We start from the raw sequence: 56,378 nt of genomic DNA on the forward strand, positions 1-56,378 counted from the left end.
CGCAAGGAAGATCACCTTTCACATATTCGATCCTCGTGTCGTCGAAGATCTACTCGACCGTGGCGCCGTGGATGAGTGGCGAGAAGAAGATATAGCGGCAAAAGCGGAAAATCGCAGGCGGGCCGCGTATCAGGCGAAGTTGACGCGGTCGCTGAAGAAAAAGGAAAAAGTCAAACCAAGCGAACGAGCCGACGAAGCCGCGACCGGCTTGAGCGGATGGGACGAATTCGGGAGCGACGGTCTCCTTCGATAGGCGTGCCGTCCGTGGAACTTTCGTGCCTTCACTTTCACCGTATCGATGTGCACGTTCCTTCAAGGAAGGAATTCTCGGGCAAAATCTCGGTCGATCCAGCGAATCCGGACTTCCCGGAGAGCCATACGTGCCAGAAAGAAGTCTAGCGTCCGGCCGTGTCATCAAACTAGCATTTGAACAGTGGCATGCTTCTGCCGGCCGCACGTTCGGTAAGCAGTGCACCAGAAAGCGTCATTATCTATGAACGCGCTGCAGTTGAAGTAGACCTACCCGCCCGCGGTCCAATCCTATCGGGCCGGTTCGCGCGTGAGGGGTTACGCATGCGTCACCACCGCTCCGACCGTTGCTCGAGCGGATGTCGCTTGGCGGTTCGTGGGTGCTTCAACTTCACTTCGCCTTATCGGTACCTGTTGGTACAACCGTTTGCTGACTGCTGCCGAGGTCACTGCCTGGTTCCAAGGAGCGCGATATTGTGAACGCAATCACTGCAAGTGTTAAACCGATAACAACTGCAAGTAAGACAGCGCGCCTGAGAAATCCCAATCCTGTTGGGAGTGGGTTCCTACCATTCGATGTCCCGACTCTGTCGCCTCCCTTATCCAGATGGGTTGGCATGGCAAAACGTCCTTTTTTACAACGATCCTATTAAACCCCCTCCGGAAGGCGATGTTCCAGAGCAAGACCGTTGTCTAAAAGCGAGATTTGCAAGCGCCTTTTGGGTGCGGGAGGTTGTTTGCCGGGAGCATGGTCGTCTACGCGGTCGACATGGATCGTGAGGGACGGTCCTCCCAATGTATATCTCGCACGCTCCGCGCAAACTCGTGGTGCAACGGTCTTATCGGAATGGACCAGCCAAGCAGCCGGATCGATGTCCGTAGAATTCAACCTTGAACGCCGTCGCTTGTTCAGCCTGGCTGCATTTACAGCTGCAGCCGTCGAACTTGGCTTTGCCGACGCAGCCGATGCGGGGTCAGACACCTCCGCGACGACGTCGCGGACCGCCATTGTGGCCGCCCGACCACGTCCATTGAATCCATGAAAAGCATTAAGGTCGTCGACCTCGAAATCGATTACGCCGAGGCTCGTGCCAGCAACGAGCGCGTGGTCCTGCTGCGGCATGGCTGGCCCTACGACATTCATAGCTATGTCGACGCCGCACCGCTGTTTGTATCGGCCGGTTATCGGGTGATCGTGCCCTATCTCAGGGGGTATGGCACGACCCGGTTCATCGAAGGACACACCACGCAACGGCCAGCAATCCGCCTTGGCCGCCGCGCTCGGCGTCGAAATCATCGGCGGCTATGGTTGCGGTGCCCGTACGTCGAAAATCATGGCCGTCCTGTGGCCGGATCGCTGTAAGGCGTTGGTGTCGGTGAGCGGATCGGCAGCCAAGAGAATGAACAAGAAGCCTATACCGCTCAAAGCCGAGCTCGCCTGGTGGTATCAGTTCTATTTCGCCACTGAGCGTGGCCGGCTGGGCTACCAGGCCAATACGCACGGCTTTGTTCATCTAATCTGGGAGACCGCCTCGCCGAACGGGCAATTCGACGACGCGATCTTCACACGTTCGGCCCCTGCTTTCGACAACCCCGACCATGTCGCTATCATCGTCCATAACTATCGCTGGCGGCTGGACCTGATCGAAGGGGAATCCCGCTTCGACGCATTCGAGGAAAAGCTTGCCAATAGCCCGGTGATCACGACCCCGACAATTACACTCAAAGGCGACCAGAACGCCGCCCCGCATCGGGGGCTCGAAGTTTAAGCCGGCATGTTTTCCGGCAACTACCAGCATCGCAACATCGCCGGCGGCGTCGGCCACAACCTGCCGCAGGATGCGCCGGAGGACTTCGCTCAGGCGATCATCGACGTGGACCGGCTGTGACCAAGCGAGTCTGGCCCGTCAATGCGCTCGACTGCCCGACCGCCTTCGCTCCGACGCAATGCCACCTGCCGCTGACGCTCCCGACAGTATTGACTAGCGCGTTCACCGTCACACCGCCTAGCCTTAGAATGCACCGAGCTTCAGACGCAGCTCTCTTCCCGCATTGGCGAATATCGCTTTCGCCGCCGGTGTGATGCCGAGCATATGGATGCAGGCATGGACCATTCCCTCGAGAACGATGAGCGTGGTTGGGACGCCGCATGCGTCAAGTTTGCGCGCGTAGGATTCGCCTTCGTTGCGCAAGGGATCATACTCGCTCACCATGATCGTCGCCGGTGGCAAACTGGAGAGATCGCCCCGAAGCGGGGCGGTATAGACTGGGGGCGTCGTCACTCGGTCACCGAGATAGGCGCCCCAACAGAACTTCATTGCATCGCGCGTCAGATAGTAACCGTCGGCAAACTCCTGATAGGAAGCGGTTTCCAAGTCGGTATCGACTGGCGGATACATGAGCAGTTGTTGCGCGATAGGCGGTCCACTGCGGTCGCGTGCGAGCATCGCGGTCGCGGCAGCCAGGTTGCCGCCGGCGCTGTCACCAGCGATGACAATCCTATTTCTGTCCACTCCCAGTCGTTCCGAATGGTCGGCGACAAAGCATAGGGCGCGATAGACATCGTCCAGAGCTGCCGGATAGGGATGTTCCGGAGCAAGGCGATATCCGACAGAAAACACAACGCAGCCGGTCGCCTTGGCGAGCGCACGACACGGATTGTCATACGCGTCGAGCGATACCAGGCACCATCCCCCGGCATGGGCAAAAACCATAGCCGGAGGCTTGCCGCCCCATTTCGCTCCAGCGGGCCAGTAGGCCCGAACAGGAATTGAAACGTCCGGATCGTCGCCGGCCACAACGAGATCTTCGATCTGACTGACAGGCTCCGAGGGGCCTGCATGGCGATCAGGGCTCGATCGGTCTCTGCGCGCATTTCATCAAGGGTGCCGGGTTGCGTGGCCGGTAGCCCCGCCAGAAACGTGGCGATGTTCGCATCGACAGGCATCAGGCTGCCCCCTCCAGAAAGAAGGGAACAACCTGTGCGATGAAATCGTCCGGGCATTCTTCCATTATGAAATGGCCACAATCGCGGACAATCTCGCCGCGCAGGTTGCTCGCATGTCGGCGCATCGTTTGCATAGGCGCGTCCACCGTCGCGTGCTCCGCACCTATAGCCAAGACCGGCATCGCCAACGGCCGGCTCGCCCGTACCTGGTTCTGACGGATGGTTTCGGGGATCGCCCGGTAATAGGAGAAGCCGGCCCGGATACCCCCTGGTGTCCCGTAGGCAGCTGCATAGACATCCGCTGCGACCCGGTCCCTGCGGTGAGACCACTTGTCGAACATGAAGCCGAGATATTCTTTCTCCCGTCCCGATGTGAGGAATTCCGGCAGATCCAGGACCTGATTGAACATGAAATGCCAGAGGAAGATGTTGTCCGAAGGGGGTACGAAGATTTGCGGCGCAGGCGCGAGACCGGGAATGACAGCTTCTGTCAGCGCGATGCGTTCCACGGCGTCCGGGTAGTCGCTCGCCAGCGCGTATCCGACCCACATGCCGACGTCATGTCCGGCGACACCGTAGCGGGTGTGACCAAGCGCAGTCATAAGCTGGTGCAGGAGACGCGCGACTGAGCCCGTGTCGTAGCCGTTTTCCGGTCTCGTGGAAAACCCCGTGCCGATGGGGTCGACGGCAATGGCTTGGAAGCCATTTTGCGCCAAGGCGACCATTACGTAGCGCCAGGCGTACCAGGTCTGTGGCCAGCCGGGGATCAGCAACACCGGCTTGCCCTCGCCCATCGTGGCGCAGTGGATTTTCTGCCCGTCGACGCGCACGTAGCGATGCGCGAAACCTTCGGACGCGCGGTCCGACACCAATAGATTAACCATAGTGTTTTCGTGCGAAAGAGTTGGAGATGCCGAGGATCTTGTTCATTTGGCCGACGCTCAGCGGCGTTCCGGCGAAATCGTCGAAAATCTTGTCCGTGACGCGGATCACGTGATCACGAATGAAGGCAGCGCCCTCGCGCGCTCCGTCTTCCTGGTTCTTCAGGCAGCATTCCCACTCCAACGTGGCCCAGCCCGAAAAATCATACTGGGCAAATTTCGAGAAGATCGAGCGGAAGTCGACCTGGCCGTCGCCCAGCGAACGGAATCGGGCCGCACGGTTTACCCAGGACTGGTAGCCGCCATAGATGCCCTGGCGTCCGGTCGGGTTGAATTCAGCGTCCTTGACATGGAACATGCCGATGCGCTCGTGATAAATGTCGATGAAGTCGAGATACTTGAGCTGCTGCAAGACGAAGTGGCTGGGATCAAAGAGGATTTGGGCCCGCTGATGGCCACCGATGCGATCAAGAAACATCTCGAAACTGGCGCCGTCATGAAGGTCTTCGCTCGGGTGAAGTTCATAACATAGGTTGATCCCCTCTTCTTCGCAGTTGTCGAGAATGGGCTTCCAGCGGCTGGTCAGTTCGTCGAAGGCGGCATCGACCAAGCCTTCGGGACGCTGTGGAAACGGAAAGAAGTAGGGCCAGAGGAATGAGCCCGAAAACGTTCCCATCTCGGTCAGTCCAAGCCGCCGCGAGGCTTTCGCGGCCAACTTGATTTGCTGCAGAGCCCATTCGCTCCTGGCAGCGGCGTTTCCACGAAGCTCCTCAGGAGCGAACGCATCGCACATCGCATCGTACGCCGGGTGGACAGCGACAAGCTGTCCAAGGATATGCGTGGTCAGTTCGCTGACCTGCAAGCCGTGCTCGGCAAGCGTGCCTTTGATCTCGTCGCAGTAAGCTTGGCTCTCTGCCGCCTTGGCGATGTCGATCAGGCGTTGGTCCCAGGCAGGTATCTGAAGGGCGGCAAAGCCCATTCCGCTCGCCCATTCCGCAATTGATTTTAGCGTGTTGAAGGGCGGATTGGCATCGCTGAATTGAGCGAGATGGAGGCTTGGGCCTTTTATGGTTTTCACTGGATGACCTTTCTTTGTTGATCGACAAAGAATTGGCAGCCTTGCATCTCCGCGTCAAGCGAATTATTTGTCGATCGACAAACATAGGAGCGGGACGTGGCAGGTAGACCCAGAGAGTTTGACAGGGACGTGGCGCTGAAGAGAGCCCGGGATCTGTTTTGGGCGCGCGGGTTCGAAGGTGTTTCCATGACCGATCTGGTGGATGGCCTTGGCATCGCCTCCGCGCGGATTTATGCCGCTTTCGGCTCCAAGGAGGCCTTGTTTCGGGAAGCTATCGAACACTACGAGACGAATGAGGGCGGCTTTGCCGAGCGAGCCATGCTCGAGAACAGCGACGTCCGCTCAGTTCTGGAAGTCATGTTCCGGGCGGCAGTGGCGCTCTATACCGACGGACTGAAGGGATGCATGGTCGTATCGGCGGCGACGAATTGCACGCAGCAGAACGAGGCGATCAGAGACTGGCTGGCCGAGCATCGGAAGGCGCGAACGCAATCGATCATTGACCGCCTGATCGCGGGGAAACGATCGGGGGAGATCCCGGCACATGTCGATGAAATTGCCATAGGCGATTGCTGCGCAACCTTGCTGCACGGGCTTTCGGTTCAAGCACGCGATGGAGTTGAACCGCGTCGTCTTCATGCCATGGTCGACGCTTTTCTCATCGGTTTCGATTCAATGGTCAGCGCGCGTTGAATGCACCGTGGTCGCGGCCCCGCAGGTTGAGTTCAGACAAGTCCGCACCGACGGCAGACGCAGCGACAGTTGCAAGAACGAAGAGAAGCGATCGGTAAGACGGTTTGGACAACGCATCCTTGCAGGTTGGGCCGCCCGTTCAGCGATCGGCCTTTCGCGGCCTAACCTGATGGTGCTTGTGCGGCTGCGATTTTTCCAAGCATTTCGTGGCACGTACCAATGCCAGCGGCATTTCCGTTTCTTGGAAAACTCGCGCGCCTCTTGCAAAAGCTGAATGGCAGATCCGTAAGATCTGACGTTGGCATGGATCGTTGGGACGTCTTGTAGCGTGGCCGCATAGTCATTCGGCACGCGCCGCATCACGTCGATAACCTCTTCAAAGAGATGGATTGCATTGCTCGCCACCTCTCGCACGCGCTCTGTAATTTCGCCACCATCCTCCACGAGCAGGTAGTGAAACAAATCGGAGACTGCGCGGGCGACGTTTGCACTCGCTCGCGCCCACAATAACTCATTGTCCTCTCTTTTGCGCACTTGAAGCACATCACCCCAAGCCGTTGCTGCCGCACGCAAGAGCCTGTTCCTGTCGATTGTCGGTGATGCATATGCCAGTCAGCCAAGCGCAGACGCGAGATTGTTGTTGCAGGCGGCCCAGATATCGGGATCGCCTGACTGCCTGATCCCGGCAAGAGCCTCCCGAACTGATGGCTGCAAGATCGGTTCACCTAGCTTCGAACGGCTCTTCCCGCAGTGTCGAAGATGTGGATATCCCGGCGGCGCGCGGTGAAATTAACGCTCTGCGTGCGTGAAAAAGCACTCTCCCCATCGACCTTGACCAAAAACTTTTCACGGGCGCCGTTCAGGTCCAGATAGAGTATTTGCACCTCGCCGAGATGCTCCACGAGATCGACGGTTCCGGCAAATGTCGGATCCGTCCCATGACTGTCGCCTATCCGTATGTTTTCCGGGCGAATGCCGACGCTGATCGCCTCGCCCCTTGAAAAGCTGCCACGTTCTGCCTCAATATCAAGGACCACACCGCAGTCAAGCTGGCAGCGTGCCGATGTCGCGGAACGGCCCACGACCTTACCTTTAAGGATGTTCATTGCCGGTGAGCCGATGAATTGCGCGACGAAGAGGTTCGCCGGCTTGCGGTAGAGATCGGTCGGCGTGCCGACCTGCTCGACGTTGCCGTCCTTGAAGACGACGATGCGGTCCGCCAGCGTCATCGCCTCGACCTGGTCGTGGGTGACGTAGATCATCGTTACTTCCGGCATGCTCTGCTTCAACTTGGCGATCTCAATGCGGGTGGCGACGCGCAGCGCGGCATCCAGATTGGACAGGGGCTCATCAAATAGAAAGACCCGCGGATTTCGCACAATGGCACGCCCGATCGCCACGCGCTGCCGTTGCCCGCCGGAAAGCGCCTTCGGCTGGCGTTGTAGGTACTTGTCGAGCTGGAGTATTTCGCCCGCCTTTCGCACCCGCATATCGATCTCCGCCTTCGGCGTTCCGGCGATACGCAGTCCGAAGGCCATGTTCTCGTAGACGGTCATATGCGGGTAGAGCGCATAGGACTGGAACACCATGGAGATGCCGCGCTTGGAGGGCGCGACGGCATTCATTCGCTCGCCATTGATGACGAGGTCGCCTGACGTGATTGTCTCAAGGCCGGCAATCGAGCGCAGCAGAGTGGATTTCCCGCACCCAGACGGGCCGACGAAGACGATGAACTCGCCCGACCTCATCTCAAGGTCTATGCCGTGCAGGACTTCGAGATCACCATAAGCCTTGCGAATGTTTCTCAGCGATAAATCGGCCATCGTTCCCGTTCCGTTATTTGCAATTGCAAGACAGCGCGCCGTCAGGGCGCGAGCCCGGCCAGGAACCGCGTGACCGGACCCGGCTTTCTGTTGATGATCTCGAGATCGTTCTTGCGCCGGATGGCATGCCGCACGACCCGCGCGCCGAGATAGCGCAGCGGCTCGGGCGGAAGCCGCGTGCGCTTTTCAATGCCAACCAACCCACACCGGCTCCAGGCGTCGTCACGCCCGAGCACAAGGCTTGCCATGATGCGGCCGGCGACGGGCGTTTGCGCGATGCCCGTACCGTTAAAGCCCATCGCGTAAAAGATGTTCGCGTGGTCCTCCAGATGGCCGAAGACCGGCAAGTGCTGCGCCGTGCAATCGATCGGGCCGCTCCAGTCGTAAAGGACAGGCACATGCTTCAACTCAGGATACACCCGGTGCATCTCGCGGATATTGTCGGCGCCGCCGTCGCCGCTGCGATTGAAGCGGGCGTCAATGCGGTCGGCATAGGCAATGCCACCCGTGCCCCGGCCGAAGACGACGGTGCCCTCGGGCGTGCGCTGGTAGTAGAGCACATGCTGCTGCGCATCGCAGATCGAGGCGCCGTCCGTCCAGCCGATCTGCTCCAGGACATCGCGCGCCGGCGCCGTCGCGATGACCTGGCTGCTAACCACGTAGAGATAGGGATGCAATTCCGCGATGGCCGAAAGCCATGCATTTGCGGCGAGCACCACCTTGCCGGCGGAAAGCACGCCGCATGCTGTGCGCAGTTGCGGCGTGGAACCGGGCACGATTTCGAGAACCGGGCTCTGCTCATGGATGATGATCCCCCTTTCGAGGGCGAGCCGTCGCAGGCCGAGGGCGAGCTTTGCCGGCTGCACGGTTCCCGCCCTCTCCTCGATGATGCCCACATAGGAGACGTCCGAGCCGGTGCGGCGCAGGATATCGGCGCGCTGGAGCGGATGCAGGCGGTCCTCGGCGAGCGTCCGGCTGAGGTCGCGGGCCGCAGCCCAGGCCCCCTCCTGCGCGGTCGAACTTGCCGTCCACAGCCAGCCGTCGAGTCTCAGATCCATGTCGATGGCACCGGAGGCCTGCAGGCCATTAAGCTCCTCGATGGCGTCGGCGGTCGCCCGGCACAGCATCAGCGCGTCATCCTCGCCGACAAGCGCGCGCAGCATGTCGATTTCGGCAAACCAGCTATGGACCTGACCGCCGTTGCGACCGGAAGCTCCGGAACCGCAGAAATCCGCTTCGAGCACGGTGACACGCGTTTCGGGCGCTTGTTCCTTGATCCTCAGCGCAGTCCACAGGCCGGCATAGCCCCCGCCGACGATCGCGACGTCGCAATCCGCGCTGCCCTTGAGGGGCGGCGTGACGGCATCCGCCGCAATGCTCTGCAGCCAGAAGGAACGATCGCCCTTCGGTGCCGCGACGGGCGGCCTCATCGTGATGGTGTTCATGTTCCCGCCCTCTCGGTGCTGCCGATGACATCGTCATATTTCTTAAGCAGCCATTCCGGGATTGGCCGGATGGGCTGCGGGAAGCCGCCGAGATGGGTGCAGGTCTCGGATGCTCTTTCGGCGGCGCTGTCGAGCGCGGCCTGTCCGGACAGGTCTGCGAAGAACCGCGACATGATGAAGGTCGCGATGAAGCTGTCCCCTGCACCGCAGGTATCGACGACCGTGACCGGCACAGAACCCGCCGCGAACACCGTCGAACCATCATGATAGAAGGATCCCCGCCTGCCGCAGGTGACGACGACCTGTCGTGCGCCCGCGGCCCTGAACCGCGCGATCAGCGGCTCGACCGGCTTGGTCGGATCGTCCGGACCGGAGGCGAAGACAAGCGGCACGCCATCGAGCGAAAGGTCGAAATGCCGCGTGGAAATGTCGATGCTGAAGGGAATGCCATCGGCGACGAGCCGGCGGATGAGCCTTTCGCTGGAATTTGTGCCGAGATGCAACCAGTCGGCTTGCCGCAACGCCTCGTAGCGATCAGCATTTGGAACATAATTCTCGCCCACTCCGAGCGACTCGAGAAGGAAACGTCGCTCGCCGGCATCGTCCGTCAGCAGCGTCACAGCAGACGCGCCGGGACGGATTTCGACATCGTTGCGATCAAGCCCCGCCTCCGCGATGGCGGCAAGCATGATATCGCCTTCCGCATCCGGGCCCAGCGCACCGAAATAGCGGGCATTCAACCCCTGTTGCCGCCATTGGACGGCGACATTGAGGGCATTGCCGCCCACGGTGACGAACCCTTTGCTCAGATAGGCATCGAGGCAATTGTCGCCGACGGCGATCAGGTTGGGATTGGCCTTCGTCATTCTGTGTCCGTTTCATCGAGATGGGGTGCAATGGCTTCGAGGCATCGCCGCCAGGCGGAAACGGGGTCGAGCGCATAGGAGCCGTTGCCGAAAGGTTCGAAAGTCAACGTGCCGGCGAAACCGTGCCTGCCAAGCTGCCCAATATAGTCGTCGAGCGGCAGGTTGCCGTCGCCCCAGGCAAGATGCCCCGCCGGCGTTCCATCCACGACATGCACATGCGCGATGCGCTTGCCGAAGCGCGCGAAATAGTCGCCGACGCTGTCTTCTGCCGTCGCCATGGCGACGAGGTCGAGAACGATATCGATATCGTCACCGTCGAGCGCGCGCCAGAAGCTCTCAAGCGCATCGGCATTGGTGACGATGTTGCTTTCGAGGCGCTGCAGCGGCTCCAGCAGGCAGGAGACGCCAAGCGCGCGCGCATGGGCGGCGATCCGGTTGATCGACTGGATCGAATTGGCCCAGGCGGTTTGTCGGCTTTCGCACTCGAAGCCGCGGCCCGGCGTCAGGAAGAGATATTGCGCTCCCAGCTCCGCGCAGACATCGGCGGCCTGCATGAAACGCTCGACGCTGGCCTCGCGGTAGGCGCTGTCGCCGGAGGCGATGTTGATCGGATAAAGAACCTGCTCTGGCGTGAAGCAACGTACGGCCAATCCGTTGTCGCCGAGGATCGCCTTCACCTCCGCAAGCCCTGCCTGGTTGTCGTGGAAGAGATCGAGATGCGGGGCGATGCCCCAGAGCTCCATCTGCTGAAAGCCCATGGCGCTGAGCTTTTCGGCTGTCCAGCGGAAGGAATGGTGCTGAAAGGAGAAGTTCGCACCGATGAGCTGGTTTCGTTTCAACATGTGCCCGCCCTATTTTCCGATGCCTTCGGCCAGCCCGCGGATGAAGAAGCGCTGGGCGGCGAAGAAGGTGATGACGATGGGAAGTGCGGAGAGCGTCATGGCGGCGAAGACGACGGCATAGTTGGTTCCGTGCTTTGCCATGATGGAGGTGAGGCCGACGGGCAGCGTCTGCAAATCCGCGCCGCTGGTGAAGATCATCGCGAAGAGATACTCGTTCCAGGCGAAGAGCACATGCAGGATGACGCAGGACACCAGGATCGGCTTGCACAGCGGCAGCGTCACCTTCCGGAAAATCTGCCCTTCGCTGGCACCGTCCATGGTGGCGGCCTCGTCGAGATCCCGCGGCAGCCCGAGCATGTAGGCGCGGATCAGGAAGGTCGTGAAGGGAATGCGGAAGGCGGTGTAGAGGATGATCAACGCCCAATAGGTGTTATAGAGGCCAAGGCCCTGCATCATGCGCACGAGTGGGATGACCGCGACCGTCGGGCTTAGCATGAGGCCACCGAGCACGATGCCGACGAAAAACGGCTTTCCGGGCAATTTCGAACGCGTGAGGCCATAGGCTGTCCAGGCGCTGACCAGCACCGTGCAGACGGCCGATCCGAGCGTGACGATGACGCTTGTCGCGATGTAATTCCGGATGCCCTGGTTCCAGGCCGAGATATAGTTTGCGATGCTGAAGCCGCTCGGCAGCGCGAAGGGGTTGCCGAAGATTTCGGCATTGGTCTTGAAGCCGTTCATCGCCATCCAGAACAGCGGATAGAGCACGACGAAGCCGAGACTGATCAGGAAGGTAACGAGGCAGGTCTTCGCCAGCACGGCGGCGAAGTCGGTGCGCTCGGTTTCCCGCGGTTGATAGGTGACGCTCACAGATCGACCCTCCGTCTCTTGGTGTACCAGAGCTGCGCGAAGCCGGTGATCAGCGTGATGACGAAGATAACCGTTGCGATGGCCGCGCCATAACCGAAATCGTTTTCGATGAAACCCTGCTGGTAAAGCCATGTGCCGAGCACCTGGCTGCTGTTGTTCGGCCCACCGCCGGTCATCACCATGACCTCGTTGAAGACCTGGAACGCACCGGTGATCGTGACGATTACCATCAGGCCGGTCATTTCGCGGGTGAGCGGAAAGGTGATGTTCCATAGGCGCCGCCAAGTCCCTGCCCCGTCCATGATCGCCGCGTCGTAGAGTTCGCGCGGGATCTTCTGGATCGCGATAGCGAACAGCAGAGTCGAATAACCGAAACCCTGCCACTGGCTCATGGCGATGATAGCGTAGATCGCGGTACCCTCCTCGCCGAGCCAGGCGCGCGACCACTCCGCAAGCCCGATCTGCGTCAGCGCCGAATCCATTAGGCCGATATCGGGCTGGTAGATGAAATAGAATAGAAGGCCGGTGACGGTGATCGAGATGGCCGAGGGTATGAAATAGACGGCGCGCCAGAACCGGCGCCATCTCTCATCGGCAAGCCCCTCGATGAGGGCCGCCAGCACGAACGCGCCGAAAACCTGGAATATGACGGAGATGACGGCATAGAGCGTGTTGTTGACGATCGCCGTCCAGACGACCGGGTCGCCCTGCAGGCGCCGGTAATTGTCCAGTCCTATAAAAGCGGTCTCGCCTGTGAAGATGTCCTGGTTCTTCGTGCTCACGACGAAATTGTCGATGATGGGATAATAGACAAACCAGAGGATCAGGACGAACGCGACCAGCACCCAGCGAAACGACAGGATCCCGGCCAGCGGGCCGAACCGATGGCTTTGCGCCCGGTCCGGCCCGGCGAAGCCGATTTTGACGGCTTCACCATTCTGCTCGTGCTTCATGACAGTCATCCTGGGCCGATCCTTACTTGGACGAAGTCGCTGCTTCCTTGACCCGTTCCATGACCTCTTCGGGTGTCATGGAGCCGCCGATCAGCGCCTGGAGACCGGAGAGCCAGGCGGCCGCAACGCGCGGCGGATTGGCGGTATCGAGCCAGGGCATCAGATAGGAGGCGTCGGCGATCACCTTGAGGCCGTCGACCACGGCTGGGTTCATGGCGTCTACCGAATATCCGCCGACCGTCGCGCTCGGCTGGCCATAAGGCGGCGCGGAGAGAACCTTGCCGTTTTCGGCCGAGGTGACGAACCTCATGAAATCGATCGCAAGCGGAATGTTCTTGGAAGCCGCATTGATCATGTAGCCTTCCGGCGCGCCTTCGACCGCCTTGGGGTCGCCCTTGGCATCCTTCGGCACCGGCAGCTTGAAGAAGCCGAAATCTTCCCGTGTCAGCGCACCGTCCGCGGTCGACTGGTCGAACTCGATGATTTCCTGATAGTACATGGCGGACTTGCCGTTGCTGAACTGCTGCAAGGCCGAGGCGTAGGATGAGCCGTTCGTGCCTGAACCATTAGAGCATTCGTCGATGAGCTGCTTGAACTGTGTAAGGCTGGCGACATAACCGGGATCGGCAAATTCGGCCGTAGCAGGGATGAAATCCTTTTCGAGCGTGGCCTGCGGCACGTTGTAGGCTAGCAGCTGCCCGGCATAGTGCACGCCCGGCCAGCCTTCCTTGTTGCCGAAGGAGATCGGCGTGACGCCGGATTTCTTCAGGGCGGCGCAGGCGCCGAGCAGCTCCTCGAAGGACTTGGGCTCAGCGACACCCGCCTTTTCGAACAGGCTCTCGTTGTAGCCCATGAACTTGGCGTCGAGATAAAGCGGAATGCCGTAAAGCTTGCCATTGTACTGGAAGGCGGAGACGGCAGCGGTCGCGAGCGACTTGCCCCATTCGGTATCCGGACCGATGACCGGGGTCAGATCGACGGCGCGGTTGCCGCGCACGAAATTCTCACCCCAGCTGCCCGTCCAGGTGAAATAGACGTCGGGCAGCGAATTGGAGGCCACGAGCGCCTTCGTCTTGCCCTTCACGCTGTCGTCGCTCTCCTGGATGAGCTCGACCTTCACGCCGGGGTGGAGCTTTTCATAGTCCCGGGCGGCATCGACGAAGAAGGGAGAAAGCTGCTGCAGACCGAATTTCGTCAGCACGCTGACCGTGCCGGAATAGTCGACCGTCGCATTGGGATCGGCGACGACCGGCTCCGCGCCAGATGCAGCAGCGACGCTGCCGATGACGAAGGCGGCAGCAGCGATCGACCCGAGGCTCGTCGTGCTCAAGAACGGATTGGCTTTCATTTCGCAGTTCCTCTCTGTTGTCTTTCGTTTCTTTTGGACATGCAAGGTCGGGGAACGGTCCGGCGTCGCCGCCGGACCGGAAAACCTCAATATTCGACGCGCTTGTAGTAGCGGCGCGTGGTCAGCGGATGGTCGCGCAGCACCTCCAGATGCGCGCTCAGGCGCTCCAGCATGGTCGCCAGGACAATCGGCGAGATGAGACTGCGCGTCCTGGCCGAGACGCCCGGAAGGTCGGCGGCAGCCGCATCGAGAACGCGCACCTTGTCGGTGTAGCGCTTGGCGAAGTTCTCCACGCGGTCCGTCAATGGGCGAAAGGCATCCTCGCCCTTGAAGATGAAGAGGCTGACACCCGGTTCCACCAGTTCCAGCGTGCCGTGGAAGAAGTCGGATGCCTGCACGGGGCGCGTGCGGATCCACTGCATTTCCTCCAGAATGCACATGCCGTAGTAGTGCGCTTCCGGCCAGACGGAACCGGCGCCGGTGAAGATGTGGTAGGTTTCGTCCTTGATTTCCCGGGCGAGCGCGGCGGCCTCGGCCTCGTAGCCCTCCTTCACCGAAACCAATAGCTCCGGCAACAGCGCCAGTTCGCCGACCGTCGCGTCGAAATCGGCGTATTCGCCGCGCTCGGCCAGCAGCGCGAGCACGATGAGCAGGGTCTGGAGGTAGAAGGATTCCGAGGACGTATCGTCTTCGGCGAAATTGGTGAAGTTGTAGTCGGCGTCGCGGCCGAGCGGCGTGTCCTTGTGCCCGGTGAGCGACAGCGTCTTCACCCCGCGCTCCTTAAGGAAGGCGAGAAGCTGCACGCTTTCCTTGGTCGTGCCCGACAGCGAGGGCAGCACGACCAGCGCCTTCTCGTTGAGGCCCGCCGGGGGCTCCAGCACGACCTGCGCCGAATAGGCGGCCGAAACCGGGAATGGCGTCAAAGCGCGCGCAAGCTCGATGGCCGGCTGGGTTAGGAACTGCACGCCGCCGGTCCCCATGAAGAAAATGCGTTCCAGACCGTCGTCGAGCAGACCGCGCATCAGGGCGCGCATGTCGTCGGCGATTGCGACTGCACCGCTTTGTATCTTCACAAAGCGATCTCTATCGAAGTTGAGCATTTGTACCTTCCCGTTTTGCGCTGCGCGAAATCGCCTTTGAAGCGAGGTGGCGTCCCAACGCGAATAAACTTTGAGACGATGTGAGATCGATCTCACATATATTTAGCGCACAAGACTTTCGCGCTGGCAAGTGGGCGTCTCGAATTTTTTGAGGCGGGGTTTGCGGCGCTCAGACGCCGCCGCGGCGGCTCACCGAGCCGCGAACTATCAGCTTGGTTTCAAAGCGAATTTTGCGCGGCGGCTCGTCTTTGCCAGTGAGCCTTTCGAACAGCACCCGAGCAGCCGTGCGGCCAATCTCGGAGACGGGCTGCGAAACGACGGTAATCTGCGGATCGGTGAAAGTCGCCAGATTGAAGTCGTCGAAACCGATGAGCGAGACGTCGTGCGGGATGGAAACCCCCATTGATCGAAAGGCCAGGAGCGCGCCCTGCGTCATCAGGCTGTCGACGGTGAAAAGCGACGTCGGCGGTGTCTTCTGGCTGAAGAGCCGTATGGTCGCATCGACCGCGTGCTCCACGGTGGATTGCGACACGGCGACCATACGGTCGTCGGCCGCGATCCCGGCCGCGGCGAGCGCCGACCTATAGCCGCTCCTGCGCTCGCGTGAGGTAAAGATACGCATGTCGTCCTGCAACAGGCCGATGCGGGTATGGCCCATGCCGATCAGGTATTCGACGGCCTTGCGGGCGCCGCCCTCGTTGTCGACGACGACGCTGTCGCAATCGACGCCCTCTGCGACACGGTCGATCAGCACCAGCGGCACGTTCTCGTCGACCAGACCCTGGAGGTGGGCGTTGTTGCCCTCCGAGGTCGGCGCGACGATGAAGCCGCGGATGCTTAGTGACCGGAGGCTCGCCAGAAGGGAAATTTCCTGCGCCAACTCCTCCTCGCTGCTGCCGATGATGAGATTGTGCCCGAACTCGCGGGCGAGGACCTCGATATCGTGCGCGATGCGGGCGAAGAACGGGTTCTGGATATCGCCGAGGATGCAACCGACGATCGGCAATTGCCCGCTACGCAGCGCCTGCGCGAGGCGGTTGCCGCGATAGCCCAGCTTTTCCGCGGCCGCCTGGATCTTTTGGGCGGTTTCGTCGCCGACATATCCGTAACTGTTGAGAGCCCGGGCCGCCGTCGCGCGCGACACATTGGCCAGCGCCGCCACATCCTTCAAAGTCGCCGGTTTCTGAACCATGTCACCTCCAATCGTACGAGCAGGACGCTTCGCGATCCCTTGTAGCTTCGGATAGCACGCTCGCCTAGTCATGCGCGTGACGCACGGTTCCTGCCCCTACAGCGACATCATTTACGAACGAGGCTGAAGGAGAAATGGCTGCCGCGATGGTAGTCGATGGCGTAGTTCACCGGCGCGCCGGCGGCGTTGAAACAAGTTTCGGTGATGAGAAGCGCTGGGCCGAAGTCCTTCAGACCATGACGCTCGACAATGTCGTCCGGCAGCATGACAGCGGAAACGCTGGCCGCCGACATGCGCGGGCGGTTGCCGTATTCCTCCATGAGCTGCATCAGCGAGCCGCTCCAGTCGATGTCGTAGAGGCGCCCTTCAATGAGGCTGCGCGGCATGTAGTCGATGCAGTAGAGGATCGGCTCGTCCTCGTGCAGGCGGATGCGCTCGATACGGATCACACGGTCCGCCGGGCCAAGCCTTAGGCTCTCGGCGACGCACGCGTCCGGCGCCTCCTCGGAGATCGAAAGTACCTTGTTGACCGTCCGGTAGCCGTAGTGCCGCGCCATGTCCGTAACGCTCTCGAAGACGGTGATCGGTCGATCGACCTGCACGGCTGAGAGCGCCGAGACGAACCGGCCACGGCCATGCTCGACATTGATCACATCGTCCTGTTCGAGCAGTTTCAGCGCCTCGCGCAGCGCCGGCCGAGAAATCTTAAACCGCTGCGTCAGCTGTGCTTCGGTCGGCAACCTGTCGCCCGGCCTCAGCCCTTTATCTTTGATAAGATCGGCGATCCGGTCCCGGAGCTGGACAGCGAGGGTGCGTGAATCGCGAAGGGGCTCCTCCACCGGCTTGCCTCGTCATTGGTTGTCGTTGCAACTTCCTTGTCTGACAAATCCGGGATGGTCAAGTGTAGGGCGTATGCAGAAACCGTGCGAGAGGTTGCACTTCCAGCCGCTCCAGGGATCGGCTTGACAGGCAACATCCACAATGTCCGTTGTCTTACAACTTTTTATTCCATGGCAATGAAGACATGTGCCTGCTGAACTTCGACGAACAGTAATCCCTGCGCATCCAGTCGGGCGTCTCGGCCGGCAGAAACGGATCGACACGGTGATCGCCTCCTGCCTTTCGGCGGGCGCAAAAAGCATCTTCTTGCCCTGCACAGCCGCAGGAAACTCGCTGCCCTCAAGCTTATTTCAGGACAAGCCATCCGGACAGGATGATGATCGCCGCGCCCAGCAGCGTGTACAGCTCTAACGGCGTTGCGAAGAGGAAGATGCCGTAGAAGCAGCCCCAGATGATTTGACTGTACTGGAACGGCGCAACGACCGAAGCCTCGCCAACACGGAAAGCGCGCACCAGCAACGCATGTCCGCCCAGCATCAAGGCACCGCCCGCGACTGATAAGCCAAGATCGGTAAGGCGGAGCGGTGCTGGCTCGCCCGAAACAGCCGCAACCGCGAAGGCGACAGGCGTCATAACGACGAGCAGGCTGGCAACCAGCGCTTCATCCGTTTCCGTCACCTTCGCCCGGCGCAGCAGGATTAACGACAGCGCAAAAAGCACGGCAGATCCAAAGGCGGCGAGATGGCCGAGATTGAGCGGCGCGACGCCCGGTTTCAGCGCCACGACGACGCCGGCAAAGCCGATCAGTACACCGGCCCAGCCGATGCGCGACAGCCGCTCCTTGAGGAAGACGAAGCTCAGCATCGCCACCAGGATCGGCGTGAGGAAGGCGATAAGATAGGCTTCCGCAAGCGGCAACTTGGCGAAGGCATAGTGGATCAGCAGCGTATCGAACGCCAGCAGCAGCGCTCGCCAGAAGGCGAGCGACGGTTGGCGTGGGATGAGGCGGCGAAGACGGCCGGTTGCGAGTGCATGGACCAAGAGCAGAAGAAGAGCTGCAATGGTGACGAAAAAGGTCACTTGCGGCGCAGGCATCGTTCCCGCCATGATCTTGACGATCGCATCGGTTGCGGAGAACATAAAGAAGGCGGCGAGCACGAGCAGCGCGCCCCGACGGTTCGACGACGGCACGACCGGAGTGCCGTCGCTGTCTGCCACGGATGCCTCAGCGGACATTGAAGCGGCCAAACCGTTCCTCGATGCGGGACTGGGCATATTCCAGGCAAATCGAAAGGGTCCAGTAGATCATGGACGCGGTGATCAGCATCTCGATATGTCGGAATTCCGTCTGGCCTTGGGTGCGGGCGAGATACATGATTTCCCAAACGCCTACGACAGATACCAGCGAGGAATCCTTCAGCATTGCGATAAATTGGTTGCCAGTCGGCGGGATGATGACCCGCATGGCCTGGGGCAAGATGACCAGCATCATCGTCTGCGCCGGAGTGAGACCGAGCGCGGTCGCGCCCTCCGTCTGACCGCGATTGATGCTCTGGATGCCGGCGCGAAAAATTTCCGTCATGTAGGCGCCGTAACACAGCGAGAGCGCGAGAATGCCAGCCGGTACGGCGCCGATCACGTAACCCACCTGCGGTAGGCCGAGATAGATGATGTAAATTTGCATGAGCAGCGGCAGTCCGCGGAAAAGCGACGTATAGAACGTTGCAAGCCCGTAGATCACGCCATTGTTGGAGAGTTTCGCGATGGCGCCGGCCAGCGCGATGATGGTGGCGATGACGATCGAAATCGCCGAAATGAAGAGCGTCGTCGTCACGCCCTGCGTGATGAGGAAGCCGATCTTCTTGGCGATGAAGGCGAAGGAAAGATCGAAGGAGTAGAAGAACAGCATCAGGAGCGCGAACAGCTCGAGCCAGACGGCGACGATCTGCTGGCGGCGTGACAGCTGGCGCAGCGCCTGCCAGTTGGCGGCGACGATGAGCGCGATCAGCACCGACGAGACGACGCGGCTGATCGCTGGGTTCTCCTTCAGCCAGTCTGTCAAGGACGGCAGAACATGGCCGATCCAGGCGGAACTGACCCCGAGGGCGTAAAGGATCGCCACGACGATCGCAAGGATTAGCAGGCCGCCTGCCCTGCGCGACGCTTCGGGATAGGTGAGTATCAGTCGACCAATCATATTCCGCCCCATTTTATTGTAGAAGCTGTTTAAGCCGCACGCTCGCGCCACCAGTCCTGCGCCTGGAGTTTCCAGTAGGTGAGCTGTGCCACCGCAAGCCCCGCCAGGCCGCCGGCCCAGACGAGACCGAAAGGTTGGTAAAGCTTGTAACGTTCGCTTGTCCCCAAAATGCCCTCGGCAATGACCTTGCCGCCGATCGCCGTGGTATTGAGGCCGTGACCGCCAAAGGCCGTGCAGTACCAGATGCCTGGGCTCATACGTCCGATCTGAGGCATCAGGTGCCGGGCATAGGACATGAGGCCAGACCAGGCGAGCTCCGTCTTGAGTCCGGCAAGTTGCGGATAGGTATCGACCATTTCGGCCCGCAGTTCCTTGACGAGGCCTGCGGTCGAGGCAGCACGCGTGGTGATACGCCCGCCCCAGAGGATCCGGCGGCCTCCGTCGACGAGGCGGTAGTAGTCACCGGCCCGGCGGTTGTCGCCGATGGCGTGCTTCGTGGCGATCGCCGTGGCGATCAGCTCCGGCGCCTCCTCGCTGACCATCACATAGGTGGCAATCGGCAGATAGGAACGCTTTAACTTGCCATTCAGCGAACCGGTATAACCACCCGTCGTGAAGACGACGTCAGGGGCCTTCACCTCGCCCCGTGCAGTTTTCACACGTTTTTCGGAACCGGAAGAAACCACCGAAGTCGCCGGCGACTGCTCGCAGATGCGCCCCCCAAGCCGCTCGATCTCCGCCGCGATGCCACGTAGATAGTTAAGCGGGTGCATATGGAAGGCAGTCGGATTGCGCAATGCCTGGAAGTAACGCTCGGATTTGAGCACAGCACGCACGGCTTCTCGGTCCATGTATTCGAGCTCGTAGCCGTATTCGCGACTTATCTCGTCGGCATAGGCCTTGAGGCTCGCGCCATCGTCGTAACGCAGAACGCTCATGATGCCCGGTTCTGGCTTCGCATTATCGATGCTGAGCGTCTTGATGTTCTCGCGGATGAATTCCATGCCTTCGACGGAGAGGAGGTGCAGCTTGCGGGCCGCATCCTTGCCCGTGACCCGGGCAATGTCGTCGCCGCCGGTCGCATAACCGGGGCTGACGAACCCACCATTGCGGCCGGACGCTCCGAAGCCGACGCTCTCAGCCTCCAGCACCGTGACGCGCTTGCCGGCGCGAGCAAGCTGCAGCGCCGTCGAAAGGCCGGCAAGACCGCCGCCGACGATGACCGCGTCACATTCGACCGTACCCGAAAGGACTGGTCGCGCCGTCCGGTCCGCCATCGTTCTTTTATAGTAGGTGTCTGGATAAGTCATCGGCATGCGCCCCCCTTCGAATGGAAGGGTGCGGGCGAAAAGGCCCGCACCGGTGTTTATCAGTCGGCGCTGTAGTCCTTGCCATACCACTTGGTGGTGAGTTGGCCGAGCGTGCCGTCCTTCTTCATCTCTTCGACGATACCACTGACCGTGGCCGTCCAGTCCGGGTCGACCTTCTCGGCGATAACGACCAGCGGCTCACGGAAGGCATATTCGCCTTCGAGAACCTTGACCGGATAGCCATTCTTGATGGCATTCATCGCGGTCTGCTCGGGTGCGATTACCGCATCGAGGCGAACGCCAGCCCCGAGGCGAAGGTCGTCGAAGGGCAGCATGGAATCGGCGAATGTACGGACCTCACCCGGCTCCAGTTTGTATTCGATCGGCGGCAGGCCCGGAGCGTCGATTTCCAGCTTCCGGTTGATGAAGTCTTCCGAGGTGGTCGCCGTTTCGACGCCGATCACCTTGCCGTTGAGGTCGGTGACGGACTTGGCGTCGCTGTCCTTGTGCACGACGTACACATAAGGGCTGTAGTAATAGATGCCGACGAAATCGATCACTTGGGCGCGTGCCTTGGTGGGCGTTACGGAACCGACACCGAGGTCGTAACGGCCCTGCCAGCGACCGCCCGTGAGCGTCGCCCAGTCCGGCGTCTCGAAGCTCACCTCGACGCCGAGGCGCTTGGCGATCTCGCGCGACACGTCGATGTCGAAGCCGACCATCTCGTTGCTGTCATCGAGATAGCTCTGGGGCGGCCACCCGCTGTTGGTGGCGACGACCATCGCCTTCTTTTCCATGACGCGATCCAACGTCTCGCCAGCATGGGCCGATACGGCGGCAGCGACAAAGGCAACACCTACAGTCAGTCGCATGAAGAGCTTTTTCATGTGGTCCTCCTTGTGATCCGTCAGTTTGGATCCCCGTTTATGTAAGATGTCTGACAACGAAAGAGTCTCAACAGCTGCTGCCGCGAGTCAAGTGTCCACTGTTACCGATTCATGAAAGAACGAGATCAATACATGTCTCGTAGATATGAACTGGCCGATCGAGCGATCGGCCAGTTCATATCTAACCGTTTACTACCTCCCCACGATCTTTAAGATGCGAGAAGCAAAACCGCTCCCGAAACGCGATCGAGATCGAAGAGCTTTGCTTCCATAAAGGGGAGCGTTGATCAGGATCATGCCATCTTAGGCTCGGGAGCCCTCAGGCGATCAGCGGTAGACTGAGCATGCTGGCAACGGCAACGATCAGCGCAGAATGGGTGCCCGATAAAAGTCGAAATCGCCCGCCAGCAGCAGGTCCACCAAGCCTGTCAGAACCAGCACCAATCCTGCAACGATTGCCGCGTTGCGGGTCCTATCTGCGTCAGCAAGGCGCGCCGCGCCGCGCCGCGCCGAAACCGTCTGCCCCGCTGATCCCAAGACGCAACAACGCAAATCCATATGCGAGAAAAATAATAGCAAGCACGAGGTCGATCGGCGGGTGCCAACTTGTCCAGGTGGCCGAGGTTTGAACCCGAGACCGGCCCCATGGCGGGTCTATAGGTGGTTCCAAGGATTGACGACGGGGACTCCTGCCGCCTCAAAGGGACTTGTATCGCGGGTCGCGATTGTAAATCCCTTGGAGGCTGCAATAGCCGCAATGTATCCATCAGGCGTCTGGAATCCCTTCCCCACTGCTCGCGGGGTTGCCGTAAGGTCCGCATAGTGCCGAGCCGCCGCAGTGTCGAATGACAACACGCGATCGTCGAACAGTTCGAGCAGGCCATCAAGCGTGTCGGCCAACGCCTTTTTGCGCCGGCCCTCCGGTAGCGCGGCGATGCCAAACAGCAGTTCCGCCAGCGTTACACTGGACAAAAACAAGGTTTCGGCTACCTGGTCATTCAACCAATTGCGCACGGCCAAATCCGGGGCCGGCTTCATCGCCTCCGAGACGACATTCGTGTCCAGGACGATCATTCAAACCTCATCGGCTCCGCCGGCGCTTTGTCTTGCATCTGGTCGAACACTTCAAAATCATCATTGGTCAAGCCAAGCCGCCCGCTCAACTCAGCCAAGGCATCGCCGATGCGAATACGCTGTTCGGGCTTTACCGCACGTTCCAGAATCTCGCGGACTTCCGCCTCTGTGCTGCGGCCGTGATTTGCCGCCCGGACGCGCAAAGCCCGGTGCACTTCATCAGGTACATTTCGTACTGTCAGGATAGCCATAGTCAGACCCTCGCAGGCGCCTTCATTGACTGCAATATAGTTCCGATGCAGTCAATCTGCAAGTTTAACGGGGTCGACTGTCAACGTGTAGACAGCGATGTAGGGTGTGCGCGGAATTACCAACTCCCGAGTTCCCTGACGGCACGCTGCAGCAGCCCGAAATCCGATCGGCCTTAATCATCGAGAACGACAGCCTCGCCATCAAGGATTATGGAAGCGTGCCCGAGTTCGCGCGCCTCGGCGACGATCAAGTCGAACTTCTTGGTCCAGTCGTAGCCGCCGCGGGTAATCGCCCTCACCCCGCCCGGCTCGACATGGACGGCAAGCCGGTACCCGTCCCACTTCACCTCAATAGTCCCCGGAATGGAGCCTATTGGCACTACGCCGACCTCATGGCGCGCTCTGCCCGGACGCGGCCGTTTTTTCTTTAGCGATCCTTGCCTAGGGCGGCTGGAGAGTTTCGGCCATGGCGCTGAACGAGCCGGCTAATCTGTTGAAGTACAAGCAGCATAATTCAGTGAACGTGTCGCTCCAACGCTTTGAGCAGATCGCGCTCATCCGCCGGCTTCCCGACGTTCGGCGCCCCCGCCAGCACCTCACCCGCGACATCCTCTGGCTTGTCATAGGCGCTTGCAACGATGAACGGTATATTGCGTGCCCGAAGGGCCTCCGCAACCAGAGTCACTAATCCATCTTTTAGTGTCACATCGAGAAGTGCGACGGAGGGAAGGCTATCATCCAGGAGGCTTAGGGCTTCGCGCACTGTGGCTGCAGGCCCGATCACAGTCCAGCCGCGCCGTTCAAGCAGCATTTGCAGGTCGATGGCGATGAGGAACTCGTCCTCGACGAGGAGTATAGTTTTGGTCATGGCCAGTCTCGGTCAGAGACCGGTTACAAGGGTGCAGCGATCTCGACCACCAAACCCGTTGGCGCGTAGTTCAGTTCCACCCGCCCCCCCAGTTCTTTCTCGACGGTGAATTCTATCAGGCGCGTGCCAAACCCCGTCCTGGCTGGTGGCTTGAACCGGGGGCCATCACTTTCTCGCCAAATCAATCGGAGATGCGCTGGGCTTCTTGCCTCAGTGTTCCATTGTATCTCGATTTTTCCCGTTGCCGTGGACAATGCGCCATACTTGACAGCATTGGTCGCGAGTTCGTGAAGGATCAGGCTCAGCGACACGACCTGGTTGGGTTTCAGCAGCACCCTCTCACCCGTTCTAATCGTGATCGCCGAGGCGCCCTCCGAATAGGGATCGAGCGTTCGCTTGAGGACTTCACTCAGGTCGGCTTGGCCTACTTGCATGTAAGCGGCATCGTGGGCTCTCACGAGCGTGCTGAACCGACCGAGGAAGGCTTCTCTGTATTCCTCACCCGACCGCCCGTCCGTCGTCGTCTGCCGAGCGAGCGCCTGAACCAGGGCGAGCAAGTTTTTCATCCGATGTCGGAGCTCTCCCAGCAGCACATCTTTTTCGGCCTCGCGCTGGCGTCGCTCAGTGGCGTCGACGATCGAAAGTACCACAAATCGGCTGTTGTCATCGGGATGAACGAGACGGTGCGCGCTGACCAACATGTTCTTATGCCCGATGCCAGGAAAATCGTGCTCAACCTCATAGTCCACGACCGCCGAGCTCTTCGGGATTACTTCCTCAAGTAGCCGACGCAGTTCGGGAATGTCCCACTGCCCGTCGCCCAAATCGTAGACGTATTTGTCGATCGTTTCGTCCCGGTCGACTTTGAAGGTCGAATAGAACGATCGGTTCGCGGTACTCACGCGGAGGTTTTGATCAAGCAAGAGCAGCGGATCGGTAACAGTGTCGACCATGCCCAGCGCTTTAAGATGGCCGTTTCGCAACGAACGATAGAGATCTTCGAGATTCGTAACCATTCCGATACGCCCCAGTGTGTCCACCCGAAATCTACACCCAACAACGAGTTGGCGCTTTCCTTGTTCCAAACCTGTCCGCGCGGGCTATCCCTTGCCAACGAACCGACCCTGCGACTGGCGGTGCGCTGGGGCCATTCCTTTTCCAGGGAGAGGCTATGACGAGACCCGAGAGGGCTACGTCTGGTGATATAGACGAGGAGGATGCAGCGCTCGATGAACTTGAACGGATTGTAGAGGTACGGCGACCGTGATGAAGCTGCAGACTATCAGATATCTGTGGTCAATCGGCAGATACCGGAAGAGCGCCTCCGAGGTGTCTTGTGGGGAGGCTACGGAACCGTTTCCAAAGGCTGCAGTTTGTAGTCTGCTCCCAGGTATTCCTTGCCATGCGGAGCGAGAGGAGTTGGCCCCCCGATGCTCCAGGGGGCCAATTCTTTCTATGCGGTGCTGTCCCCACTTGCATATGGGCACTATGAGGTGTGTCCGGACTTTGTTCTGATAACTCCCAGCGTCAACCTATCGGGGGCCGTAGGGCTCGGCCATGGGGTACGACGCGACGTCTACGAGGAGAAAATCAAGCTGGGAAGGAACCAATTTCAACCTCGGAGATTGTATAGGTGGGCTGGCGTGTTCCATCCTGCCGGCCCGGCAGAAGCACGACACTCTCATGGCCCCTTAGTCGCCTTTCGGGGCCATTTTTTCTGAATGCGGGAACCATTCCCATCTGTCGGCGTTTTCCCTTCGTCCTGACCCGTTTCCCCAATCGAGCAGGCACAGAGCTTCACAATGTCCCCAGTGAAGTCTCTTCGATAAGCGCCTCTGGCCTCGCCGTCTCCGTACGACGAGGCCTTCAATTTTTTCGCCTCCACGATTCCTTTCGGCCACGGCGGGTCACGTCATAGCCTCCCTCAGATCCCACCGACGACCTTACATGACTGAGAATGACCGCCGCCAGATGAAAGCCACTGAAGTCCCGGCATTCGTCGACGATGTGATCGAGGCCGGGTGCAACATCTGCGCCGTAGGACAAGAGAGCTACGTCATCGGGGATATTGACGAGCAGGAGGCCGGCGACCGAGATTTAATCAGGTTGGAGATTGTAGATTACCTCTGGTCGATCGGCCGATACATGAGGTTACCTCCGAGGTTACGCGGCACTAGTGGCCAACGAAGACCGGCGTAGCATTGGAATGCCACCGTTCCGGTCAGCACGCCACGCAATCGGAATAGGCCCCCGTTCGCCAACGCTCAACGACGTCGCCTGACATCTTGTCGGGCGCGATCATCCCTCCTTCACGCGTGAGGGTGCTAACGAGGCGGCGCCGAGCGCGGAGATCATCCCTCTGAGCTTGAAAGTCTGCGACGCGTTGTGAAATCTCGGGGTCCTCTGCGGGGCCAACATATCGCCGTGCCCTTCCGCCACGCCCATCAGGGATGTCGAAATACCAGTATCGGCGCGCCTTTCCGTCACGGGCGTGAAGTGGCCCTCAGGTGGAAAGTCGGCTGTCCATGCGGCGTCGAGCGATCTCTGACCGAGCTCGGCAAGCATCGTCTGGTACATCAGGTCATTGGTTTTCATGGTTATACCCTTTCAGTGAAAAGGTATAACGCCGGGGCGATCGCGCTGATCGCAGGTGTTGTGGCTCGATCGAAGAGCCCTCGCGGAGTGGTTCATCGGCATTCTCCACCCAAAGCGGGGCCTTCCCGCCGATCAAATCGCCGCCCGCGGCCAATTGCTTGACCGGATAGCCGCGTTGGCTCAGGGGTGAGGCACACGATCTAGGCCTGCGATGCCATCGATGTAATCGCCGATACCTCTATCGGTTGCGAAACAGACGTCGGATGCGCCAGGCCGAGCCGGACGCGAATAACCGAAAAAGATCCGGATTGTGGGGTTCCAAAGCCATCAGGGTTTCGCTCAGCGCCGGGGCTCCATGTCGAGGATGGCCACTGAGATAGGAAGCCTCCAGGCGCGTACAAGGTCCTCTCGAGCAAGGTTGCCTTGATCTCGGAGGTGAGAACCGAGGAAGCCTCAACCGTCTGGTAGGTCAGATCCTTTTGGCTTGGAAAATCGCACGCCGACGCCGCCACCATTTTCCGGGATGAACTCTAACCCAGCGGCTTCGAACGCGATGCGGATCGCCTCCAATGTCGCGGCATACCCCGGGCGGCCAGCCTCCATCCGCGTGACGGTCGCCGCCGTAATGCTGGCGCGATTTGCTAAATCACGAACACCCCATTTCAATGCAGCTCGCGCCATGCGGATTTGATCGGGGGTCAACATTATAACCTTGACATAATCTTTGTATGATTCAAACTCTCTGCGACGGTATAAAACGGCCACGCACGGTGCTTGCGACACCCTGCGTGGCCTGACCGCAATTCAAGCTATAGGGAGCTCGGATCATGGCTGATTCTGAGATTAGCAGAACTTTGCCTGCAATCACGCGTGGAAAAGATAATCCCCCAAATGGCACTGCCGAACGCCTACCACGTCTCATCGACCGCCGAAACCTTCTCCCAGTCGCCGCACGTTGGCTGAGCGCACGCATCGATGAAGCGCGCGTCCTGCCGAGAGAGAGTGGCCCAACACCTGTCAGAGAGATGTGGCCGCGATGGTACGCGTATCATCAGCAGCGCCTGCGGGCGACGCACCTCAGACAAAAGCTTGAAACCGAACTACTGAAAGCGACCGGGGGCATTCCGACGGTCGAGCTATCGATACCTGGGACCGATCAGCTCACCTCGGTTCGCTCTTTTGCCGACATCAATCGACTGACCCCCGAGCTGGATACCGAGCAACTGTCTGAGGCACGGGTTGAGCTTCGCCGGCGTCGCAAGCAATGGAGAGAAACGGATCAGCGTCTCGGATACAGTGATGCCGTCACCCGCGAACAGGAGCTCGCACATAAAGCGGGCATAGCCGGGCGCGTAATGCGGATCACAGCGCCATCTTCGTTGATCGAAGTCACCGCCAAGCTCCATTGCCTGATTGTCATGCACGATCCGGGACGGAAGCTCGAACTTACACCCTGGCCAGAGCTACGCAGACTGTTGAAAGATCTCATGCGCATCGGTGAACGAGGCTGAGAGCGCTGGCCTCTCGGTCGGTTCCACCGGCAAGTTTCCAACAAAAGTCATCAAGAATTTCGACCAGCCTTGGAGGACGATCTCGATGGACCCTGCGTATCCGGGCCAGGAGCCAAGCGTTTGCGACACATTGGCACTGGCAGCGCAGTATAGAGACGCGGCCGTGAAGCTTGGTGCCATCTCGCCAAAACTCGCGCATCTTCCGGTTCACCTTCTGGCTCTGCATTCGGTTGAACTCTACCTGGATGCGCTCCTGCTTGCCAAAGGCCTCGACCACAAGACGATCCGCGGCTTTCAACACGATCTTGGCGAGCAGTCCAGGGTAGCCATTGATGCTGGGCTCGTGCTGCGCAAACGCACGGCGGCCCACTTGGCAACGCTCTCCTCCACCAGAGAGTACGCCGCCGTCAGGTATGGCCCAAGGCAGGCTTTCAAGCTCTCCCAGGTGAACCGGGTGATGGCGACACTCGACGAAGTCTCGCAGAAGGTGCGAAGGGTGTTGCGGCCCGTCCCGTAATCAAGGGCTGGGTGCGGTTGGCTCGCCGCGCGTCTACCGGGTCATGAAGGTGCATAACCTGCTATTGGTGCGCCACACCGGAGCGGCCGAGGATCGTCTCCACGACGGTCAGGTCGCTGTCTCACGCTCGAACATCAGATCGTGCTCCGACGGCTTCGAGATCGGCTGCGACAACAAATCGGCTGCGACAACAAAGAGAAGGTCCGGGTCACCTTCGCCCTCCGGCGCCACAAGATTGCCTTACAAGGAGGTTCTCTCCGTTTTTGAAGAAGCTGCTGCTGCTTTGAGCAGCATGCCCGCCATCCATTGTGTACGCCATGTCTCATGCACGATCCGCGCCGATCATTTCTGACCGGAGGCAGTCGAGAGAAGTGCTGAAGCCTGCACTCTCGGAGTTGGTCGAATCGCGGCGAGCCCGAGCGCAGCGAGAAAGACCAGGGCGACGGCGTCATTTCCGACAGGTTGCCGGTGGTGATCTTGCCGTCGTTGGGCCGCTCGAACTGGTACTCGGCGCCGAGCTCGGTGAAGACGAGGAATGGACGTCCGTTGGGCAGTCGGAAGTAGCGGCTGACCTCGGTCGAAAGATCGAGGACGCGATAGTTGAAGCTGTCGCCGGGAAGGGAGACGGTGACGGGTATGTTAAGGATGCTGCCCGAGAGGTCGTATGAGTCGCTTTCGATATGGGACCAGCTCACGGATGCCTTGGGGCGGATGAAATAGGCATCAACCTTGTACTGGCCGTGCAGCGAGATTTCGCCGGCAAGACGCTGCGAATCCTGCTGGCCGTTGAGCAGGTCGAGTTCGATATCGTTGTCGTAGCGCCCGTAGGTCAGCGATCCGTCGATTGCCCAGTGCTTCGACAGGCGATAGGCCGCATAGGGGCCGAAGCTGAAGCCATCGGTATCGATGCCAAGTGTCCCGTCGAACGCATCGGCCGAGCTGTCCTCCAAGGAAACGGTCATGCCGACGACGAGCTCGTCGGGTGAAAACGCTCGTCGGAAATGTCGTCGATGGATATCCGACCAGAAGTTCCACAGTGAGGGCGCGGGCAGATCACGGCCCGGCGTCAGCGGCACTTGGGATGATCGATCGGCACTTCGGGCGGTAGCTTCTTCGGCAGCGAGATCCCTACAGGTCGGGAGGTCGCGGCGTTGTTTGGAATCTTTTGATCGGGGGTCGATACAGGTATCCGGGGTCCTGGCTGCGATCACGCGGCCGCCTTTGGCCGCTGTCGGCTTGCGTGGGTTGAACCCCGGGAAAACGGGCTGTGGGCCGACATCTGGTCTACCATCGGGCCAGTCGAAATCCGGAGGGAGAGGCTGCGGTCCAACATCCGGACGGCCGTCTGGCCAGTCGAAGTCCGGAAAGACCGGCTGCGGGCCGACGTCCGGTCGACCGTCCGGCCAGTCGAAATTTGGAAACACCGGCTGTGGCCCGAGTCACCTCATCACTATCGATAGGTATCAGATATCGATAGTGACGGGGTCTACAGGTTGACCAACTCCCGAACGCCCTCTATCGTTAGGTGAAGCATAAATTCAAGATCGTCCGCAATCTGCGCGACGAGACGTTATTTCAATCGGAGTTTGCTATGAGCGTCACCGTCAAGGTCGCCGAAGCCAAAGCCCATCTCTCTGAGCTTCTGGCGCGTGTCGAAGCCGGCGAAGAGGTCATCATATCCCGCGGCAACGATCCGGTCGCCCGCCTTTCGCGGGTCCAAAAGGACAACGAGCTCACGGCACTGATCGCCGAGGTACGCGCAGCCAGGATGCGAGCAAAATCGGTTACGAACGACGAAATCCTCGACTGGAAACGGGAGGGTCAGCGGTTTTGACCACCTTTGTCCTCGACGCGTCGACCGCTGCAGCATGGCTTTTGCCGGAAGAATACAGCGAGGCGGCCGAGCTGCTCATCGCACGTATATCTAGCCCTTGCCCCGTGCCCGATCTGTTCTGGCACGAGACGCGCAGCATTTTGATCAGTGCCGAGCGACGACAGCGTATTGCCGCCGGCCAGGCCCTGAACGCGATGGCCCGGCTGCGCCGACTGCCGCTTGAAGATATGGGCGCTGGACAAGACGGTTCAGTGCTCGAGCTCGCAAGCGTGCACGGCCTGAGTGCCTATGATGTCGCCTATCTCGACCTGGCCGTTCGCCAATCCCTACCGCTTGCCACGCTCGATCGTAAGCTTGCGAGCGCCGCGCGCACTGAGCGGATCCAGGTTCTCGGGCCGTTCGAGAATGAACACTAACCGTCTTAGCCCGGAAATAGAAAGGCGCTCCGAAGAACTCAACGCGCTCGAGGCCATCCTGCCCTTCGATCGGCGCGATCAGCTGGCCGCCCTTTTGACCGACGACGACGTTGCGACGCTCAAGCATCTCGCCAACGAAGGCGTGGGCGACAATACGCTCAGGGCCATCGCCTCCGATCTAGGCTATCTCGAGGCCTGGTGCCAGTTCGCGACGGGAACTCCCCTCCCCTGGCCGGCGCCGGAGAGCCTGCTCTTGAAATTCGTTGCCCATCATCTCTGGGATCCGACAAGGCGCGCCGAGGACGAAAACCACGGCATGCCTGTCGCGGTGGAAAGTAGCCTGCGATCTCAGCGCCTGTTGCGCGCCGACGGGCCACACGCTCCCGAGACCGTTCGCCGCCGACTGACAAGCTGGTCGATTCTCACCCGTTGGCGCGGTTTGACGGGCGCCTTTGATGGCCCCTCACTCAAGTCGGCGCTGCGTCTAGCCGTTCACGCCAGCGCGCGGCCACGACAGCGCAAAAGCAAAAAAGCCGTGACTGTCGATATCCTGGCAATGCTTCTTGAGGTCTGCACCGGTGAACGGTCCGTCGATCTGCGTGATCGAGCACTGCTATTAACCGCCTTCGGCTCCGGCGGCCGCCGGCGTTCGGAAGTCGCAGCCCTGCGCGTCGAGGATCTGACGGATGAAGAACCTGTTCAAACGAATCCATCTGATGCCAGCTCCCCTCCCCTCCCCTGCCTCTCGATCCGCCTTGGCCGCACCAAGAGGACAAAGAGCGACGACGACGAGCATGTGCTGCTGATCGGCCGGCCCGTTACCGCACTGAAGGAGTGGCTTGATCAAGCCGGCATAAACGAAGGCCCGGTGTTCCGTCGCATCGACCAGTGGGGAAATATAGACCGCCGAGCGCTGACGCCCCAAGCGGTCAATCTGATCCTGAAGGACCGGTGCAAGCAGGCTGGCCTCGATCCGGCTCAGTTTTCGGCGCATGGGCTGCGATCGGGGTATCTGACTGAGGCGGCCAATCGAGGTATACCCTTGCCGGAAGCCATGCAGCAGTCGTTGCACAAATCCGTGACACAGGCGGCTCGCTATTTCAACAACGCGCAACGAAAGAATGGGCGCGCGGCGCGGTTGGTGACCTAGTGCGTCACTGGGTCTTGAGGCTTCAGCGAGGGGAGCCACTCGCAATGCAAGCTCGAACCTCTAGAGCAGCCTCGTCCAAGGGGACCTAGCATTATACGGACTGAGTTCGGAGGTAGTATGGCGGCTGATACGATCGTCAGCCTTGCCATGGATCGACAACCACAACACCGGTGCCTTCGAAATCCCTGACATTGCGAGTCACGACTGCCATGTCGTGAACCAAAGCAGTCGCGGCAATCAAGGCGTCTGCTTCGTTGCGCCTGTCGGGAACATGCAAGTGCGCGCAACGAGTCGCAACCGCATCATCGACCGTCAGAATGCGACCTGCGAACTCGGGTCGAACCTGGCCGTCGAGCCAAGAGCGCAGCCGCGCGCCTTGTGCGGCATCCCGGCGCTGCACGCTAAGCACTCCTCGCTCCAATTCAAGGACTGTGATGGCCGAGATGAAGAAGCGAGCCGCATCTTCTGCCCCAATCCACTCTACGACATTGGCATCAGCTTTGCCGTCGCCGACCTTGCGTAGTTCCGAGATAACGTTGGTATCCAGCAAGTACTTCAAGAAAAATCCACTTCGCGAGGTCCGATTTCAACACGGCGCAGCTCGAAATCGATTGCCGAGAGACCCGGCATAGCGAGAGCCTCGATAAGGCTACGGTGCTTGCCGCTCAAGCGCTCGAATTCATCATAGGTCATGAGGACATGCGAAGGCTTGCCGCGGTCTGTGATGATAACCGGGCCGCTTTTTGCCGCCTTCTTGGCGCTGCTGACGTCATGATTCAGTTCTCGGCTGGAAAGGGTCGTGATGCTCATGGGGCACACCTCCATGTAGGTAATTACCTACATATAACATTGAAGGACGGAATTGCAAGTCGAGTAGACGCCTGAGCGCTAACTGAAACGGAAGCGTACGTCCCAGTCGGTACATTATGCGATCTTAAACGCACAAATCGGAAACAACCACAGCACAAGATCGTCGCAGCTTGCCATCGACAGCGCTGAAGCGACGGGATGAGCAGCGTTCAAATCCCGTCACTTCCCGTCCTTCGGGAAGTGCGCTGCTCGGTAAGCGTTGTTCCCCTGACACGTGGCTCAGATTAATTTAGATCAAACGCTACTGGCGCGTAGGGACTGCCGCGCAATCGATTTATTAGACAGTACGAATTTGTTCGGCTAACTCGAATCGAAATAGGGTTGGGCTTACGCATCCACGCGCTCTCGGTGTAATAGCGAATGGGACTTTTTCTCATCTTAATCATCGGCCTGCTTGCCGGGATCATAAGTGGCATTATCGGTACTGGCTCCTCAATCATGCTCGTCCCAGTGTTGGCCTATTTCTATGGGCCAAGAGAAGCTGTGCCTATAATGGCGGTAGCTGCCGTCATAGCGAACATTTCCCGGATTCTTGCATGGTGGCGGGAAGTTGATTGGCGAGCTGTGGCAGCCTATGCGGTTACTGGCCTTCCTGCCGCGGTTCTTGGCGCGCGAACGATGCTTGTCCTGCCGCCAGCGGCAGTAGATGCGGCGATTGGATCATTCTTGCTCTTGATGATTCCTGGACGTCGCTGGTTGGCCGCAAACCTTATCCACTTGCGATTACCTCATCTGGCCGCAGCCGGAACGTGCATCGGCTTTTTGACTGGGATCGTGGCCTCGTCTGGACCTGCTTCCGTACCGGTGTTCATCGGTTATAGTTTGACCAAGGGAGCCTTTATCGGCACCGAAGCTGCAGCTTCGCTCGCGATCTACACTACCAAAGCACTCACCTTTCAAGGATCGGGAGCACTTCCTTTTATTCTTGTACTGAAGGGTCTCACGGTGGGGGCATCTCTGATGGTCGGTTCCTTCATAGCGAAACCTTTTCTTCTCCGCCTCACGCCAGAGGCTTTTCGCCATATCATGGATGCGCTGCTGGTAACTTCAGGACTCAGCCTGCTTTGGGGAGCGGCGGTCTAGGCAAGACGATAAGGCGCGAGCCGCGATCGGCTAGTTAGCGGCCATATTGGCATTCCACGGTAACAGATCGCTGATTGGCCATTGACTATTAGGCCGCGTCGGCTGGCGCGACGGTGCTATAGGTAGAATATAGAAAATTTAGGAGCCTTGATCGACAAGAATGGCGCTGAGCATCAAAGACCACGACACTGAACAGCTGGCCCGCACCCTTGCCGAACGGACCGGTGAAAGCATCACACTGGCAACCAAGCGTGCGCTCGAAGAGCGCCTGCGACGGCTTGGCTCTGACTTGCGCAAAGCCGCTCTGCTCGAGGACCTCGAAGCGATTCAGCGACGCTGGAACGCTCGGCCCGTTCTCGACAGCCGCACAGCCGACGAAATTCTTGGCTACGACGAGAACGGACTGCCATCCTGATGGTCATCGATACCTCCGTCCTTGCCGCCATCGCCTTCAATGCGTCGGAAGCGGCGGCTTTGCGAGAGCGCATTGCAGAACGACCCCGTCAGGCTCATCTCCGGCGCGACCGTCCTAGAGGCTGCCATGGTGATCGAAACTCGACTTGGGGAGGCCGCAGGCGCCGATCTCGACCTCTGGCTCTATAAGGCAGAAGTCGAAATCGTCCCAGTTACAGCCGAACATGCCGATCGTGCGCGGCGCGCCTGGCGGCGCTATGGCAAGGGACGTCATCCGGCCAGCCTCAACTACGGCGACTGCTTTTCCTATGCTCTTGCGGCGCTTTCGGGAGAACCGCTCCTCTACAAGGGCAACGATTTTTCGCAAACCGACATCGCGGGCGGCGTGAGGACGAATTCATGGTGGCTCGAAGCGGCCCACCAAAAGCGCCCGCGGACGTGTCGGCGACCACACAAAGCGGCAAGCGGAGCCAGAGCGGAAAACCGTGCTTGATCGACGATGTATGGCTGTGCGCCGTAGAAGGCATTCCGGGTTCGGAGCGCCGCGTGATGTCGGCACACGGCGATCTCTATATCAACGGCCTGCCGAAATGAGCGAAGCCTCCTCAGAATCCGTCCTCAAACGCGCTGAAGAACTCGACGCGCTCGACGCCATCCTGCCCTTCGATGGCCGCGGCCAGCTTGCGGCCCTCCTAACCAACGACGATGTCGCCACGCTCAAGCATCTGGCCAGCGAGGGCGAAGTCATTTCGTCTCGAGCCCTGCTACTTGGACTTTTGGAGAGCGGGGACCGCTCGGCCTCCCACCGAGCGCCGGAGATTTGCGACGCTTCGTCGCCCCTCAAGTTTGATTAATGCGTTCGCCGCCCTTGGAAGTAATCTGGCGGGACCTGTAGCTCGATGGTTAGAGCCCGCTCAATGGGTCGCAGGTTAGAGTCTTGCCGGGCTCACCATGCCCTTAGGATGATTGATCTCTCTTGGACGTCAATCCGAAGTGCTGCAGAGTAGCCGCTTGGGGCAAAAGAAGCCATCGCCGCGCTATTGGCCGCTGATTTCAACCAGTCTCGGGTGCTGATAAATAGTAGGACGGCCAGCGTGATCTCGCGGCAGCAACGTGACGTCAATCGGTCGCCCGACCCCGTTCTAAAAATAACGGCGATCGCGTCCTCGAGGACTTTTGACAGGCCGGGGACATTTAGTCCACCCAGACTCTGCCCGACTAGCACGACTCTTTTGTTCGCCGGGTTTTGAGCTCGGGACCTTGTCGCCAAACTACTTATTCAGGATGGCGTGCACTGCGACTGACGCGCTGAGGCGCCAGTCGTAGAGGAATTGCAGGACCGAGCTTAAATATGGGATGGCCTACCAACGGTCGGAGCCCCACCGCGATGAATGATCAAGTCCGGCGGCCTGGTTGCACTGACACCGCCTGATCCGTTGCCGCTGCTCATCAGGTCGAGCGGCCGTCGAAATCAGAAGCCGGTGCGGCAATGTCCGGGTGCAGACAAGTTGGCGACATTTGAACGTCCGCTATTCGCGGAGTATCCGAGCGACGCTGCGAACGGACGCGTGGCAGGGGTTCACTTCCAACGCTTATGCGACGCTCAGGCAAAGTACTTGATATTGACGTAGTCATCAGTTCCATATTTGGAGCCTTCGCGTCCCATACCCGATTGCTTGATGCCGTCGGACGGAGCCATTTCGGTCGAGATGAGTCCGGTGTTCCCGCCCACCAGGCCGGTCTCCAAGGCCTCCGCAACACCGATTCGAGAGACGTCGCGGGAAAAGAAACATCCGGCAAGACCAAACTCGGTATCATTCGCCATCTCGATGACCTCTTCCTCCGTGTCGAAGGACCAAAGGTCTCTTCGCGAGCAACCTTCATCTCGGAGGTGCCCCCCAAGAACAGTCGGCGAGACGAACTGCTCACCCGGTTCGCCGGATTTGCCGCCAACCGTCACGCGAGCGCCAAGCGAGAGGACATCTTTTCTAGATGCTCCTTGACCTTCGTCAGCGCGTTTCCATCGATTCTGGATCCTTTGGCAAAGCCGTTCCCCACCTTCAGGCCGCTCACCCGCCGGGAAAGTTTTTCAGAGAACTCCTTGTAGACACCGGACTGGACGTAGATGAGGTTGGCGCACACGGATGTCTGCCCGGCATTGCGAAATTTTGCGACAACCACACCTTCGACGGCGGCGTCGATATTTGGCATTGTCCAGCACGATGAACGGCGCATCGCCACCAAGTTCAAGGCTGAGCTTCTTGATCTGATCGCACCCTGACGCGTCAGGATCCTGCCCACATTCGTCGAGCCAGTGAATGAAATCTTCCTGACCAACTCGCTTGCGCAGAACATCGATCCGACCATGGCGGCATCTGTTGACGTGATTACGTTACCCCGACGGTATGCCAGCACGCTCGACAAGAACACCGAGCGCAAGGGCCGACAGTGGGGTCCGTGCGGCAGGCTTGGCGACAAGCGAGCAGCCAACGGCCAGAGCTGGCGCTAGTTTGCTCGCGAGCACCGCGCTTAGGAAACTCCAAGGCGTGATGGCACCGACGACCCCGACCGGCCTTTTCGGGACAAGGATGCGTTTGTAGGAAGCCAAGCGCATAATCCCGGGACAGGACATGTCGGGTTTCGAGGCAGAGCTTCGGTTATCCCTATGGCAGCTTGACTAGCACCTCGGTGCCCAAGCCGGAAGCCCCTCTCGGCCACCTATGCGAGCACTGCGCCGTTAGCCACCCGCTTGCCGTCGCGGCCGATTGCACCGCAAAGGCCAGGTCACGACACCTCCTGCAAAGACAGCGAGCCAGACGACGACCGGTTGCAGCGGCAGCCTGACGGCGTGATACAGCCACTGCCAAGGAGCGACTTCCGGCGCAGTCAGGCTGTCCAGCGCATGCTTGATATTGGCCGGAAAGACGAGCACCGCATAAAGGGCGAGCGCAATGCCGGCATATTTGCGAAGAGCCGGGATCAGCAGACCGATCGCTCCTGCGATCTCGCAAAGTCCTGTCAGCAAGATCATCTGTGGCGCGTCAGGCACCCACGAAGGGGTGATGGCGACAAAGGGCGCTGGAACGGCCATGTGCAGAACGCCCGCCGTTCCATAGAGCGCGACCATGCCGGCCCTGCACCTCAACCGCCAGTGATCAACGCTCGCCATCTGCCGCGATCCGCGCTTCAATCGTCCTTGCCACGGCACTCAGATCGACTTTCCGGCCACTGATCTTTTCGATCGCCGCGACGGCCAGATCGCTTGCGACATAGTCCGACTTGTGCCCGAGATTGTGCACGACCATAAGCCTCGCGCCGCGGATATCCCGGGCCAGGTGCCGTGCATGCACATTGGGTGAGACAATCCTGTCGACGTCGCCGGTTATGATGACCGTCGGCACCCTGATGTTGCGGTATTTCCGACTTGCCGTCCGGGTCCAGTCGTTGAGTGCCGCCACTTCCTGGGCATTGTGCCGGAAGGCTGCGGGCCTGAGGGCCTGCAGTGTCCGGGCTTCACGCAGATAGTGTTTCGGCATTTTGTTCGGCGCAAATGTCGCGCGGGTCGCGCTGCCGATCGCAAGAAGGCCGATTGGCGGGGCGATCAGAGTGCTGAAGAGCGCACCCGACACAGGAACGGCTGCTGCGTCATAATACCAGGCGACGCCGCCGTTCCAGGGGTAGACGGCTGGCGACAGGAAGACGAGACCGACAACCCTTTCGGGATGGCGCACGGCAAGGGCCGCTGCGATCGCGCCGCCAAAGGAGTGGCTGACAATGATCGCCTTCGGGATCCCGCGCCTTGCCATAAGAGTTGCAATGGCGTCCGCCTGTCCGTCAGGCAGTATGTTTTCAGATCCGCCGACATCCGAGCCGCCATGTCCCGGCCGATCGACGAACAAAAGCGTCGCTCTTCCTTCGAGCTTCCCGCGAAAGGCATACATCGGGTCGTAAAGACTGGCGCTGGCACCGTGGATGAAAACGATCGGCGGCAGGCTCGTCTGCTTGCCGGGTTTAAGAAGTACGCTGTTCAGACTGAAGCCGCCGACATCGATGCGAACCGGGCGCGCCTCGTCCGCGATCGCCCTGAGCGGCTCGAAAATGGTCCCGATCAAAATCAGCAGGCTTAGGACTACCTGAAATCTTGCGCGCGCTTTCATGACGTTCCTGAAGAATAGCGACCTCCAGGGGATATACGTGCGAGAAGCGCAATCGGTTTTGGTCTCTAATCCGGTGTGGTTCGCGACAGCATCGAACACTGTCCAACCGTCGATGCGGCGGAACTCCGTCGCATCGCCGAGAGCAGCGTCAAGGTGCGATGCCGAGTGACGTGTCGCGAGCCCGCATTCCTACCGGCTCGCCGGCGCGCGACCATAAAGCAGTAGCATCAGGATAATCACCACACCGTAGATGATCTGGCGCCCGGCTTCGGGCATCTGCGTAACGGAAAGGATCGATTGCAGGAGCGTGATCAGAATGACGCCCGCGACCGTACCGAGATAGGATCCCTTCCCGCCGAGGATTGACGTTCCTCCAAGGACGACCGCCGCAATGGCCGGAAGAAGATAGGCATCACCCATGGATTGCGCGGCCTTAGAGGCATAGCCCGCGAGCAGCACCCCGCCAAGGGCCGAAAGCCCGCCCGAGGCGGCAAAGGCAATCATGACGATGCGGCGGGTGTTGATGCCGGAGAGATAGGCCGCACGCTCGCGATTGCCGATGCCGTAGACCGCGCGCCCGAAGCCCGTCCGGCGCAGAAGAAAGACCATCGCCGCGCCGATCAACGCCCAGATGAAAACCACGTTCGGAATACCGGGAACCAGAGCGCCGGTGGCGAGATAGCGCATGGCTGTAGTGGCGGAATCCTGCGGCGAGAACCCGCCCGTATAGACCACCATCACCCCTTGGGCGACGGCATTGGTCGCCAGCGTCACGATCATCGAGGGGATGCGCAGGTAGGCAACCCCGACGCCGTTGACGAGCCCGATGCCGATGCCGCACAGGACGCCGAAGGGAATGGCAAGCGCTGTCCCGACCGGACCATAGGCCGCGGCCGCACAAGCCATCATCGCGCCCGTGGCAACGGTCCACGGCACCGAAAGATCGATCTGGCCGAGCAGGATGACGAGCATCATGCCGGTGGCGATGATGCCGAGGAAGGACGCCACCTTCAATTGCTGCAGCAGATACTCCGGCGACAGGAAGCTGCGCGAATAGAGGCTGCCGAGCACAAGCAGCAGCAGGATGCAGCCGAACGCAGTGACCACCGCCGGGTCGAGATTGCGTATGAAGGTCGATTTGCGTCCGGTTGCGCCAGTCATTGCCGTCTCGCTCACAGGAACCACTCCAATCTATTGCGCACCCTGAAGAGCGCAAGGGCCCCGAGGCTGATGGCCGCCAACAAGATCAGTCCCTGGAACAGCGGTTGCCAGAGTGGATCGAGATCGAAAACGAACAACAGGTCGCCGATCGTGCGGAATGCCAGCGCACCGAAGACGGCGCCGATGGCGCTGCCCTTGCCGCCGAACAGCGAAACGCCCCCCAGCACCACGGCTGCGATCGAAAACAGCGTGTAGGCGTTGCCGCTGGCGAGTGCTGCGTCGCCGGTATAGGTAAAAAAGGTGAGGAACAGCCCCCCGAGTGCGGCGACCAGTCCCGCAAGCGTGTAGGCGAGCAACTTGCCGCGGCGGATCGGCATGCCGGACATGTAGGCGGCCGTCTCGGAGGAGCCCACGGCATAGGCTGCACGCCCATAGACCGACCGGCTGAAGGGCACCCATATCACGACGACTACCGCTGCAAGCGCGACGAGGCTCGCCGGCACAACCCCGAAAATCCGGCCGGTCAGGGCATCCGCGAGCCCCTCGTTGACGGATCCGCCGGGAAAAGGCCGCAGCAACAGGGCAAAGCCGAAATAGACCGCCCCCGTTGCGATCGTCGCCACGATCGGCTGCAGTCGCCCATAGATGACGATCGCGCCGTTGATGGCGCCGCATGCAGCCCCGACGCCAAGGACGACCACGACGCCGAAGGCCGTCTCAAGCGGCGAGCCAACGACCAGCCACGAGGCCAGGCAGTTGGTGAGAAGGAAGATCATGCCGACCGAGAGGTCGATGCCGGCGGTGATCACCACCATGGTTTGAGCCATCGCGACAAAGGCAAGCAGCACGCCCTTGTTGGCGGCCGTCTGGATAACGTTGGCGGTGAAGCCGGCCGGATGGTTCGATGTGTAGATGATGAACATCACCACGAAGATCGCAACCGCCGCCAGCGTGCCCCGGTGTTCCGTCAGTCGATACCGCCAGTCGTTCATTGGATGGGCTCCCGGTGGCTTGGGTCTGCGGACGGAATGTTAAGTGCGCTCGCAATCAGCGCGCGCTCCGTTATCTCAGGGCCCGCCAACTCCCGTTTTACCGCCCCGTCATAGAGCACGAGGACCCGGTCGCAGCAGCCGATGAGTTCGGCATAGTCGGTCGAATAAAAGAGGATAGCTGCGCCTTCGTCCGCCAGACGCCGCAAGAGCTGGTAGATCTCCTGCTTGGTGCCGACGTCAATGCCGCGCGTGGGGTCGTTGAGAAGGACGATGCGCGGCTGCCGCATCAGCCACTTCGCAATGACGACCTTCTGCTGGTTGCCGCCCGAAAGCGCCCCGACCGGCGCGTCAATGTTGCCCGCCTTGATGGACAGCAACGTCATCATCCGGTCGATAGCGCTCTCTTCTTTGGCGCGATCAATGATCCCGCCACGCGTCAGCCGGTCGAGAGAGGCGAGCGAGAGATTGTCACGCACCGTCATCGGCAGCATCAGCCCCTCGGTCTTGCGGTCCTCGGGAATGAGCGCCATGCCGATGCCGTGCCGGCGCGCTTGCGCAGGGCTACCGATGCTGACCGCTCTGCCGTCGACGAGAACCGTGCCGCGCAGCCCGCGCAAGACCCCGAACAGCGCCAGGAGAAGGTCGCGCTGTCCCTGCCCGTCCAGCCCGCCGAGACCGACGATTTCGCCTGCACGCAATGAAAACGAGATGTCGTGAAGGCGGTTCGCCCAGGACAGATTTCGCGTCTCAAGGACGGGTGCCGCTGGTGCAGGCGGGCCCGGCTTGGGTGGATAGACGCTATGATATTCACGACCGATCATCATCTCGATGACCTCGCTGTCGCTCCTTGTCCCTGCCGCGTAGCTTGCAACCTTGCTGCCGTTTCGAAACACGGTGCAATCGTCTGCCAGTTCCGCAATCTCGTTCATCCGGTGCGAGATGTAGACAAGCGCCAGCCCCTCAGAGCGCAGCCGCTTCAACACGGCAAAGACCTTGGAAACATCGGCCGCCGTGAGCGCCGACGTTGCCTCGTCGAGAATGAGGATGCGTGGCTTGCGCGCGAGCGCCTTGGCGATCTCGACGATCTGCTGGCGCGACAGCGGCAGGTCCTTGACCAGCGCCAGAGGGTGGATGTCTGCCGCACCGGCACGCGCCAGCGCCTCTTCTGCCAGACGTCGCTGGGCCTTGCGGTCGATCATGCCGAACCGGGTCGGCGGATTGAAGATAACGATGTTGTCGGCGACGCTGAGTTCCGGGATCAGCGACAGCTCCTGGAAGACGCAGGCGATGCCGGCGGCGTTGGCGGCGGCCGGTGACGCAAACGTCACCGGCTGTCCATCGAGCGTCATCTGCCCCTCGTCGGCGGCCACAACGCCCGCCATGATCTTGATGAGCGTCGACTTTCCGGCACCGTTCTCGCCGAGAACGGCGTGAATGGCGCCGGTCCTGACGGACAGTTCGGCATTTTCAAGCGCCCGCACCCCGCCGTAGCGTTTCGATATGCCTTCCATGCGAAAGAGCGGTGCGCCGCTTCCCATTGCGCTCTCCGGAAAACCGTTGTTGACGACAGGGCACTGCACAGCTGTGCGGTGCCCTGATCCTGATCGAACTACTGGTTATCCTTGCTCTGCTTCATGATCTCCTGGGCGGAGAAATTGATCCCGCAGGTGGGGAACGAATTGCCGACGAAGAAATTGTCGGACTCCGCCTGGAAATAATCCTGGCCTTCCTTGAAGTTCGGATCTTCGACGATGGCCAAGGGCAATTTGACCGACTGCGGCACCACCTGACCCTCGAGCGCGGCAATCGCCGTCTTGATGGCGACGGCCACTTGCGCGGGTCCGGTTCCAGCCGACGAGCATTTCAGGCCGTCGGCGGCATGTGCCGCACAGAACTTGCGAAATCCGTTTTCGGTTTCGCCGCCGAAAGGCACGAAGGGGTGCTTTGCGTCGATCATCGCCTGAACGATGCCGGTGTCGCCGCCCTGCCCGGTAATGCCGTCGAAGGGGCCGCTGGTTGCGATTGCGTCCGCAGTCACCTTCTGGGCGACGCCGTCGTCCCATTTGCCCATGACCTCGACGACCTCGAACTTCTTGCCCGACGCCTGGAGCTTCTCATGGATGCCGTCGTGCCTGTCGGTATCGACAGACGTGCCGGCGACACCGCGCACCTCAAGCACCTTGCCGCCATCAGGCAGATGTTTGACGAGCCAGTCGCCCCACAATTGCCCGAGCCCCTTCTGGTCGACGTTGACGTTGATGGCGTCCTCGGTGTCGAGGATGTTGTCGAAGGCGACCAGCACCACGCCAGCTTCCTTCGCCCGCTTGATGACCGGCGCAAACGCCGTCGGATTCTGGGCATTGACGACGATCGCGTCATAGCCGGAGTCGATGAAGTTGTTGATCGCCGAGATCTGGGCCGGCACATCCTCGCCCGTCGAAACGACCTTGAACTCCTTCAGTTTGGCTGCGACGTCGGGTTGAGCGGCATAGGCCTTGGCGGTCTGCACCATCTGGATACGCCAGGTGTTGGCGATGTAGCCGTTGGCAAGTGCGATGCGATACGGGCCGTCCTTTTTCGGGAACTTGAAGAATTTCGTGTCCGCCGACCACGGCGCGAAACATTCCGGCTCGGCTGCAGGCCCTGAAACGATTTCCGGATCTGCATAGGCAGCAGATCCAAGCATGAAAAAGGCAGTGGCGGCAACGATGCCGCCAGCGAGTGACTTCACCATCGACATTTCCTCCCATTGGCGCGCCACTTGTTTGTTCTCCAGCCCGGGGATGAAACTCACCCTCGAGCGGCACGAACTCCTGCGGCACCGGCACGCTGGATGCCTGCTTTCACCATTGACGAGGCGCTCTGGTCTCCTCCCGAAAACACCGCTGTCTCTTAATTAGGTAGCGCTACCACATGCGATTGTAAAGTAACATTTGCGGATTACGGAGGACCGAATATCACCGGTTTAAGATCGAAATCAGCGTGATTTCGACGTCTCGGAAGGAAGCCTATTTCCTTCCGCAATGATAGCGCTATCATATCGCGACGCTCAAGAATACGTTCTTTGCCGCATGAGGGAGCCCTATGGCCGAGGATTTCGAGATCGTAGACCCGCGCTTTGCCCGGCTGGTCAACCACAGCGCCCGCGTGGAGCAGCTTTATACGGGGTGTCGCTGGGCCGAGGGGCCGGCCTATTTCGCCGCCGGGCGCTATCTCGTCTGGTCGGACATCCCCAACGACCGGATGCTGCGCTATGACGAGACCGATGGGCATGTGAGCGTCTTCCGGCAGCCGTCGAACTTTTCAAACGGCAACACCACCGACCGGCAGGGCCGCCTGGTGACCTGCGAGCACGGCGGCCGCCGCGTGACCCGCACGAACCATGACGGCAGCATCACAACCATCGCCGATCGCTGGAACGGCAAGCGGCTCAACTCACCGAACGATGTCGTCGTGCGCTCCGACGGGTCGATCTGGTTTACCGATCCTGCCTACGGCATCGAGAGCGATTACGAAGGCCACAAGGCCGAAAGCGAAATCGGCGCCTGCCATGTCTATCGCGTCGACCCGGCGACGGGCGCGGTCACTGCCGTCATTAAAGACATGGTGCGGCCGAACGGCCTTGCCTTCTCCCTTGACGAAAGACGGCTCTACGTCGTCGACACCGGACGGACGCACGGCCCTGATCTTCCAGCGCATATGCGTGTATTCGATGTTGATGAAACTGGTACCGCGTCGGGTAGCGAGGTCTTTGCCGATTGCACCGCCGGGCTGTTTGACGGCTTCCGTCTGGATGACGAAGGCCGGATCTGGACAAGTGCCCGCGACGGCATCCACTGCTATCACCCGGACGGCACCCTGCTCGGCAAGGTCAGAGTGCCTGAAAACACCGCCAACTGCGTGTTCGGCGGGCCCAAGCGAAACATCCTCTACATCTGCGCAACCAGTTCGCTTTATGCCGTTCGGCTGATGGTCAACGGCGCACGTCTCTACTGAGGCAGGAGGTCAATCATGCCGTTCGTGCGGATCACCATCGTACGAGAGGTCCTCGGCGACGATCCTTCGGTCAAGAAAGCTGCGATCGCAAGCAAGGTCGTAACGGCGATTGCCGAAGCGACCGGGCTTGCCGAGCGTGAAATTTCCGTCGTCTTCGATGAGGTCGACGCAAGGAACTGGTATGTCGGCAACACCGATGTGGAGACAATGCGCGCGCGCAACCGGCAGGGATCGACGTGACGGACGACATCGTCTCCAGAGACCAGGGCCGCAAGGCAAGCCGGCGCGGCAGTGGCAGGCCGACGATCGCCGACGTCGCCAAACTGGCCGGCGTCGCGGCGATCACCGTCTCGCGCGCGCTGCGCGACCCATCGCTCGTTTCGGCCGAACTGCGCGCCGAGATCGATACGGCGGTGATCCAGCTTGGCTATGCGCCCGATCCCAATGCTCGCGCGCTCGCGTCCGCGCGAGCCGATGTGATCGGCGTTCTCGTGCCGTCGCTGACTAACATCGTCTTCGCCGACACCCTTCGAGGCATCTATGACGGGCTCGGCGACGGCCCGCTGCAGATCCAGATGGGCAACACCCACTACTCTCCACGGGAAGAGGAACGGCTGATCCGGATGTTTTTGGGCCAGCGGCCATCGGCGTTGATCGTGTCCGGTATCGACCAGACCGAAACGACCCGCAAACTGCTCGAGAGCGCGGATTGCCCCATCGTGCAGATCATGGAATATGGCGAGGATCCGGTCGATATGCTGGTCGGCTTCTCCCACTTCGATGGCGGCAAGGTGGCCACCAATCATCTGATCGAGGCGGGATATCGCCGCATCGGCTTCATCGGCGCCCGAATGGATCCACGCTCGCAGCGCCGCCTCGCCGGCTACCGCTCGGCGCTCGAGGCCGCACAGTCCTTTGATCCCAAGCTGGTGACAACCACGTTGACGCCGTCTCGCGTCTCGCTCGGCGGGCAGCTCCTGGCCGACGCATTGGCAAAGGTCGCCGATCTCGACGCCGTCTTCTGCAACAATGATGACTTGGCCATGGGCGTGCTGTTTGAATGCCAAAGGGCAGGCATCGCCGTGCCGCACCGCATGGCAATTTGCGGCTTCAACGACCTCGACATGATGCACGTCGCCTATCCGTCGCTCACCAGCATCCGCACGCCGCGCTATGAAATCGGCCGACAGGCTGTACAGATGGTGCTTGATCGACTGGCTGGCCTGCCAATCGCATCGCCAATCGTTGACCTGGGCTTCGAGCTCAAGATACGTGAAAGTACGATGCAATGACAACGCACCGCGCTGGAACCGAGCGGATCGGAACATCCGGAAACTTGCCGCAGACACCTCATCGCCTCGTCAATACCTCTGCTTCGAAGGCTGAGGCCTTGGTGGTATCGTCGGGCGGCTAGCTACCGCCCACTGAAGCGTCCGCAAATTGCCACCATGAACTGAGCTTTAGTGCCGATCTGCGGAATGTTCACCGAGCACGGCTACGGCAACGTCGAGTTCGGCCTAACTGCGCTTTGTTCGCGACAATGATTGTCGAGGATGGGTGGTGCTGAAGCCGAGCGCGACGATCAGGCAATTGATTAAGCGGCCCGTTCGTCTGGATTTCATCCTAGCCGGCTAAGGATCTTCACCGCGGCTCGATGGAGGTCGGCGTTTGCAGCCATCAACACGGTGTCGTACCGTGTCGCATCCGCAAGAGGCTGCCCATCCCAGTCGGTCACGATGCCGCCTGCAGCCAGAATAATGGGCATCTGTGGCAGGATGTCGTAGTCGAAAACATTGCTTTCGACGAGTAGGTCGATGCCGCCCAGCGCCAGCAGCCCGGCCGCGTAGCAATCGTGAGATATGCGGGTGAAGCGTACCTTGGCAGTCAAGGCATCGAAGCGCTCGTGGCGCGCGCGGTCGAACTGCTCAAGGGCCGAGGTGTAGAGGATCGCCTCGCCGAGCGCGGTCTTTTCGCTGGTGCGGATCGGCTCCTCATTAAGGGTCGCGGAGGAGCCTATGCCGAACCATCGTTCGCCGGTGATCGGCTGATTGATCATGCCGAGGACAGGTTTGCCGCGATGGAGCAATGCGATCTGTGTGCCGAAGGCGAGCGAGCCGGAGATGAAGGACTTCGTGCCGTCGATCGGGTCGAGCACCCACACCCATTCGGCATCCGTTCGGCATGCGCCGAATTCTTCGCCCCTGATCCCGTGGTTGGGAAACTGCGCCTCGATCATGCGCCGCATCGTGGCCTCGGCGTCGCGGTCGGCAATGGTGACGGGGCTGGAGTCTGCCTTGGCGTCGACGACAACACGCTTGCGGAAGTGCGGACGGATGACGCTGGCAGCGGCATCGGCCATGGCGTGCGCAAGTGCCATGTAGGGCGGTGGGCAGTCAGGCTCATGGGTCATCGTTCTATCCTCAAAGCTTCGGCAGCAATCTGATTGAGCATGGTTCTTACGGTTTCGAGCTGCCGATGAGCGGCGATGGCCTCTTGGCGCAGCCGCGCGCCAAGGTCGGTGGTCCCGATGTCCGTGAAACTCGCGGAGCGAGCCGCGATGAACGGGTCGCTTTCCTCCGAGGGGAAGCGCAGGGCGGGCGCGAAATAGCCCTCCTCTTCCTCGAGCCCGAAGCTTAAGACCTGCGCACGGTCCTGGCCAAGCAGAAGCAGGTCCACGAACATCGCATGCAGCGGCAGATGGCCGGTGCCAGTTTGGCAGGCGAGGTGCGCCCAGCCGTCGCGATCTTGCTGGACGAGGCAGTCTTTGACATGCACTTCGGTCACATAGGGTGCCTGTGCGGCAAGCGCCGGCAACGGCAGCTCATAGGCATTGATCATGTTGCCGAAGTCGAACAGCAGGCCAAGGCGCGGATTGGCGACAGCCTTTACGATGCCGATCAGCTCCTCCGACTTCAGGTCCTCGTGCTGTTCGAGCGTGTAGCGAAGCCGCCCCTCGGGATCGAAGGTCTCCAATCGTCGCAGATCAGCAATCGTTTGTGAGACAATTTCCGAGACGCGTCCCTCGTAGCGCGGATAGCAACGCAGCGACGTCGCGCCAGTGGCAAGCGCGATACGTACCGCATCAAAGAGACCTGTCTCCTGCGTCGTGCTGGTCTCGATATGGAGCTCCAGTCCGAACTGCTCGACTGCGGCACCATATTCAGAAAGCGCTGCGTCTGACATACCGGCGAGACTGGCTGCCTCGCCGTCCTCGACATGGACCTTGAGGCCGACGAGCCGCTGCTCATAGGCGAATTCGGCAAGCTGCAGCGGTGTCACTCCGCCAAAACGCATGTTGAGATGAAAGGCATAGGCGTGCGCAAACAGCGGCGCGTTGCGCGCCCGCTCCGCCAGCCGGGCGCGGGCCGGGCCGGAAAGGGTGGCAATTTTTGCGCGCCAGTCCGGCGACGCCAGATCGTCAAACGTCGTTTCGGTCAAAGAGCCGGCTCCTTCACAGGCGACTTCAAAGCTGAGGGAACATCAGGCGGCAAGCACCAGAAGATCGCGATGCGGCAGGCTGACCTCTACGGTGGTGCCAACCGAGGGCGGCGGCCTGTCGGGCTGGTTGAACGTATCGAGCGAAACGAACTGGCCCGCGACCGCCACTTTGATGCGGATCACTGAACCGAGAAAATGCACTGCTGCAATTTCGCCGGAAAGGACGACGCGATCGCAGTCGCTGCGCCCCAGTTCGACCGATTCTGGACGCATCGCCAGGCTGATGCGCTCGCCGGGCCGACCATTAAGCGGCTGGTCCAGCGCCACCGGGACACCACCAAGCCGCACCTTGCCGGTGGTCGCATCCAACACGTCGGCGTCGAGAAGATTGAGCGTACCGACGAATTGCGCAACGAAGCGCGTCGCCGGCCGGTTGTAGATCTCGAACGGCGTGCCGACCTGGTCGGCGACGCCCTGGTGCATGACCACGACGCGATCCGAAATGGACAGCGCCTCCTCCTGGTCATGCGTCACGAAAATGGCGGTGATGCCGAGATCGCGCTGGATTCGACGGATCTCGTCACGCAGGCTAATGCGAACCTTCGCGTCCAGAGCCGATAGCGGCTCATCGAGCAGCAGCACTTGCGGGCGCGGCGCCAGTGCGCGCGCAAGCGCCACACGCTGCTGCTGGCCGCCGGAGAGCTGGAACGGATAGCGCCCCCCGAGTTGAGGCAGGCCAATCAGATCCAGCATTTCACCGACGCGCCGTGCAATGGCCGCCTTGCCCTCACCCGCGACCTTGAGGCCGAAGCCTATGTTTTCCGCCACCGTCAAATTTGGGAAAAGTGCATAGGACTGGAACACCATGCCGATATTGCGCCGGTTGGCGGCAAGCCCTGTCACCTCCCGTCCGTCGATGCTGATCGCGCCTGATGTCGGCGTCTCGAAGCCGGCGACCATGCGCAATACCGTGGTCTTGCCGCAGCCAGACGGGCCGAGGAAGGAGACGAACTCCCCTTTTTCGATGTCGAGGTTGAAATCCTTGACGACACGGGTCGGGCCAAAGGATTTTTCCAGGTGATGGATATCTAGAAAAGCCATGGTCAACGCCTCACGGTGGAGAATTTGGAGAAATGGGTGACAAGCTGGATCAGGGCCATACAGGCCCAGGTGATGGCGAAAGCGACAACGGCGAGCGCCGAGGGTTCGTAGGCGCGGTTGCCACCCATCCAGACCATGTAAGGGCCGAACGAGCCGACGTTGAGCAAGGCGGCAAAGACATATTCGCCGATGACGATCGCGAAGGTCAGGAAGGCGCCGGATAGCACCGAGACAAAGACGTTTGGTAGGATGACGACGGCAAGGATCCGCGTCCAGCCGGACCCCAGGCTCTGGGCCGCCTCCGTCAGGCTGCCGACATCGATGGTGCGCAGGCCCGTGTCGACGGAGCGATACATGTAGGGCAGCGACAGTGTCGCATAGCCGAACAGAAGGAGGAGATTGGTACCCCACCAGCTTCCTGTGAGCGGCAGGACGGAGGATGTATTGTAGATGCGGATGTAGCCGAAGACGATGACGATCGGCGGAATGACCAGTGGCAGCAGCGTCAGGAACTCGACGACGGGGCGCAACCCGGGAAACCGCAGCCGGACAAAATAGGCCGTCGGCACGATGAGCAGGATTCCAAGAACGATCGTGAGCAAGGCCAGAACGACGGAGTAGCCGAAGGTTTGCTGGAACTGCGGATCGGCCAGCACGACGCGGTAAGCTTCGAAGCTGTAGCCATCGCGCTGCATGCGCATGGAGAAGTCAAACATGCCGACGAGCGGAAGGAGGAAATAGAGCCCACCCAAAGCGACGGCGAGCCAGGACCAGACGCGCCTTTCCCTCATTTGACCCACCTTTCCGCGCGCATGCGCAGGAGGATATAGATTGCGTTGGCAATGGCGGTGAGAAGGATCATGGCAAAGGCGATCGCATAACCCAGATGCGGATCATTGAGCACGTCACCGCGGATCTGGGCGAACAGGACGATCGGCGCGATCGAGAGCGATGAGCCGGTCAGCGCAATGGCGGTCGCAACTGCTCCAAAGGCATTGGCGAAAAGCAAAGCCAGCGTGCCGAGAAGCGAGGGCCAGAGCACTGGCAACGCCACCAGGCGCCAGTACTGAAAACCGTTGGCGCCGAGACTTTCGGCCGCCTCTCGCCATTCGCGGCGCAGCCCCTCCAGTGCCGGCGTGATGATCAGCACCATCAGCGGGATCTGAAAATAGAGGTAGGTAAGCGCCAGTCCGAGGAAGGAGACAATGTTGAAGCCGGCGCCATAGAGATTGATGCCGAACCAGTGGCGCAGCAGCATCGTCACGAAACCAAGGCGGCCGAGGGTTGCGATGAAGGCGAAGGCGAGCGGCACGCCGGCGAAATTCGAAGCGACGCCTGAGAAGGTCAGGATGGCATTGCGAAGGGGTCGCGGAAGGCCGCCGAGCGTGATGGCAGCGGCAATGAGGAAGCCGAACAGACACCCGAGCGCCGCTGTCAGCAGGCTGAGCTCGATCGAGATCCAGAAGGCCGATCGTATGGATGGCGCAAGAAGCTTGCCGAGGTTCTCCAGCGTCATCTGTCCCTCAGCGTTGCGGAACGCGCCGAGCACGATGTTGAGCGTGGGCAGGATGAGGAACAGCGTGGCGAAGACGAAGAAGGGGGCGACCCCGAACCAGCTGAGAACCTGTCGTGGCCGGAAGACGGCCGGCAGGGATGCGACGCTTGTCGTCATCGGATTTGTCCCTGGGAAAATTGCGCCAAAGGGGGGCGAGAGGCTTCACGACCGGTGAAACCTCTCTCTCAAGCGGAGGATTACTTCACGTTGGCGCCGACCACCTTGTCCCAGCCCTCGACGATCGCCGTCTTGTTGGCGGAAAGCTCGTCGACCGTCGGGAAGATCGCCTTTTCATAGGCTTCGGCAGGTGGCAGCTTGTCGAGCAGCTCCTGCGGGAACTTGCCAGCCTTCAACATGGCATTGAAGCGCGCCGGGTGGCAGTAGCCCTTCAGCCAACCGGTCTGGCCTTCGTCGGAATAGAGATATTCCATCCACAGCTTGGCGGCGTTCGGGTGTGGCGCGTAGGCCGAGATTGCCTGAACATAGACCCCGGCGACGACACCGGTTGCCGGTACGACGACGTCCATCGGCGGGTTGCCCTTCAACGCGTCACGCCAGGCCAGCAGATTGTAGTCCCAGGCGGCGACGATCGGGGTTTGCCCCTGCGCGATCGTGCCGGCCTTGCCGAGCACAGGCACGAAATTGCCGGATTTGTTCAGTTCCGCAAAGAGCTCCAGGCCCTTGCCGCCCGATTCCGTTCCAGGCTTGGCGCCCCGCGAGATGCCTGCCGACATCAGCGCCAGGATGGCCTGTGCCGAAGACCGTGGATCGCCGGTGAGTGCCACAGCCCCGGAGTACTCCGACTTCGACAGATCCGACCAGTCGACCGGTACAGTATCAAGCAGGTCCTTGTTCACACCGAAGGCCATGACGCCGTAGTAGTCGCCATACCAATAGCCTTGCTCGTCCTTGATGTTTTGAGGAATTTCGTCCCAGGTCGCCACCTTGTAGGGTTGAAGGAGGCCCTCCTTGGCGGCAGCCGGCGCAAAAGCCAGGCCCAGATCGACGACGTCAGGCGCCTGCGAACCCGTGTTGCCCTTGTTCGCGCGGATGGCTTCGAGCTCGTCGGCGGTACCGGCGTCGGGGTTCAGTTCGTTGACTTCGATGCCCGGATACTTCGCCTTGAAGCCGGCAATGACGTCTCCGTAGTTGCACCAGTCGTGCGGAAGCGCAATGACGGTCAACATGCCTTCCTTCGTTGCGGCAGCGACCAGCTCTTGCGATGCCTCAGCCTGGGCAAGACCCGGCAGGGCCGCCGCCAGGGCGAGTGTGGAGACGAAGGCGCGACTGGTTGCACGCGATAGAAGCTTGTTCATGAATTCCTCCTGTTGACCGTCGACGACGGATCGTGGGCGATGGCTGCTTTTTGTCCTTGCATCCGGTCGTCGGCACCGCCGCCTGTCCCGGTTCCCCCGCACCTTGTCTGCGTCCTGCGAAGGGCTGCATCGGTGCGTTTTCGTGTAGGGACAGGATGTAACAATTGGACGACGAAGAAACGTCCATTATGGTGCATTCTACTGTACCACTTTTTGGAGGCGCACCCGTGGTCAAACAGCTTGAAGGGCCAATCCTGCCTTTCCTTCGCCTCGACGCGACAGTCGCCCTGCCGAAATTCCGCCAGGTGCAGGACCAATTGCGCATGGCAATCCTGAAAGGGCACCTGCGCGCCGGAACACGGCTCCCTGCAAGCCGAATCCTTGCCGAGGAGTTGGGCCTGTCGCGCCAGACGCTGGTGCGGGTGCTCGATAACTTGAAGGCGGAGGGCTATCTGGAGGCACGACAGGGTGCCGGTACTTTCGTCTCGGCCGCCTTGCCGCGCCAACCGGCAAAGCCGCTGTCGAGGCCCACCCGCCACGATGTCGCCGACGGCGCGCCGCCGCGGCTATCGCGAATTGGCGACTTGTCATGCCGGATGTCGGCCGATATCGGCCAAATGGAAGACAGGCCTTTCCTGCCCAACCGTCCGGCGCTCGACCGGTTTCCCTTCGCTGTGTGGAGGAAATGCTGGAACGCCGTGACGCGCGGCGGCAAGGCCGTGGCCATGGGCTATGGCGACGTCGCGGGCGAACTGGTGCTTCGCCAGAGGATCGCCGAATATCTGGCCCTGCACCGGCGCGACCCTTGCGATCCCGAACAGATCGTCATCACGCCCGGGGGGCACGCCGCCTTCACGCTTTCGGCTTTGGCGCTTGCCGATCCTGGCGACGGGATCTGGTTCGAAGATCCGGGGCCGGTGACCACCAGCAACCTGTTTCGCACGCTCGGGCTGCGGCTGTGTCCGGCCGATGTCGATGCAGACGGCATGGATGTCGAGGCTGCGATGGCTCGCTATCCCGACGCGCGCCTCGCCTTCGTCATGCCGTCGCGCCACCACCCGCTCGGCATCACCCTATCGCTTCCACGCCGGCTTGCCCTGCTCGAATGGGCGCGGGCGAGCGACGCCTGGATCATCGAGGACGACTACGACAGCGAATTCCGCTACGACGGCGCGCCTTTGCCTTCGATGCGCTCCATCGACAGCGACGACCGGGTGATCTACGCGGGCAGTTTTAGTAAGGCGCTCTATCCGGGCATCCGCGTTGGCTTTCTCGTCCTGCCACCCCAACTCGTCGGGACATTTCGCACGCTCTCGGGGCTGATCCACCGCAGCGTCCCGGTGGAAACCCAGCTCGCGCTCGCCGAGTTCATCGGCGGCGGTCACTTTGCCAGCCATCTGCGCCGGATGCGCGGCCTTTACGCCGAGCGCCGCGAGGCTTTCATGTTAGCCGGGCGGGATGCGCTTGCCGGACTTGCCCGCATCGACTGCTCCGAAAGCGGGCTCAATGCACTCGCCTGGCTGGAGGGCAGCCGGCAAGACCAGGCCTCCCACCGCGCCGTGCTCGATGCCGGACTGCAATGCTATCCCCTGTCGGACTACACGATCGCGACACCTCAGCCGGCTGCGCTCATTCTGGGCTATGCCGGCGTTCCGGCGGATCGAATGAGGCCTCTTCTTTTCCGGCTGGCCGATGCGATCGCCCGATCGCAAGGCCGCATCGGGCGATCAGGCGGTTGAGGAGCCTTTCGACCGCCATGGCCCAATCCTCCGGGTCCTCGTCATCGCCGCGAAGCCGCCGGGCGACCACGTAACCGATACCGCGCAACATGACGCACCGTCCTTTCCAAGGATCATTATTGCCGGACGGCGCGAAGCGGCTTTCCACTGCGCTGGGTGACGCCAACGCCGGGGGCGACGCCGACTGCGGCGTTGGAAGCCGCAAGCAGTGGCTTGCCGCGCACCATGTCGGAGGCGCGTTCCGCCAGCATGATCGTCGGCGCATTGAGGTTGGCGTTGGGCTCTGACGGAAAGACGGAACTGTCGATCACCCTCAGCCCGTTGATGCCGCGGACCTTGAGCTCGCTGTCGACGACTGCCATTCCGTCCTCACCCATGCGGCAGGAGCCGCAAGGATGGTAAGTGCTTTCCATTGTCTCGCGCACCCAGGCGTCGATCTCGTCGTTGCTTCGAACATCCTTGCCCGGCGCCATTTCCTCGCCGCGGAAGCGGTCGAAGGCCGGCTGGGCGATGATTTCGCGCGTCAGCCGCAGGCAGCGGCGGAAGCCCTCGCGGTCCTCCTCGCGGTCGAGATAATTGAAAAGGATATCCGGTTGCTCATGGGCTTCCGGAGAGCGTAGCCGGACATAGCCGCGGCTCTTCGGCTTGTTCGGACCGGTCAGCACCATGAAGCCGTGGCCGTCGAGCGGCTTCTTACCGTCGTAGCGCATGGCGGCCGGCAGAAAGTGGAACTGGATATCCGGCCATTGCAGCGACGCGTCGGAGCGAATGAAGCCGCCGCTTTCGAAGTGGTTGGAGACCGAAAGCCCCTTCTTGAACAAGAGCCATTCGGCCCCGATCAAAGCCTTGCTGAAGAGCCCCATCTTGCCGTTGAGCGTGATCGGCTCCTTGCAGGCATACTGGATGTAGACCTCGGAATGATCCTGCAAGTTCTCGCCGACCCCTGGCAGATCGTGCAGCACGGGAACACCGGCCCTCTGCAGCATGGCGGCTGGCCCGATACCGGAGCGCTGCAACAGGTGCGGCGATCCGATCGGTCCGGAGGAAATCAGCACCTCGCGGTTGGCGCGCGCGACATGGCGCTCGCCACCGAGTTCGTACTCGACGCCAACGGCGCGCTTGCCTTCGACAAGCACGCGCCGCGTCATCGCATGGGTGATGACCGTGAGGTTCGGCCTCCCCATCGCCGGCTTCAGATAGGCGTTGGCCGTCGACCAGCGCACCCCGTCCTTGACGGTCATGTGCATCGGGCCGAAGCCCTCCTGCATGTGCCCGTTCGGGTCGTCTGTGGTGATGTAACCCGCCTCGCGGCCGGCATCGACGAAGGCGCCGTAGAGCGGGTTCTTCATCCCGTTGCCGGCATTGGTCGCAAGCGGACCTGAGGCGCCGCGATAGCTGTCGCCTCCGTCCTGCCAGCTTTCGGCGCGCTGGAAATAAGGCAGGCAGTTGGCGTAGCGCCAGCCGCGCGCGCCAAGTTCCTCCCACTCGTCGAAGTCGCTGGCGTGGCCGCGCATGTAGACGAGCCCGTTGATCGAGGACGAGCCGCCGATGACCTTGCCGCGCGGGCAATGCACGCGCCGGCCGTCGAGACCGGGCTCCGGCAGGGTCATGTATTTCCAATTGTACTTCGTTCCGTTCATCGGGATCGAAAGCGCCGTCGGCATCTGGATGAAGATCGACTTGTCGCTGCCGCCGAATTCAAGAACCAGCACCCTGGTCGACGGGTCCTCCGAAAGGCGGTTGGCGAGCACGCAGCCGGCCGATCCTGCGCCGATGATGATGTAGTCGTAGGTGTCGCTCATGGCGGTCTTCTCCAGGCGTTACGGGTATTGGCCCCAACCACGGCCACGGGCAAAAAGCCGAGTGAGCACGTAGTGGGTGGCGCCTGCGGCAAGGCAGGACGGCACGGAGGCGGTCAGGTATTTGAAGGCCGGCAGGCTTGCCAGCGTCTGCGGATTGAAGACGGCGACATAGACGATGAAGCCGACCGCAAGGGCAAAGAGCCCGATGGGGTTGAAGCCCGCCCAGAACCGATACGGTCCGTTTTCCTGCGGTCCGTGCAGGCTGCGCATGTCGAGCTTCTGGCCACGCAGGAAGAAGTAGTCGGCGATCCCGATACCGGCGAGCGCGGAATTCAGCGCGGAAGTCCAGACGAGGAAGATGAAGAAACCGTCATACATCTGCGGGTAGAAGACCACGAGCCCGAACGGGATGAGGCAGAAGAGGAACAGGATCGCGCCCCAGGAAATGGCGCGAACCGATGCAGTTCCGACCTGCCTGAGGCCAACGATCGACGTGTAGAGGATGTTTGCCATCGAGGTCATGTTGGCGAAGGCGACGAAAAGCAGCGCAACGATGCCGATCATCGGACCGGCGATCTTCGTCATCCAGATCGTCGGATCGCTTTCGCCGAGTGCGACTGCTGCAAGCAGGCCGACAATTTCGCCGAGTGCTGCCGCCGCGAAGATACCGAGAACATTGGGCCAGAAGGCGGTGCGCTCGTTCTTCGTCAGCCGCGCCAGATTGCCGATATAAGGCCACCAGGAGAAGCCGGCTGCCAGATTGACCTCGACCGCGACGATGAAGTTCAGCGTCTTGTCCTCGAAAGGCGGCGCAAGGGCCGGCAAGGCCAGAAGCTCGCCGATCGAATGATGGCTGAGGATGAGGTAGAGCATCGCCACCATCAAGAGGACCAGCGCCGGCGACACGACCATGTTGAAGAACTTGATCGAGGTCGGCCCCTTGGCGACGATGAACCAGGTGAGCAGGATTGCGCCGATTGCGGCGATGATCATCTTCGCGCCCGTCGGATTGGCGGC

General features: G+C 60.8%; 55 protein-coding genes and 7 pseudogenes (1 of these 62 running past the window's edge). 17 read left to right on the forward strand and 45 right to left on the reverse strand.

Annotation, left to right across the window (positions count from 1 at the left end; all coding sequences use genetic code 11):
- Nucleotides 1-253 (forward strand): annotated as a pseudogene (locus ASD01_RS36045) (hypothetical protein); the annotation flags it as partial.
- 868 nt (nt 254-1,121) lie between these two features.
- Nucleotides 1,122-2,138, forward strand: a pseudogene (locus tag ASD01_RS17675) (alpha/beta fold hydrolase).
- Between the two features lie 123 nt (nt 2,139-2,261).
- Here ASD01_RS17675 and ASD01_RS17680 read toward each other — a convergent pair.
- The 3 genes from ASD01_RS17680 to ASD01_RS17690 all read right to left on the reverse strand — a co-directional run bounded on the left by ASD01_RS17680 (nt 2,262) and on the right by ASD01_RS17690 (nt 5,155).
- Nucleotides 2,262-3,047: an alpha/beta hydrolase gene (locus ASD01_RS17680; protein WP_200954154.1), complete on the reverse strand. Its 786-nt coding sequence runs from the start codon at nt 3,045-3,047 to the stop codon at nt 2,262-2,264.
- Nucleotides 3,048-3,195: 148 nt separating this feature from the next.
- Entirely contained in the window at nt 3,196-4,065 is an 870-nt protein-coding gene (locus ASD01_RS17685; RefSeq protein ID WP_244495259.1) for an alpha/beta fold hydrolase, read from the reverse strand.
- Between the two features lie 7 nt (nt 4,066-4,072).
- Entirely contained in the window at nt 4,073-5,155 is a 1,083-nt protein-coding gene (locus ASD01_RS17690; protein WP_060644197.1) for a sugar phosphate isomerase/epimerase family protein, read from the reverse strand.
- Nucleotides 5,156-5,284: 129 nt separating this feature from the next.
- Here ASD01_RS17690 and ASD01_RS17695 point away from each other — a divergent pair, with 129 nt between their 5' ends.
- Nucleotides 5,285-5,848 carry a TetR/AcrR family transcriptional regulator gene (locus tag ASD01_RS17695; protein WP_280138783.1) on the forward strand — a complete coding sequence of 188 codons (564 nt, stop codon included), beginning with the start codon at nt 5,285-5,287 and terminating at the stop codon, nt 5,846-5,848.
- Here the strand turns inward: ASD01_RS17695 and ASD01_RS35650 are convergent.
- The 22 genes and pseudogenes from ASD01_RS35650 to ASD01_RS17800 form a co-directional block, all read right to left on the reverse strand.
- A complete protein-coding gene (locus ASD01_RS35650) occupies nt 5,828-6,421 on the reverse strand; it encodes a hypothetical protein (RefSeq protein WP_143106282.1) in 594 nt (197 codons plus the stop codon). The two genes, ASD01_RS17695 and ASD01_RS35650, sit on opposite strands and share 21 nt — an antisense overlap.
- Before the next feature lie 152 nt (nt 6,422-6,573).
- Nucleotides 6,574-7,671: an ABC transporter ATP-binding protein gene (locus tag ASD01_RS17700; protein WP_060644198.1), complete on the reverse strand. Its 1,098-nt coding sequence runs from the start codon at nt 7,669-7,671 to the stop codon at nt 6,574-6,576.
- A 41-nt stretch (nt 7,672-7,712) separates the two neighbouring features.
- Nucleotides 7,713-9,116 (reverse strand): NAD(P)/FAD-dependent oxidoreductase, encoded by a 1,404-nt coding sequence (locus ASD01_RS17705; protein ID WP_060644199.1) that lies wholly within the window; start codon nt 9,114-9,116, stop codon nt 7,713-7,715.
- Nucleotides 9,113-9,982, reverse strand: a complete 870-nt coding sequence (locus ASD01_RS17710) for a PfkB family carbohydrate kinase (RefSeq protein WP_060644200.1) — start codon at nt 9,980-9,982, stop codon at nt 9,113-9,115. Before ASD01_RS17710 ends, ASD01_RS17705 begins: the two co-directional genes overlap by 4 nt.
- Nucleotides 9,979-10,824, reverse strand: coding sequence for a sugar phosphate isomerase/epimerase family protein (locus ASD01_RS17715; protein WP_060644201.1), 846 nt, complete (start codon nt 10,822-10,824; stop codon nt 9,979-9,981). The genes ASD01_RS17710 and ASD01_RS17715 overlap by 4 nt, the downstream gene beginning before the upstream one ends.
- A 9-nt stretch (nt 10,825-10,833) precedes the next feature.
- Nucleotides 10,834-11,694: a carbohydrate ABC transporter permease gene (locus ASD01_RS17720; protein WP_034798608.1), complete on the reverse strand. Its 861-nt coding sequence runs from the start codon at nt 11,692-11,694 to the stop codon at nt 10,834-10,836.
- Entirely contained in the window at nt 11,691-12,647 is a 957-nt protein-coding gene (locus ASD01_RS17725) for a carbohydrate ABC transporter permease (protein ID WP_234824559.1), read from the reverse strand. The genes ASD01_RS17720 and ASD01_RS17725 overlap by 4 nt, the downstream gene beginning before the upstream one ends.
- A 22-nt stretch (nt 12,648-12,669) precedes the next feature.
- Nucleotides 12,670-13,995, reverse strand: coding sequence for an ABC transporter substrate-binding protein (locus ASD01_RS17730; RefSeq protein WP_060644202.1), 1,326 nt, complete (start codon nt 13,993-13,995; stop codon nt 12,670-12,672).
- 86 nt (nt 13,996-14,081) lie between these two features.
- Nucleotides 14,082-15,095, reverse strand: a complete 1,014-nt coding sequence (locus ASD01_RS17735) for an SIS domain-containing protein (protein WP_060644203.1) — start codon at nt 15,093-15,095, stop codon at nt 14,082-14,084.
- Nucleotides 15,096-15,264: 169 nt separating this feature from the next.
- Nucleotides 15,265-16,257 carry a LacI family DNA-binding transcriptional regulator gene (locus ASD01_RS17740; protein WP_244495260.1) on the reverse strand — a complete coding sequence of 331 codons (993 nt, stop codon included), beginning with the start codon at nt 16,255-16,257 and terminating at the stop codon, nt 15,265-15,267.
- Nucleotides 16,258-16,394: 137 nt separating this feature from the next.
- Nucleotides 16,395-17,126 carry a GntR family transcriptional regulator gene (locus tag ASD01_RS17745; RefSeq protein ID WP_034798602.1) on the reverse strand — a complete coding sequence of 244 codons (732 nt, stop codon included), beginning with the start codon at nt 17,124-17,126 and terminating at the stop codon, nt 16,395-16,397.
- 346 nt (nt 17,127-17,472) lie between these two features.
- Nucleotides 17,473-18,345 (reverse strand): DMT family transporter, encoded by an 873-nt coding sequence (locus ASD01_RS17750; RefSeq protein WP_244495256.1) that lies wholly within the window; start codon nt 18,343-18,345, stop codon nt 17,473-17,475.
- A gap of 7 nt (nt 18,346-18,352) precedes the next feature.
- Entirely contained in the window at nt 18,353-19,324 is a 972-nt protein-coding gene (locus ASD01_RS17755; protein ID WP_060644205.1) for an amino acid ABC transporter permease, read from the reverse strand.
- 29 nt (nt 19,325-19,353) lie between these two features.
- Entirely contained in the window at nt 19,354-20,634 is a 1,281-nt protein-coding gene (locus tag ASD01_RS17760; RefSeq protein ID WP_082584647.1) for an NAD(P)/FAD-dependent oxidoreductase, read from the reverse strand.
- 59 nt (nt 20,635-20,693) lie between these two features.
- Entirely contained in the window at nt 20,694-21,521 is an 828-nt protein-coding gene (locus ASD01_RS17765; RefSeq protein ID WP_060644206.1) for a transporter substrate-binding domain-containing protein, read from the reverse strand.
- A gap of 654 nt (nt 21,522-22,175) precedes the next feature.
- Nucleotides 22,176-22,595: a type II toxin-antitoxin system VapC family toxin gene (locus ASD01_RS17770; RefSeq protein WP_034798590.1), complete on the reverse strand. Its 420-nt coding sequence runs from the start codon at nt 22,593-22,595 to the stop codon at nt 22,176-22,178.
- A complete protein-coding gene (locus ASD01_RS17775; protein ID WP_034798588.1) occupies nt 22,592-22,846 on the reverse strand; it encodes a FitA-like ribbon-helix-helix domain-containing protein in 255 nt (84 codons plus the stop codon). Before ASD01_RS17775 ends, ASD01_RS17770 begins: the two co-directional genes overlap by 4 nt.
- 176 nt (nt 22,847-23,022) lie before the next feature.
- Nucleotides 23,023-23,196, reverse strand: a pseudogene (locus tag ASD01_RS17780) (ATP-dependent DNA ligase); the annotation flags it as partial.
- A gap of 164 nt (nt 23,197-23,360) precedes the next feature.
- On the reverse strand, nt 23,361-23,714 hold the full coding sequence (locus ASD01_RS17785; RefSeq protein WP_034798587.1) for a response regulator: 354 nt from the start codon (nt 23,712-23,714) through the stop codon (nt 23,361-23,363).
- A 23-nt stretch (nt 23,715-23,737) separates the two neighbouring features.
- The gene (locus tag ASD01_RS17790) at nt 23,738-24,730 is read right to left on the reverse strand and encodes a sensor histidine kinase (protein WP_060644207.1); all 993 of its coding nucleotides are present in this window, start codon (nt 24,728-24,730) and stop codon (nt 23,738-23,740) included.
- Between the two features lie 1,170 nt (nt 24,731-25,900).
- Nucleotides 25,901-26,309, reverse strand: a pseudogene (locus ASD01_RS17795) (GSU2403 family nucleotidyltransferase fold protein); the annotation flags it as partial.
- A 453-nt stretch (nt 26,310-26,762) separates the two neighbouring features.
- Entirely contained in the window at nt 26,763-26,990 is a 228-nt protein-coding gene (locus ASD01_RS17800) for a helix-turn-helix transcriptional regulator (protein WP_060644225.1), read from the reverse strand.
- A gap of 146 nt (nt 26,991-27,136) precedes the next feature.
- Here ASD01_RS17800 and ASD01_RS17805 point away from each other — a divergent pair, with 146 nt between their 5' ends.
- From ASD01_RS17805 to ASD01_RS34770, 3 genes and pseudogenes are all read left to right on the forward strand, one after another.
- Complete coding sequence (locus tag ASD01_RS17805) at nt 27,137-27,820, forward strand: hypothetical protein (protein ID WP_082584643.1); 684 nt, start codon at nt 27,137-27,139, stop codon at nt 27,818-27,820.
- Nucleotides 27,807-28,337 carry a hypothetical protein gene (locus ASD01_RS17810; protein ID WP_244495257.1) on the forward strand — a complete coding sequence of 177 codons (531 nt, stop codon included), beginning with the start codon at nt 27,807-27,809 and terminating at the stop codon, nt 28,335-28,337. The genes ASD01_RS17805 and ASD01_RS17810 overlap by 14 nt, the downstream gene beginning before the upstream one ends.
- 25 nt (nt 28,338-28,362) lie before the next feature.
- Nucleotides 28,363-28,515 (forward strand): annotated as a pseudogene (locus ASD01_RS34770) (IS3 family transposase); the annotation flags it as partial.
- Here ASD01_RS34770 and ASD01_RS37425 read toward each other — a convergent pair.
- Nucleotides 28,472-29,761 (reverse strand): autotransporter outer membrane beta-barrel domain-containing protein, encoded by a 1,290-nt coding sequence (locus ASD01_RS37425; RefSeq protein ID WP_458574502.1) that lies wholly within the window; start codon nt 29,759-29,761, stop codon nt 28,472-28,474. The pseudogene ASD01_RS34770 and the gene ASD01_RS37425 overlap by 44 nt on opposite strands.
- A 167-nt stretch (nt 29,762-29,928) precedes the next feature.
- On the opposite strand from ASD01_RS37425, the gene ASD01_RS17820 reads away from it, so the two are divergent.
- From ASD01_RS17820 to ASD01_RS17830, 3 genes are read left to right on the forward strand one after another with little or no spacing between them, the layout of a single operon-like run.
- Nucleotides 29,929-30,171: a type II toxin-antitoxin system Phd/YefM family antitoxin gene (locus ASD01_RS17820; protein WP_034798639.1), complete on the forward strand. Its 243-nt coding sequence runs from the start codon at nt 29,929-29,931 to the stop codon at nt 30,169-30,171.
- Entirely contained in the window at nt 30,168-30,587 is a 420-nt protein-coding gene (locus tag ASD01_RS17825; protein ID WP_060644209.1) for a type II toxin-antitoxin system VapC family toxin, read from the forward strand. The genes ASD01_RS17820 and ASD01_RS17825 overlap by 4 nt, the downstream gene beginning before the upstream one ends.
- Nucleotides 30,577-31,737 carry a site-specific integrase gene (locus ASD01_RS17830; RefSeq protein WP_051659450.1) on the forward strand — a complete coding sequence of 387 codons (1,161 nt, stop codon included), beginning with the start codon at nt 30,577-30,579 and terminating at the stop codon, nt 31,735-31,737. Before ASD01_RS17825 ends, ASD01_RS17830 begins: the two co-directional genes overlap by 11 nt.
- 136 nt (nt 31,738-31,873) lie before the next feature.
- Here ASD01_RS17830 and ASD01_RS34780 read toward each other — a convergent pair whose 3' ends face one another.
- On the reverse strand, nt 31,874-32,296 hold the full coding sequence (locus ASD01_RS34780; RefSeq protein WP_082584644.1) for a type II toxin-antitoxin system VapC family toxin: 423 nt from the start codon (nt 32,294-32,296) through the stop codon (nt 31,874-31,876).
- Nucleotides 32,293-32,547: a type II toxin-antitoxin system Phd/YefM family antitoxin gene (locus ASD01_RS17840; protein WP_034798579.1), complete on the reverse strand. Its 255-nt coding sequence runs from the start codon at nt 32,545-32,547 to the stop codon at nt 32,293-32,295. Before ASD01_RS17840 ends, ASD01_RS34780 begins: the two co-directional genes overlap by 4 nt.
- 420 nt (nt 32,548-32,967) lie before the next feature.
- On the opposite strand from ASD01_RS17840, the gene ASD01_RS17845 reads away from it, so the two are divergent.
- The 4 genes and pseudogenes from ASD01_RS17845 to ASD01_RS35655 form a co-directional block, all read left to right on the forward strand.
- Nucleotides 32,968-33,690 carry a sulfite exporter TauE/SafE family protein gene (locus ASD01_RS17845; RefSeq protein WP_060644210.1) on the forward strand — a complete coding sequence of 241 codons (723 nt, stop codon included), beginning with the start codon at nt 32,968-32,970 and terminating at the stop codon, nt 33,688-33,690.
- A 160-nt stretch (nt 33,691-33,850) separates the two neighbouring features.
- Nucleotides 33,851-34,105, forward strand: coding sequence for a type II toxin-antitoxin system VapB family antitoxin (locus ASD01_RS17850; RefSeq protein ID WP_034798574.1), 255 nt, complete (start codon nt 33,851-33,853; stop codon nt 34,103-34,105).
- A pseudogene (locus ASD01_RS17855) lies at nt 34,105-34,480 on the forward strand (type II toxin-antitoxin system VapC family toxin); the annotation flags it as partial. The gene ASD01_RS17850 and the pseudogene ASD01_RS17855, both read left to right, overlap by 1 nt.
- Nucleotides 34,481-34,694: 214 nt before the next feature.
- Nucleotides 34,695-34,907, forward strand: a pseudogene (locus ASD01_RS35655) (integrase); the annotation flags it as partial.
- An 800-nt stretch (nt 34,908-35,707) separates the two neighbouring features.
- On the opposite strand, the gene ASD01_RS36810 reads toward ASD01_RS35655, so the two are convergent.
- The 9 genes from ASD01_RS36810 to ASD01_RS17910 form a co-directional block, all read right to left on the reverse strand.
- The gene (locus ASD01_RS36810) at nt 35,708-36,064 is read right to left on the reverse strand and encodes an aldehyde dehydrogenase family protein (protein WP_060644211.1); all 357 of its coding nucleotides are present in this window, start codon (nt 36,062-36,064) and stop codon (nt 35,708-35,710) included.
- On the reverse strand, nt 36,061-36,471 hold the full coding sequence (locus ASD01_RS37280; RefSeq protein WP_280138782.1) for an aldehyde dehydrogenase family protein: 411 nt from the start codon (nt 36,469-36,471) through the stop codon (nt 36,061-36,063). Before ASD01_RS37280 ends, ASD01_RS36810 begins: the two co-directional genes overlap by 4 nt.
- A 25-nt stretch (nt 36,472-36,496) precedes the next feature.
- On the reverse strand, nt 36,497-36,736 hold the full coding sequence (locus ASD01_RS37285) for an aldehyde dehydrogenase family protein (RefSeq protein ID WP_338082516.1): 240 nt from the start codon (nt 36,734-36,736) through the stop codon (nt 36,497-36,499).
- Nucleotides 36,737-36,841: 105 nt separating this feature from the next.
- Entirely contained in the window at nt 36,842-37,273 is a 432-nt protein-coding gene (locus ASD01_RS17885; protein WP_034798570.1) for a DoxX family protein, read from the reverse strand.
- The gene (locus tag ASD01_RS17890) at nt 37,260-38,261 is read right to left on the reverse strand and encodes an alpha/beta fold hydrolase (RefSeq protein WP_034798568.1); all 1,002 of its coding nucleotides are present in this window, start codon (nt 38,259-38,261) and stop codon (nt 37,260-37,262) included. Before ASD01_RS17890 ends, ASD01_RS17885 begins: the two co-directional genes overlap by 14 nt.
- A 189-nt stretch (nt 38,262-38,450) precedes the next feature.
- Nucleotides 38,451-39,422: an ABC transporter permease gene (locus tag ASD01_RS17895; RefSeq protein WP_089046050.1), complete on the reverse strand. Its 972-nt coding sequence runs from the start codon at nt 39,420-39,422 to the stop codon at nt 38,451-38,453.
- A gap of 11 nt (nt 39,423-39,433) precedes the next feature.
- Entirely contained in the window at nt 39,434-40,414 is a 981-nt protein-coding gene (locus ASD01_RS17900; RefSeq protein WP_060644214.1) for an ABC transporter permease, read from the reverse strand.
- Nucleotides 40,411-41,952 carry a sugar ABC transporter ATP-binding protein gene (locus ASD01_RS17905; protein ID WP_060644215.1) on the reverse strand — a complete coding sequence of 514 codons (1,542 nt, stop codon included), beginning with the start codon at nt 41,950-41,952 and terminating at the stop codon, nt 40,411-40,413. Before ASD01_RS17905 ends, ASD01_RS17900 begins: the two co-directional genes overlap by 4 nt.
- Nucleotides 41,953-42,023: 71 nt before the next feature.
- Nucleotides 42,024-43,148, reverse strand: coding sequence for a sugar ABC transporter substrate-binding protein (locus ASD01_RS17910; RefSeq protein ID WP_034798635.1), 1,125 nt, complete (start codon nt 43,146-43,148; stop codon nt 42,024-42,026).
- A 350-nt stretch (nt 43,149-43,498) separates the two neighbouring features.
- On the opposite strand from ASD01_RS17910, the gene ASD01_RS17915 reads away from it, so the two are divergent.
- From ASD01_RS17915 to gntR, 3 genes are read left to right on the forward strand one after another with little or no spacing between them, the layout of a single operon-like run.
- On the forward strand, nt 43,499-44,410 hold the full coding sequence (locus ASD01_RS17915; protein ID WP_060644216.1) for an SMP-30/gluconolactonase/LRE family protein: 912 nt from the start codon (nt 43,499-43,501) through the stop codon (nt 44,408-44,410).
- A gap of 15 nt (nt 44,411-44,425) precedes the next feature.
- On the forward strand, nt 44,426-44,650 hold the full coding sequence (locus tag ASD01_RS17920) for a tautomerase family protein (protein ID WP_060644217.1): 225 nt from the start codon (nt 44,426-44,428) through the stop codon (nt 44,648-44,650).
- Nucleotides 44,647-45,702 (forward strand): HTH-type transcriptional regulator GntR, encoded by a 1,056-nt coding sequence (gene gntR / locus ASD01_RS17925; protein WP_234824553.1) that lies wholly within the window; start codon nt 44,647-44,649, stop codon nt 45,700-45,702. Before ASD01_RS17920 ends, gntR begins: the two co-directional genes overlap by 4 nt.
- A gap of 326 nt (nt 45,703-46,028) precedes the next feature.
- Here gntR and ASD01_RS17930 read toward each other — a convergent pair whose 3' ends face one another.
- The 6 genes from ASD01_RS17930 to ASD01_RS17955 form a co-directional block, all read right to left on the reverse strand.
- A complete protein-coding gene (locus tag ASD01_RS17930; protein WP_060520826.1) occupies nt 46,029-46,820 on the reverse strand; it encodes an inositol monophosphatase family protein in 792 nt (263 codons plus the stop codon).
- Nucleotides 46,817-47,848: a sugar phosphate isomerase/epimerase family protein gene (locus tag ASD01_RS17935; RefSeq protein ID WP_060520827.1), complete on the reverse strand. Its 1,032-nt coding sequence runs from the start codon at nt 47,846-47,848 to the stop codon at nt 46,817-46,819. The genes ASD01_RS17930 and ASD01_RS17935 overlap by 4 nt, the downstream gene beginning before the upstream one ends.
- A 42-nt stretch (nt 47,849-47,890) precedes the next feature.
- Nucleotides 47,891-48,949 (reverse strand): ABC transporter ATP-binding protein, encoded by a 1,059-nt coding sequence (locus ASD01_RS17940; RefSeq protein WP_060644218.1) that lies wholly within the window; start codon nt 48,947-48,949, stop codon nt 47,891-47,893.
- Between the two features lie 2 nt (nt 48,950-48,951).
- A complete protein-coding gene (locus ASD01_RS17945) occupies nt 48,952-49,740 on the reverse strand; it encodes an ABC transporter permease (protein WP_060520829.1) in 789 nt (262 codons plus the stop codon).
- The gene (locus ASD01_RS17950; protein WP_060520830.1) at nt 49,737-50,621 is read right to left on the reverse strand and encodes an ABC transporter permease; all 885 of its coding nucleotides are present in this window, start codon (nt 50,619-50,621) and stop codon (nt 49,737-49,739) included. Before ASD01_RS17950 ends, ASD01_RS17945 begins: the two co-directional genes overlap by 4 nt.
- An 80-nt stretch (nt 50,622-50,701) precedes the next feature.
- Entirely contained in the window at nt 50,702-51,820 is a 1,119-nt protein-coding gene (locus ASD01_RS17955) for an ABC transporter substrate-binding protein (RefSeq protein WP_034798554.1), read from the reverse strand.
- Nucleotides 51,821-52,047: 227 nt separating this feature from the next.
- Here ASD01_RS17955 and pdxR point away from each other — a divergent pair, with 227 nt between their 5' ends.
- Nucleotides 52,048-53,559, forward strand: a complete 1,512-nt coding sequence (gene pdxR, locus ASD01_RS17960; RefSeq protein WP_060644219.1) for a MocR-like pyridoxine biosynthesis transcription factor PdxR — start codon at nt 52,048-52,050, stop codon at nt 53,557-53,559.
- Nucleotides 53,560-53,675: 116 nt separating this feature from the next.
- On the opposite strand, the gene betA is transcribed toward pdxR, so the two are convergent.
- Nucleotides 53,676-55,361, reverse strand: a complete 1,686-nt coding sequence (gene betA / locus ASD01_RS17965) for a choline dehydrogenase (RefSeq protein ID WP_060529980.1) — start codon at nt 55,359-55,361, stop codon at nt 53,676-53,678.
- Between the two features lie 18 nt (nt 55,362-55,379).
- Nucleotides 55,380-56,378 carry the 3' portion of a cytosine permease gene (locus ASD01_RS17970; protein WP_034798550.1) on the reverse strand. 465 nt of this gene lie beyond the right edge of the window, so only the last 999 of its 1,464 coding nucleotides appear in the window; its start codon lies off the right edge, out of view; its stop codon occupies nt 55,380-55,382.

The organism is Ensifer sp. Root423 (assembly GCF_001426275.1).
GTDB lineage: Bacteria > Pseudomonadota > Alphaproteobacteria > Rhizobiales > Rhizobiaceae > Ensifer > Ensifer adhaerens.

What these genes read in the sequence shown, in the direction of transcription:
- ASD01_RS17700 (WP_060644198.1), bottom strand. Translation starts at nt 7,671, where the DNA reads ATGGCCGATTTATCGCTGAGAAACATTCGCAAGGCTTATGGTGATCTC.
- ASD01_RS17705 (WP_060644199.1), bottom strand. Translation starts at nt 9,116, where the DNA reads ATGAACACCATCACGATGAGGCCGCCCGTCGCGGCACCGAAGGGCGAT.
- ASD01_RS17710 (WP_060644200.1), bottom strand. Translation starts at nt 9,982, where the DNA reads ATGACGAAGGCCAATCCCAACCTGATCGCCGTCGGCGACAATTGCCTC.
- ASD01_RS17715 (WP_060644201.1), bottom strand. Translation starts at nt 10,824, where the DNA reads ATGTTGAAACGAAACCAGCTCATCGGTGCGAACTTCTCCTTTCAGCAC.
- ASD01_RS17725 (WP_234824559.1), bottom strand. Translation starts at nt 12,647, where the DNA reads ATGAAGCACGAGCAGAATGGTGAAGCCGTCAAAATCGGCTTCGCCGGG.
- ASD01_RS17730 (WP_060644202.1), bottom strand. Translation starts at nt 13,995, where the DNA reads ATGAAAGCCAATCCGTTCTTGAGCACGACGAGCCTCGGGTCGATCGCT.
- ASD01_RS17735 (WP_060644203.1), bottom strand. Translation starts at nt 15,095, where the DNA reads ATGCTCAACTTCGATAGAGATCGCTTTGTGAAGATACAAAGCGGTGCA.
- ASD01_RS17755 (WP_060644205.1), bottom strand. Translation starts at nt 19,324, where the DNA reads ATGATTGGTCGACTGATACTCACCTATCCCGAAGCGTCGCGCAGGGCA.
- ASD01_RS17760 (WP_082584647.1), bottom strand. Translation starts at nt 20,634, where the DNA reads ATGACTTATCCAGACACCTACTATAAAAGAACGATGGCGGACCGGACG.
- ASD01_RS17765 (WP_060644206.1), bottom strand. Translation starts at nt 21,521, where the DNA reads ATGAAAAAGCTCTTCATGCGACTGACTGTAGGTGTTGCCTTTGTCGCT.
- ASD01_RS17770 (WP_034798590.1), bottom strand. Translation starts at nt 22,595, where the DNA reads ATGATCGTCCTGGACACGAATGTCGTCTCGGAGGCGATGAAGCCGGCC.
- ASD01_RS17775 (WP_034798588.1), bottom strand. Translation starts at nt 22,846, where the DNA reads ATGGCTATCCTGACAGTACGAAATGTACCTGATGAAGTGCACCGGGCT.
- ASD01_RS17785 (WP_034798587.1), bottom strand. Translation starts at nt 23,714, where the DNA reads ATGACCAAAACTATACTCCTCGTCGAGGACGAGTTCCTCATCGCCATC.
- ASD01_RS17790 (WP_060644207.1), bottom strand. Translation starts at nt 24,730, where the DNA reads ATGGTTACGAATCTCGAAGATCTCTATCGTTCGTTGCGAAACGGCCAT.
- ASD01_RS17800 (WP_060644225.1), bottom strand. Translation starts at nt 26,990, where the DNA reads ATGGCGCGAGCTGCATTGAAATGGGGTGTTCGTGATTTAGCAAATCGC.
- ASD01_RS17805 (WP_082584643.1), top strand. Translation starts at nt 27,137, where the DNA reads ATGGCTGATTCTGAGATTAGCAGAACTTTGCCTGCAATCACGCGTGGA.
- ASD01_RS17820 (WP_034798639.1), top strand. Translation starts at nt 29,929, where the DNA reads ATGAGCGTCACCGTCAAGGTCGCCGAAGCCAAAGCCCATCTCTCTGAG.
- ASD01_RS17830 (WP_051659450.1), top strand. Translation starts at nt 30,577, where the DNA reads ATGAACACTAACCGTCTTAGCCCGGAAATAGAAAGGCGCTCCGAAGAA.
- ASD01_RS17840 (WP_034798579.1), bottom strand. Translation starts at nt 32,547, where the DNA reads ATGAGCATCACGACCCTTTCCAGCCGAGAACTGAATCATGACGTCAGC.
- ASD01_RS17845 (WP_060644210.1), top strand. Translation starts at nt 32,968, where the DNA reads ATGGGACTTTTTCTCATCTTAATCATCGGCCTGCTTGCCGGGATCATA.
- ASD01_RS17850 (WP_034798574.1), top strand. Translation starts at nt 33,851, where the DNA reads ATGGCGCTGAGCATCAAAGACCACGACACTGAACAGCTGGCCCGCACC.
- ASD01_RS37280 (WP_280138782.1), bottom strand. Translation starts at nt 36,471, where the DNA reads ATGGTCGGATCGATGTTCTGCGCAAGCGAGTTGGTCAGGAAGATTTCA.
- ASD01_RS37285 (WP_338082516.1), bottom strand. Translation starts at nt 36,736, where the DNA reads ATGTCCTGTCCCGGGATTATGCGCTTGGCTTCCTACAAACGCATCCTT.
- ASD01_RS17885 (WP_034798570.1), bottom strand. Translation starts at nt 37,273, where the DNA reads ATGGCGAGCGTTGATCACTGGCGGTTGAGGTGCAGGGCCGGCATGGTC.
- ASD01_RS17890 (WP_034798568.1), bottom strand. Translation starts at nt 38,261, where the DNA reads ATGAAAGCGCGCGCAAGATTTCAGGTAGTCCTAAGCCTGCTGATTTTG.
- ASD01_RS17895 (WP_089046050.1), bottom strand. Translation starts at nt 39,422, where the DNA reads ATGACTGGCGCAACCGGACGCAAATCGACCTTCATACGCAATCTCGAC.
- ASD01_RS17900 (WP_060644214.1), bottom strand. Translation starts at nt 40,414, where the DNA reads ATGAACGACTGGCGGTATCGACTGACGGAACACCGGGGCACGCTGGCG.
- ASD01_RS17905 (WP_060644215.1), bottom strand. Translation starts at nt 41,952, where the DNA reads ATGGGAAGCGGCGCACCGCTCTTTCGCATGGAAGGCATATCGAAACGC.
- ASD01_RS17910 (WP_034798635.1), bottom strand. Translation starts at nt 43,148, where the DNA reads ATGGTGAAGTCACTCGCTGGCGGCATCGTTGCCGCCACTGCCTTTTTC.
- ASD01_RS17915 (WP_060644216.1), top strand. Translation starts at nt 43,499, where the DNA reads ATGGCCGAGGATTTCGAGATCGTAGACCCGCGCTTTGCCCGGCTGGTC.
- ASD01_RS17920 (WP_060644217.1), top strand. Translation starts at nt 44,426, where the DNA reads ATGCCGTTCGTGCGGATCACCATCGTACGAGAGGTCCTCGGCGACGAT.
- ASD01_RS17930 (WP_060520826.1), bottom strand. Translation starts at nt 46,820, where the DNA reads ATGACCCATGAGCCTGACTGCCCACCGCCCTACATGGCACTTGCGCAC.
- ASD01_RS17940 (WP_060644218.1), bottom strand. Translation starts at nt 48,949, where the DNA reads ATGGCTTTTCTAGATATCCATCACCTGGAAAAATCCTTTGGCCCGACC.
- ASD01_RS17945 (WP_060520829.1), bottom strand. Translation starts at nt 49,740, where the DNA reads ATGAGGGAAAGGCGCGTCTGGTCCTGGCTCGCCGTCGCTTTGGGTGGG.
- ASD01_RS17950 (WP_060520830.1), bottom strand. Translation starts at nt 50,621, where the DNA reads ATGACGACAAGCGTCGCATCCCTGCCGGCCGTCTTCCGGCCACGACAG.
- ASD01_RS17955 (WP_034798554.1), bottom strand. Translation starts at nt 51,820, where the DNA reads ATGAACAAGCTTCTATCGCGTGCAACCAGTCGCGCCTTCGTCTCCACA.
- betA (WP_060529980.1), bottom strand. Translation starts at nt 55,361, where the DNA reads ATGAGCGACACCTACGACTACATCATCATCGGCGCAGGATCGGCCGGC.